This is a genomic window from Sphingobium sp. FG125 (assembly GCF_057809795.1).
In genome coordinates this window covers 1-56,364 of the sequence record NZ_JBMDKQ010000017.1, presented here as the reverse complement: position 1 = coordinate 56,364, position 56,364 = coordinate 1, and the positions used below count along the sequence as shown (strand labels likewise).

Below are 56,364 nucleotides of genomic sequence, written 5' to 3'. Positions count from 1 at the left end.
GCGTGAAGCCGCGCAAAAGTTGGCGCAAGCGCTCGGAGGCAAGCTGCTTATCCCAGGGATCGACAATCAGACACCCGAAACCGCGATCGTTGAGGCGGTGGTGGACGGGATAGCCATCCGTATTGATTTTCTGGGCCATGTCCTTGGCGTTAGGCCCAAGGAGCTGACGGCAGGCGTCGCCGAAATCATCGTGCCTTATGAGCGAGCTGGCTTTGCAGGGCAGGTTGCCATCCCTGTGATGAATCCACTTCACTGCCTGCAAAGTCGTATCGCCAATCTGCATATACTGAAACGACCAGATGATACCGCCCGACGGCAGGCTGCAGCAGCTCCCATCGTGCTGCAGGAATATATCAGTCACGCCCTGCGGGACGGCGATCATCGGGAGGCGACCCGTACCTTGCAAGGGCTGTTTCGTTTCCTCTCTCGAGATCCGTCAGGTCGGCAAGCGCACCGGTTGGCAGTCCGGGACCCCCTCGACGTCATGGTAGCGTTTGTGGATGATGACCGGATCGACGCCCGCTACCGCGAGAAGATATTGAAGCCTGCCATTGCGAAAATTGTGAGACAGCGATCGGCGTTTGGGCGTGCGATCGCTGGGCTCAGCTTCCGCCGGGAGAGATGATTGGCGTCAAGATTGGGGACCAGCGTCGCCCCGCAGCTACAAGTCTCACGATCTCCTTGTGCCGCTCAATACCATACTTTCTCTCCTTCGGCCATTGCCCTTCAATTGCTTATTTCACCGCGGCTTCCGCATCGATTTTCAACTTTGCGATGCGCCCAGAGCATACCTCATGCACAAGCTCTCCGAGTATCTGAATTCTGCCTTGAAGCCAGACGAGCTCTTCAGACGAAATCTCAAAATGCTTTGAATGTTGGCCCTTGCGATAGGCGTCCTTCAATTTTTGATACATGGCACGTTCCGCGTGCGTTGCGCGAGGCCAGGCATCAAAGAGCCGCCTGTCCAATCCTTCAGCCATGCCCCTGAGAAATACGATATTCGTACTGCGTGGAGCATAGAATGTGAGCGTTGTCAGAACGCATCGGTAAAGTTTTTCAGTCGCCTGGTGAAAATCAAACGCTGAATCGCTGAGCCAATTCCTACTTTGGCTTATCTCTGCGAGTGCAAAACGTCTCATCGCGGCTGGAAACAAATCTTCAAAAAATTCTTTGGCCATAAGATAAGCTTGATCAGGCGTCTTGGGCTTGGCTTCTGCCAGGGGTCGATCATCAGACTGGTAAAGGATCACGCCATCCTTGGCGATCTCGGTGAACAGAAGCCGCCCATGAGACAGGCCGTCATTCACCTGCTGCAACGTATGGACGATGAAGTTGACCGGCGTGCGGATGATTTTCTCGACTTGATGGGCGTCGAATAGGCGTTGCTCGGTCTCTTCCCAGTAGAGCACGCCGTCAGTCAATTCCTTCTGATTAACGATCACCAGGATGTCATAGTCGGAGGTGAACTGGTTGGCATCGAATGGTGCATCGACCCAATCGCCCCTGGCATAGGATCCGAAAAGGATGACCTTGAGAATCCGGGCGGACTTGCGTCGTCCCGTGGCTTCTTGTGTCGCCTCGCGAAATCCCTGGAAGAGGATCTCCACAACGCGATCGAGTTCGCGCTGCTTGGACATCGGAAGATGATTGAGGTCGGTCCGCATCAGTTCAATCTCTAATCCTGTTATCAACGCCCGCCATGCGGGTCACCGGACCCGTTCTACCACGACACCAAAGTCGAGTGTCTCCCATGCCCGGTCAGCCGTCACTGCAATCGCTTCCCTACATAGTGCCAGCGCCAGACAGGAACGAGCACCAAGAGACAAGCCGATACTGCGCGTATCGCTGTGCAATTTCCCGCCGACGTCAGCCTGGTTTCGATCGACCGGTACGACGTCGATGTCCAGCGCTGCCAGCATCGGCTGCGCCTCTGCAAAATCGACACCTTGATCCGCAAGCATTGCCAACACCTCATGGTAGTTTACCGCCGACACCAGAGCACCGCTCAATCTCTTCTCCACCTGATCCGAGCCGGGTTCGCCAAATAGGAGACATAAAAGCGCCGATGCATCAAGAGCATACACGGCATTGGGCCTTTTGTCAGTCACGTGCAGCCTCGGCTCGCCGCTCGGCGATCAACGCCTCGGAGACGAGGCCCTCATTCGGCGCGTAGGCGCGTAATCGTTCCTGCGCCTGTCGCAAGGCCGTGCGCGCTGGCCGCATACGAACTTCCTCACCAGTGAGTTCGAAGAGAACCGTATCGCCACTCTGCAAACCCAGAGAGCGGCGGATATCGGCGGGAAGGCCTATACGCCCCCCTGCAATGACCTTGCCTCGCAGGACAGTCATGGCACATCTTTCCTCGATGGTGCCGATGTGGCGGCTATATCTTATTGGGCTATCCGGTATCACGCTATTGTCAGGCGTAAATGCGGAGATCTCGTCGCCGAGGTTGATGCAATGTCCGATCAGGATATCGATCGCTTCCTCCAGCGCCTGTTTCGTCAGGTCAGCCAGTTTCAGATCGGTGCATCGGCCATCGACGGGGTCAGCCCCACGGACCAGCGCGCCGAACTCCTCCAGGCGCGTCGAGCGACGATGCGCTGTTGATGATGCATGGTCCGTGGAAAGACACGCCTGATAAATTCTTTCACCCTCGATCTCGGCAAGATAGACTTGGAGCAAAGAACCCAGATAGGGACTGGACGATAATTTGCGCCCCATCTTCTTAAGGATTGCAGCTTGCATTTTCAGGATGGTTCGGCACGCGATTGCCCGGCAGGATAGAGGCCAGCTGCCTCGATCCCGAATCTGCGCCGATATGTTCGACGCGGGCATCATCCATGACTTCCGATGGAGCGAAGGGAAGACCACTCTTGCGTCCATCCTCTGCCGGGCATGTCTGAAAGAAGGCCGGTGCCCGTCATAAATAGCCCGCCATTCGAAAGCTCGTCGTGCCTTTTCGCGCTACGACCAGATGATCATGGACGATGACGCTGAGGCTGGATGCCGCCTTGGCGATCCTTTCGGTTAAATCCCGATCTGCCAGGGATGGCCTCGAGCAACCGGAGGGATGATTGTGGACGAGGAGAATCGCTGTTGCCTCCAAGTCCAGGCAGCGTTTCAGGATTTCGCGGGGCCAGGCCTGAACGGCTGATACCGTTCCAACGCCCATTACCTCGTCCGCTATCAACTCGTTGCCCGCATTAAGAAACAGAACCCGAAACCGCTCGATCGGGTCATAGGCCATTTGCGCCCTCAAATAATCGAGCAAAGACTGATCGTTGGATAATATGGGCCGCTGCATCAGGGGAGCCCTCAGCATCTGTGTCATCGTACGCCGGAAGCTCAGGAAGGTTTGCTCGACCTGGATCGAACCATCCAGCAATTCGATCCTTGCCGCCGAGCGTGCTGAGACAGCCTCGCCAAGAGAGCCAAATCGGGTAAAGAGGCGTTCTGAAAGTTCCTGCGCGCGATCAGGGCAGGTAAGGCCGATCAGTTCTTCCAGGGCGCGTCGACACCCAGATGCGTCAATCGCATCTGGTGCCGCCAGGTGGCGATGATCAGGCCCAGTTGGGCGAACCAACTCCATACCGCCAGCGCCTGCATGTAGGCACGGGGAACCACAGCTGGTGCAACCATCAGCGCTACATGAATGACGACTTCGGCACCCAACATCCCGGCGATCCAGATCGGCCAGAAACGGGTGCTCCGAATTGATAGCCATAGGAAAGTGCCCAATATCAGCAAATCAATGATCAGGATGCCGGCTTCGACCCCCTGAAACCGGATTCCGAAAGGCGACGCGACAAACACAGTCAGGCTTGCGCCGCATAAAAGCGTGGCCGCACCGATACGTTCGGGTTGGCCGCCCTTTATGAAGGCATAGGCGCTGCTCAGAAGCAGAAGAGCCAGAAACAGGGCTTGTCGCGTCATGACGTAGAGGAACGACAAAAGTCCCGATCCGTCAATTTCTCTCGACGAAAGCATCACACCGCTCGGAGATGCTGTCCCTGGGCGGGCGACCCTGCCCGTGCCACCTTGAGAAGGTCGCCATAGCTGGTCTCCGGCAATCCCATTGCGTCACTGGCATGTTTGAGATTGGCGTGCGTGGTGACGATCTTCTCGCGGGTCTCCGCAACGAGCAGCATCGCCGAGGCGGAGCTTTGGATGGCGTCCTGGCCGATCATGGCCGATAGGCGGGCATCCAGCCGCGCGAGCGGCAACGCCGCGTTGAGTTCGGCGATACGCGCGGCTGCGATGTCGATGGCCTCTTCGGCAGCGAACAAACGCTCGGCAACATGTTTGGCGACGGATTGGCGTTGAGCACGCATGGTTTCTCCTTCCCGCCCATCAGGGCAGGCTATGGTGATGGATTTGAGGATTTGTCGCTCTATTTTGCCACGAGGTCGTTGAGTACCAACAGGAGAGATATTCCGGCCCCTACGGCAAAGAGCATCATGGGAGTGAGGATCGCGAAGGCGATCAGGGTGGAGGGTCCATTCAGGTCATTGCGTTGCCTCCCGGCTAAGCGGAGTGGTACAATGTCGAGCAAGGAGGAGGGCTGTTTGCGAACGCCATATGGGCGTTGTCCTTCTGCGAACAGATCCTTGAGTTCCTCGTGCGTCGGCCGTGCGTCCGCCTTGGTTTCGATGGACGCATTTGACTCGCAATTGGCGCCGCCGGGAATAGTCATTGGATAGGGGGGTATAATCTGCCCCCCCTTGCCAGCCTCCCAATCCACGAAAAGCTGGGCTGCTTTCCATCGAGACACGTTCCCAAGTATCTGCCGGGTTTCGAGAATATGATTGTTCACCGTATGAGGGGACAGGTTCAGGACCCGCCCGATCTCTTTAGACGATAAGCCTTTGGCGGCTTCTCGCAGGCAGTCGCCCTTGCGCGTGCTGAGCCGTTCAAGCCGGTCCGAATAGTCTTCCTCGTTCAAGGGCGTGCCCCTTCGCCAGTTCATGGCAACCGGAAGCGGCGTCCTCTCCAACCATATCATCCGAGTTTATTTTGCCGTCAGTATCCGGTTGCAGCCATTCTGTTTCAAACAAAAACCTTTCGAAGGCATAATCGTTCTGCATCCTGTTTAACAGATTGTTTTGCAAGCAATCCGAGCCGGTCACGCTACGAGCATGACACCAGAGGTTCATGCCTTGCGATATCCTTCTCGGTTCACCAGCCCACCCCATGGCAGCCGGACACAAGTCGTCCGAAGGGGCGTTGCTTTGCAGCCATCGAGCCTCCGGAAGGAGGAAGGGGACGAGGTGAGCGGAGGAAACCAGAGGGAACCGGTTGCCATGCCAAATTCTAAAGTCCTTGCTCTGCTGCAAGACATCAAAACATATCTTGTGACCGGAGGCTGGCCGCCGTCACGCCGTCGGCGCCGCGCGCATCTGCTTGGGCGTCTCGATGCCATTGCAGCGCTATTGGACGCAGGCGCGCATCCAGCAGTCGCAGTCGCCATGACCAGACTGGAAGGCGCGCCGGTCCTGCGCATCGACGCAGACGAGGCCTATATCGAGGAGACGCCTGAAGGCGTGTGGGTCAGTGGATGGATATGGGTGGAGCAGCAAGCCTTGGCGTCCTGCGATGCCATGCGAATGATGAAGTTGCGCAACGCGATTGCGGATTTGCCGCAGCAAACGCGCGCCGTTTTCCTTGCCCATTGCGTCGAGGGTTCTGCCTACCCGGCGATAGCCCGCAGGCTGAGTCTCGAAGTTGCTGAGGTCCAGCGCGAACTGGCGTCGGCGCTTTTGATACTTTCGCAGGCCCTCGACGAGACATGAAGGATCATTCGCCAGGGCGGCTGACAACGATGAAACCTCTTGAACTGGAATTTGAGGGCGAAGCCCTTTGCCGAAAGCTAGGCGGAACATGGCAAATGGATCGCGGTCTGTGCCTGTGTCCGGCCCATGATGACCATAATCCCAGCCTGTCGATCCGCGTTGGCGAGCGCGCATTGCTCTTCAAATGTTTTGCGGGTTGCGACAGGAGAGACGTCCTGCGGGCGATCCGGCATTTACGCCTGCCCCATTCGGAGCGACACATTTCCGATTTGTCGCGCAACGTGCCCTCGCCTCACGCGGGTGCAGGGCCAGCCCTACGCATATGGAACGCATCCGCATCCCTCGTGGGCACGCCTGCGCAAAGCTACCTGTCTGGGCGCCTGCTCACGCCGCCCTGGCATGATCTGCGCTATAATCCACGCACGCCGCTGGGACGAGGCACCCGCGCGCTGTTCCGGCCCGCTATGATTGCCGCCGTACGGGAGCGGCGGCAGATCGTTGCCGTTCACCGCACCTTTCTTGATGCCGCAACCGCCACCAAAGCAAAGGATCTTGCCGATCCCCGCATGATGCTCGGACGTCCGGGGCGCGGCGCGGCACAACTCATGCCTCCCGGCCCTGTGCTCGGCCTCGCCGAAGGCATCGAGACCGCGCTGGCGGCGATGCAACTGCACAAGATCCCGGTATGGGCGATCCTCGGGACAGAACGGGCCGGACATATCCTGCTACCCGAATGGCTCGAACGCCTCGTCCTGCTGTTCGACCGGGATGAGGCTGGATGGAAAGCCAACAAAAATGCGCGCCTCGCCTATGAGCGTCCTGGCCTTAAGATCATCAGCGCGTGGCCGCCGCCGCCCAATAATGATTGGGCCGATGTGCTGGAAGGGCAGTCACGCGCTGCCTGATTACCATGATGCGGCTCCGCTGCCCTGCACCTGTCGGCAGCAGGGCAGCGATATAGGTCAGCCGTTCAGGCGATCCTTGATCGCCTTGGCGGGCGTGAACGTCAGCTTCTTCGACGCCTTGATGGCGATGGTTTCGCCGGTGGCCGGATTGCGGCCTTCGCGCGCTGCAACGTCCTTAACCTTGAACTTGCCGAACCCGTTCAGCGAAATCTCGTCGCCTTTGGCCGCCGCGTCGGCGATGACCCCAAACAGGGCATCGACGAGTTTGCGTGCGTCAGCCTTGGTCAGTCCATGATCGGCGGTGAGCGCTTCAGCCAGCTCGGAATTGTTCATAAACGTCCTCCTGAAATTATGCAGCAGCCGTGTCTAGCGGCACGGCACCGTGCCGTCACGCCTCAAAACGGCGCAAACGAAAGGAGAGGGGGAAGGAAGCAAATGCGCGGTTCGATGTGCGAACCGCAGCTTTTGCGGAGTTTGTTGCATGACCAAGCCATCCATCCTCGTCCCGGCAACCCATCTTACCAAGTCGCCCGTCAATGTGCGCAAGCGGACCGATCCGCGCGCTGACGCTGAACTCGAAGCCAGCATCGCCGGGCATGGCCTTATCCAGAATCTCGTCGGGGTGCCGGTCTCCCGTAAGAAAGGTCATTATCGCATCACGGCCGGTGGCCGCCGCCTCGATGCGATCCATCGCCTGATCGAGAAGGGAACGCTGCCTGCCGATTATGAGGTTCCCGTCCTTGTTCTTGCCAAAGCGAAGGACGGCCGCGAAATCAGCCTTGCTGAAAATTACGACCGGCTACAGATGTCGCCTGCCGAAGATTGCCTTGCATTTCGTGATCTTATCGAGGTCGAGGGCCGCAGCACGGCGGAGATCGCGAAGCGCTTCGGCATCGAGGAACGCTTTGTCGTTGGGCGCCTGCGTCTCGCGAACCTCGCTCAGCCGATCTTCGATGCGCTCGAGGCTGACGAGATCACGCTCGATGTAGCCAAGGCCTATGCGACGACCGCCGACACCGCCCGTCAGACGGCGATCTGGGAGTCGCTGCGAAGCAGCTATTCCCGCGACAATGTGAATGAAATCCGGCGGGCGCTCAATGGCTACAGCTATCGCGCAACCGATCCCAAGGCCCTGCTGGTCGGGCGGGATTCCTATATCGCGGCAGGTGGCCGTGTCGAGGACGCGGACCTGTTCTCCACTGCAGCCGACGAGCGCTGGATCGACACCCATGTTCTCGATGATCTGGCGGAGACGAAACTTGCCGCGCAGGCCGAGGCACTGCGTGAGCGCGAAGGCCTGGGGGAAGTGCGCATCGTCACCGGTGCGCGGATCCCCTATATGGAAACCTATGCGCTGCAACCGCTGACCGGCGTGGCCGAACCGCTCACGCAGGAGCAGGAAGCGCGTAAACTGGAGATTGAGGAGGAGATTGCCGAGATCGAACTGCTTGCCGAAAACGAGGCCTATGAGCCGGAAGAGGATGAGGAACAGCGCTATGCTGCCCTCCAGGCGGAACTCACGGCGATCGTAGAGCGCGAGGTTGTGATCGATCCTGAGCAGAAAGCGACCGCTCTTGGCTATGTGGTACTCGGCCAAGACGGCACGCCGCAAATCCATCATCAACTCTATATCGCGCCGGTGTCTGACGAGGAGAGCGGCGAGGCCGATGATGACGGCGACGAGGGCGACGATAATGCCAGCGTTGAAACGCAGGAGAACGATACCGCCGATGACGCTCGCCCGGTAATGAGCCAGCGCCTTCGCGAAATGTTGGCGATGATGAAGGCTGAGCTTCTTGCGGTCCACGTCGCCAGTGATCCCGCGTTCGCGTTAGATCTGGGCACCTTCATCATGGTTGATCGTGAATCCCGCCTGGCGTCCTTCGACATGCCGAGCGATCTGCGGGCCTCGGTGCCTTCCCGTCTCTTGCCCGACTTCAAGCCGGAAACAGCGGCGGCGGGTGAATGGACGAAGCTCGACGAGGCGCTTGATCGGAGCTGGCTCCACCACCAGGCCGTTCCAGATCGTTACGACGCCTTCTGTGCGCTGCCCGACGATGCACGTGCGGCCTGGCTCGGATGGGCGATCGCGCGCACGCTTCATGCCGTTCCTGCCGGACGACGCGAGGCAGGTTTTCTCGATCATCTGGGTCGCAAGCTCGGTATCAATGTCGCGGCCTGGTGGCGGCCGACGGCGCTCACCTATTTCGACAAGCTGACCAAGCCTGGCATCCTCGCCTTGTTCGAGGAGATTGGCGGACTGGAGTTGCGGGTACGCTATTCCGGGTCGAAGAAGCACGATCTGGCCGCCTCGGCCGAGCGACTGTTCGGTGGCGATGTCATCATCGAGCCCGAAATCCAGGAACGGGCGCTCGCCTGGCTACCCGATGAAATGCGGTTCGCTGCGCCGGAAAGCGGCGAAGAGCCGACCTCGCCCGACAATAGCGGGCACGACCTGGCGGACATGGTGAACAAGGAAGGTGGCAACGAAGGCGACCAAAGCTTCGCGCAAGCCGCCTGACACGGCCGGGGGCAGGACTTCGTTCGTGCCCCCGGCTTCGGCCTTGGATTGAACTGAACAACGGTCTAAAATGAGCTGCTGCTCTTAATCGCCAGGGATAATGGCCTATGCATATTTCCATATCTGATGCGGCAGGCCAACTCATCGACCTTGTTCGGCGCTCGGAAGCAGGGGAAGAAATCATCCTGACCCGTGAGGGGCACGCTGCTGTCCGTCTTGTTCCGGTCAATTTGCCTACTGACAGGGCCAGCCGCCGCGTTTTGCTGGAAGAGATGCGCTTGGCCGCCACAGCCAAGACGACAACCGGCCCCAATGCGGCAAATAGCCAGGACTTTCTTTATGGCGATGAGGGCATGCCCGGATGATTGCGGTCGGCACGTGAAAGAGCGAACGTGTCTGCTGCTTTTGTCGGAGACGATTTCAGCCGGGGCGGATGTCGATCGCCGTTTAACTTCATCGGGTTGACGGGTTTGGAAGCGCGTACAGGAAGACCCAGCTGACGGTCATGCCGCGCCCGCAGTTGTCCGCGATCATTTAGTTCAAACCGCAGCACTTCTTATACTTGGCGCCCGACCCGCAGGGACATGGATCGTTACGCCCCGTCTTTTCGCGCTTGATGGTGACCGGTCGGTAGGGGTCATTTTCAATCCGCCACTGGTGCAGCATCTCGACCCAAATCGGGATCAGGTCAGGTGCTTCCCGATCCCATTGGTCTTCCGCAGTGAGAGTCAGCTTTTTCGTACCATCGGCAAACGAGCGAAGTTCGCGAATACCCTCGATCGCGGCGCGGCAACCGGGATCATCGTCATTGAGGACACGCTGCCAGCCCGAAGGGGCGAGATCCATCGCCTGTCCGAAACCCTCGATCCACAATTCCCACAATGTCTCGTCCGACCGTGTGTCGATCTCCAGCACCGGTTCGAAGCTGCCCTGCTGACCCAGGCAGGCCAGGATGACATGATAATGGTGCATGATGAGGTCTGTGAAATGCTGGAAACCGCCCAAGTTGGTGAAATCCAGCATGCCCGTACCGTCTTCGCCGACCCAGATCATCTTCAGCCATTGGCTTGGTGCAAGCAGGTCGGGACTGACAAGGATTCCGGTCAGGAACCCGTCCAGTTGCGACAGCAGCATGCAATTCTCGCCTTGATCAAGCAGCAGCCGGTCGAGTTCGCCGAGATAGTCGAGTGGAATAGCCATGCTCTTCCATAGCCTCGAGCCGATCCCCCGTCACCGGGTCTGATCTATCCTTCCTGCAGAATCAGGGGCCTGAATGAAGGAGAGCGGGAAGGGGAGAGCCGGATCGGGTCGGTTCCTCCCGTAGCGTAGTGCCGCCTGGAAAATTCTCGCTTCCCATTTGAGACGAACCGAGGGTTGGCCGCCGGCACCATAGTCGACGTGCAGCCGCACCCTCGCTGAGCCCCGCAATCCTAGTCCAACAATCCAGCCCGTGCCCGGTGCACCCGGCTGCGTGGAGTCACGTCCATGGCACAATTCCAAATCCTGTCTCCCTATTCGGCTTCCGACTGGCGGCCGGTAACAATCGAATTCAACTATGCACCACATGGCGATCAGCAATATCTGTGGTCGAGCTTTGAAGATGCGCAAGCCGCTCTGCAGCGGCTTGTCGAGCGCGCGCCTGATGTCGGGTTTCGCGTCGCGCTTGTCGGCGCGGAGGTTGGCGACCTCGACTGGCAGATCCGCGAGAAGCTGCGCTTTGCCGACGATACGTATCTACCGACACCCTGGCACGACGAACTTTGGTATCAGTCGAAGCATGAGGCGCATTTTTGCCATGTGTCCATGGAGCAAGCGGGTAAAATCGCATTTACCGAAAATGCCGCAAAAGGGGCAATGGATCGCCAACTGGTGATGTCGCCGGGTCGCTACCTCAACCGCTTCTTCTGCGAGCATCTGGACAACAACGCGATCGAAGGCTGGTGCGCGAGGCTGTCCGTCCAATTACAGGAGGACACGCTCAAGATAACCCAGGACGCAGACGAGATCGAAGAGGTCTACGCCGGCGGCCCCAGCAGCTGCATGGCACATACTGCGTGCGACTTTGGTAGCTCATGTCATCCGACACGCGTTTATGCCGGGCCGGACACAGCCCTCGCTTATATTGGATCGCGCGAGGACGCCAAAGCCCGCAGCGTCATTTGGCCAAGCCGTAAAATCTACACCAGAATCTATGGAGATGTCTCCCGTCTGAAGCTATTGCTTGAGGGCGCCGGCTACACCGAAGGCAGCCTGAACGGCGCTCGCATCCGACGCATTGAGGATGATGACCATTTTGTCGTTCCGTATATCGACGCAGGTGGCGACCTTGCCGATGACGGCGAATATCTCGTTATCGGCCACGGTAGTATCTCTTGTGAGAGTACGACCGGGCTGGCAAACGACCCTTGGTATTGTCCGCATTGCGACAGTGACGGCAGCCCTTATGATTCAGTATATCTCAGTGGCGGTGGATATGAGGAATGGTGCTACAGTTGCTTCCACAACCACAGCACCTTCTGTGAGCATAACGAGTGCCACTATAGCGACGACGAAAACTTCATCACCGTCTATGCGGATGACAGTTCGCATAGCATAATTGAAGAAGATGCAGTGGCGTTCGGCGCCGTCTATCTCGAAGATCGCTGCCAATGGTGGATCAGCCGTTGCTGCCGCCAATGCGATGGCTCCGGCGGTTGGTTCCACGCAGAGGACCTTACCGAATATCATGGCGAATGGCTGTCCGACGACCATCTTCCCGAGCCGCTTGACGATGACGACACCTATTGCGCCAATGCGCATATCCTTGCTTACCGCCAGTTCCACGATGAAATGGCAGCGATCCATGCAGACGTCGCCAAGTGGCAGGCCGCTGGCGAGCGCGCCCGAGCCGCAAGGCTAGAGTGTGAGCGAGACGAGGCAGCGCGCCTTCGTCGCGAAGCGCTCCTGCACGATGTCGATAAGCCGCAAGATCGTGCGTGCTCGCAGGGCGCGGATCACCCACCGCCTCGCATTGCCGGAAATAGCTTTCCCACTATCGCGATGACAGCGCCGCTCTACAGCGCCGCCGCTTCCCAAGCAGGAGCCTGATCCCATGACCTATGATCATGTCGCAGGCCGGACCGGCCTGCTCGAAATCCTGTCGTGGGCACGTCCTCATAACAGCCCCATCGAACGCGCCTTCTGCCAGGAATATCTCGATCGGGTTCCTGGTATGAAGGCCGATGCCTTCGGCAACCGGATACTGACCATCGGGGATAGACCTCGGGTGATGTGGAGTTGCCATGTCGATACTGCCGCTGCACGCGGCGGACAGCAGGACGTAGGCATTGATGAACTCGATATCGCCAGCTTGTGTAAGGGCAAGGCCGGCATGTCGCTCGGTGCCGACGATGGGGCCGGAATATGGATCATGCTCAACATGATCGCGGCAGGCCGCCCCGGCCTTTACCTGTTCCATCGCGGCGAAGAGCAAGGCTGCCTCGGATCGCACTGGATTGCGCGCAATACGCCGGATCTGCTGAAGGATATCGATGCAGCAATCGCCTTCGACCGTGCCGGCCTTAGCGACGTGATCACCCATCAGAGTTACGGGCGAACATGCTCGGACGCTTTTGCTGCTAGCCTGGCGTCCGCGCTCAACGGCCTCAACCCAGGCTTCCGCTATCGGCCTGACGATACGGGGGTCTATACTGATACCAACGAATATGCGGGCATTGTCCCTGAATGCACCAACCTGTCGGTGGGCTATCATGACCAGCATGGGCCGAGGGAAACGCTTAACGTCGACCATTGCGAGAAGCTGCTCGCCGCCATGTTGCAACTCGACGCTTCCCTGTTGGTGATCAAGCGCGATCCCTCGCTACAGGACGATGATCGCTGGGGTTGGCACGAAACGTATTGCGGCCAAGCTGGCGACCTCACGGATGCGGTGGCGGAAAATCCGCAATTGGCCGCCCGGATGCTGGAGCAGTGCGGCGTCACGCTGGACGACTTCCGGATAATTGCTTGGGAGGATGAGATGAACGATGAAACAGGCTATCGCCCACTCATGGTATCATGATGTCTGCCGCTGGCTGGCGGAATATCCCAAAGAACAATCATCGCCTCGCATGCGTGATCAGATTTGCCTTAATGCTGTTGAGGCGCTCCTTCACCAACGAACAGACGAGGTGCGGCTTGTTATGGCGCACCTCGTCCAGGATATCATTCCGTCGGCGCTGGTGCTGCTACCTTAGCAGCGCCTTTGTCCTGCGCAGATGCGCGTTGCCTTGCGGCTTTCGGCTTAGCGGTTGTCGCGGCCTTTGGCGTTGCGGCCTTTCCAGTTGTCCTTTTCCCGGTGGCTGGCTTGGCAGGTTTGGCCTTTGCAGGCTCCGCTACTGCGGGTTCCACCGGCTCCTTTAGGGCTGCTGTCTGGGCCTTCGCAGTTCTAACGCCCAGCTTCTTCCTGGCAGGCTTTATTGTCGCGGCCTCCGCTTTCGCGGGCACAGTCGCAGGTTTCGGCTTTGGCTCAGACGCCACGATTTCGGCCTGTTCGCTGGGTTTGGCAGCGGCCGCCTTGCCGCGGCCGCGCTTGGGCTTTGCTTCCGTCGTACTTACCGGCGCGACTTCGACAACTGGTGCTGGCTCTACCACGGGTGATGCTTCCACTACCGGAACCGCATCCTGTGCTTTCGCGCCAACCCGCCGTCCAAGGCCGAGCTTTTGCGCGACGGTGCGCCGCTGTTCCGAATAGGCAGGCGCGACCAGGGGATAATCCTTGGGAAGATTATAGCGCTCGCGATATTCGGCGGGTGTCAGCCCGTTGACTGCCAGATGCCGCTTGAGGGTCTTGTACGGCTTGCCATCAAGCATACTGATGATGTGCTCGCGCGAGCTCAGGCTCTTGCGGATCGATACAGCAGGAACATGGTCGGGTGCCGCCGGCACTTCCACGTCGGCCTTCCGTTCGAGCGCGCCGCGGGTCGCTTCGATGATGCCCGCGATGTCGCCGGCTGGAACCTGATTGTTGGAAAAATAGGCGCTTAGTAACTGCACCGTCATTGCGGTGAAATCAGGCTGCTCGGTATCGGCCACGAAAGGACTCCTGGTTGAGGAACGAATGGAGGATGCCGGTTATCGCCGGACTGGAACTGCGCTGTAGCTAAGCGGGAATCTGCAGCTCATGCAAGACGGGAATGAGTGACGGTCATACGGTCCGGTAAAGGGGAGGGGGTAGGAATGGGGAGACCGACTGGAGTCCAGTAACTACGAAAGGCGTGTCATGGCCTACCGTGTATCCGCGCATATCATGATAGGCGGTGTGCTTCCCCGCTCACAATATCCCGTTCTCGTTCAGGCGATCGGTAACGAAAATGCGGCTATCGATTGGGACGGAACGCCCTTCGATCCCGCCTGCCTTCCCGTAAATGATCCTCTCACCTTGAAGGATCACGAAGTGGCCAATGGATGCTTCGGGAGAATCGAATTATGCTGTCGACGTCTTGGCCTTCAATATGTCCGATGGTCAGGCGGATATGCAGGAAGCTTCCCCTCCGTGCGCGTCATATACGGGGGCCATGGCGAACCGCGACACTATCTGACGACTGAAGATGACCAGCAGCTCTTTTCGATCGAACGCATTCGGGAACTGGGAAGCATCGTGGCAATCGAAAATGACTACCAGCTTGCACGCCAGAACCCGCTGATGCTCGTCGATGAAGAACCGATCGATGAAACAATGATGGAGCCGGTCCATGGCTGACCATTATGTCCAAGCTTCCTTCGCGTTCACCTGCACGGCCTGGGAAGGTGCGTTGATCGAGGAGGCGTGGCAGCACGCGTCCGACCTGCTGGGTGATTTTTCCCCGGGGGAGCCGAGCGCTGAATTCCTCGCCGCCTTCATGCCGACCGATCTCGCCAATCCGTTCAATGGCCTCCTTGAGATTTTCGATGATCCGGACTTCCCGCATTTCGGGGCCGAGATCGAGATTGCAGGAGCAGCCGAGTGCATCGTCGCCATTTATGGCACGACCGACTTCCAGCCAGGTCCGATTGCAGAACTCATCCGACGCTGTTGCCAGGAGAGCTTGCAGGCCGCGCCTGTCGGGTTCGACTGGAGCTATGGCTGTTCGCGCCCACGTCGCGACAGTTTTGGTGGAGGATGGTGCGCGATATTTGCCGATCATGTCGAATTTGCCAGCACCCAGGAGGAACTGGCGCGCCGGTTGGTCCGATCTGCAGTGACGCCATCGGTGGAACCGCTTGATCCATGGATCGACTATCCACAATATCCCTCTGCCGATTGGCAGACCGAGGTCGCCAAGGGCGACACGCGTCTTGGCTATCTCGACTGGGTTCTCGCCCGAACGGAAGCAGACCACAGCGTGCCTCCCTCAATGGAAGTGCCGTCGGCCTGACGCACCCGCCCCTCCAAATCTGATCGAGCCATAAGGATGACATCATGACCGACGCTAACGCGCCGGGCGCGTCCGCGCGCCTGTATAGCCAGACCGACCATGACGAACGCGGCAATTTCCATTATGAAGGCGATCTCTACCGCGCCGACGAAGCGTTGTCATCGCTCGCCTCCCGGATCGAACGCCATCTCGCCCAGCATTTTACTGGCACCAGCTTTGCGATCCGCACCGAGACATTTGCGGGCGGACGCAAGGTCATCGCGGAAATCCTCGATACCCCGGACGACCTCACCGGCCGTGAAGCGCAGGACGCTTTTATTGGCGAGGTGCGCGATCAGATGGAACGGTTCGGCTTTACGCGAACCAATCCCTTGCAGGATTTCTGGTCATGCAGTTTCTACGGTGAGGTCCGCATCGGCCAGGCCTATTGGACGGCTTTGGCAAAACGTCAGGGTATCCGCAATCCCGTCGATACGGTCCTATCATTAGGGGCGTTCAAGAAGCGCGTAAAAGCAGGTGATCGGCTGAGGCTTCTGGACGCACCGTCTGGTCATCGACTGCTTGGTACGACCCGCGACATCACCAAAGTGCGCTCGGGCGACCTGATCCTCGAAGGTCGTTCCTACCTGTCCTTTCCCAGGGCCTCCGCCTTCGCCTGCGACGGCCGTCTGATCCGGATCGCCATCGGCTCGCAATATGGTCCTGACGATCATCTTCTCTACGAATGGCTAAGGGCTTCCTGAGCGCCATTTCCTCTCCGCCCAAACGCCGGTCGGACGCAAACAGGGCTTGAGAAGAAAGCCCGTCGCTGTTCGGCCCTTCGGCGCCGTTCCATCTCATCTTCAATTGCGGAGGCATTCGTGCACAAGCCGCATGTCAAAGCCATGGCGGCGCTCTTGCGCCGTAGCCAGCCGCGCCATGACCTCTATACCGTCTTTGGTGACTGCATGGAGGCGATCGCGATCGCCATGGCCAACAGTATCGACCTGCGCGCCCGCGAACCGCGCGAGGCTCGTTATCTGAATATTGTCGGGCGCTACCCGCGCGAGATCCTCGACTTGTTCCCGCAAATTCTCGCTGAACTGGTCCGGGCTCTCGAGGCCGGGCCTGACGACGTGCTGGGCACCCTGTTCCACGAGCTTGACCTTCACAGCAAAGCGCGCGGGCAATATTTCACACCCTATGCGCTCAGCCGCTGCATCGCGCAGGCCACTCTGGGGAGTCGCGAAAATGTGGAAGCTATGATCGCGCCGCATGGCTTCGTGACCGCCATGGAGCCCGCTTGCGGCGCGGGATCGATGGTGATCGCGCTTGCCGAGGCCATGCGCGATATCGGCCATAACTATCAGCGGCACCTTCACGTGACGGCGATCGATATCGATCCGCGCGCTATCCACATGGCCTATATCCAGCTCTCACTGCTTCATATCCCGGCACATCTTATGGTCGGAAACTCCCTAACGGGTGAAACATGTGACCATTGGTTTACACCGGCACATATATTGGGGGGATGGACCGCTCGGCTCGCCCTTCGTCAACGTTGCGAACCCGTGGCTGAGACCGCCCAACGCGCGACCATCGCGACCGGCCCGACTTCACCATCGCAAGGCGCCGTTCCGCCATCGCACGAACCAGGGGGATCGCAGCGATCCATGCCGCGACAGTTGAGCCTTTTCTGACATTCTCACGCCTCACATCATAGGAGATTGGCATGTCCCGACATGTCCATATCGACGCCCTGGGCCGGATGACGTCCGGCACGGCAATTATAACATTGGCCATCTGCGGACCGCGCGGCGGCATGCGTGCGATCGAGGATATTTCGATCGATGAAGCCGAGAAAATGGTGACGCAACTTCAGGCCGCGGTCGCTCATGCTCGAGCCGGGGCCGCCATCGGCCCGGTCGATCGCTTCATGCAGGACGTCATCGACCGGCTCGCCGATCCGGGACTCGCGCTCGATCCTTCTTTTCGTTCATGGTGCGCCGGCAATCATGGCCTGCTCAGTCCACGGCAGGCGGCTGAACGCTGGTGCTGCTGGCATGTTGCCTGACCGATCCTGGCGGTCGCGAGCATGGTCGGTTTCCCGCGCCTATGTGACGGGTCAATACAGGATGACGCCCGTCCCAGGAATGATCTGATCGAAAAAATCGAAATCGCGCCGGTTGCCTGTCAGCAGGTCACAGCCGGTCGCGGCAGCCTGCAGAAACAGCAGCGCATCGTTGAGCAGGGCGATCGAATGGGGTTGGCCGCAAAGCCGTGTGACCATGCCTGCCAGCATACCGGCCTCTGCGAACATGCGGGAGGAGGGCGCGCTGAGGCGATGCTCCGGGATATCGTCGATTGTCCGTCCCAGCGTCTTGAGGACCGACGCTGTGCGCTTGTCGGCAGGATCGAGCGCGCCCATCAGGTGGGTCATCTCGGCAAGCGCGACGCAGGAATGATTGACGATCCGGTTTTCCAGCAAACAGTCTACTTCAACCGGTGTCTTACCCTGGAGCACGTCAATATAGACGCACGTGTCGAGCAGAAGCTCGCGGCCTATGACAGCGGCCTTGTGAACCAGCGGCAATGCCTCTTCGGGTCGTCGCGACAGCCTGGCACCAGATCGCTGCGGCCTTATCCGGCGCAGTGAGGCCTTGCGATCAAATCCCAAGCGCAATATCCGCAGGGATCGTGCCCTTTCGGCGCACAAGCCTGGCTCCGAAATCATCCTCAAGCGCCACTTTGGCGAGCGCATATTCGACAAGATCGGTGGTCGAGGCGATGCCGCTGCGCATCTTGGCGCGATCGATGAGTTCGCGTGGCACGCGGGCGCCGACCGCGCTGTTCGTGCCCGACAGCAAACCCGCCGCCTTGGCAGCGGCCACGACCGCTCCATGTCGCTGGGACAGATGATCCTCGTGCTTCCTCGCCATCATGGCCTCCTTTCGTTGAACATATATACCAATTTGTAAAACATACAAGCCGCCGTCGTACCTGCCGCACCGGTCGGGGTTTCGTGAACCCGATATCGCGGTGCGTGAAAGGGAAGGGAGGGGCGGGGATGTGACAGGAGCGGTGAAGCACCTGTCGCTCTGCATCTCAAGGAGACGATTCCCATGGCGACCCTTGCCCCCATGAACGAAAGCCCCCGCGTTACGGCGCCCTATCGGATCGATGTCTCGCGCGGACGCATGAGCAGCCGCGCATCGTCCGAGTGGTTCTCCCGTCCCGACGACGAGAAATATCTCTCGCTGACCAGTCTTTATGATGCCGTGCGCGGCCGCGCCGACCGTGCGACCACGCGTATCGTTGAAAGCCGGTCGATCCGGGTCGAGGCGAAAAGCGACAATCCAGAGCGGCTGATGCTGGTGGTGCCTGGCGATGATCGACCGCTTGCCCCCACCAACTGGTCTTTCGGCCAGGTAGCAAGTCTCGTCGGTGCCCCGGCCTCTTATCTGCGGCAGCTGCCTGCCGCGCTTGCCGGCATCAACCTGCAGCATGGGTTGATCAACCACCGGGGCGAGCAGGTTAAACTGCTTCAGACCGACAATGGTCGCACCGAATTGCGGGCGGCTACCGGGTCGGAATATGGCAGGATCTTCGACTGGGAACTGGTCCAGGCGGTGATGGCCTTTGCCGGCGATGGCGTCGGCGACACGCGCTGGAAGGTGCCCGGAACCATCGACTGGGGCAGCATGACCTATAACCCTCATGTCGATATCACCAGGGAGACGACCACGCTCTACGCATCGGACCGGGACATCTTCCTGTTCCTCGTGGACGATACGTACCCCATTGAGGCGGGCAAGCTGCCTAACGGCGATCCCGACCTTTATTTTCGCGGCTTCTATGCCTGGAACAGCGAGGTCGGCTCCAAAACGCTCGGAATCGCGACCTTCTATCTGCGCGGTGTGTGCGCCAACCGGTGCTTGTGGGGGGTCGAGAATTTCGAGGAGGTCAATATTCGCCACTCGAAATTCGCCGGTGCCCGTTTCGCGCATCAGGCCGCGCCGGCGCTCGAGCATTTCGCGAACTCCTCGCCGTCGCATTTCATCTCCGGCATCAAGGCCGCTCGCGAGCGGATCGTCGCGCGCAAGGAGGAAGAGCGCGAACCCTTCCTGCGCAAACGCGGCTTTTCCAAGGCCGAGACCGCAAAGATTATCCAGACCGTGCTGGCCGAGGAAGGCCGTCCACCGGAATCCATCTATGATTTCGTCCAGGGCATAACGGCGCTGGCGCGCGCGAAGCCGCATCAGGACAGCCGCCTCGATCTGGAAAACAAGGCCAGAAAGCTGCTCGAACAGGCGCTTTGAGGCCCGGCGCCGCCGCTCTCATGCCTTCTCCACCTTCCTCCTCGCCATCCCGGTCATTCGCCGGGGTGGCCATCGTCATGAAAGGATGCTGCCATGCGCGCCCATTCGTCCCTTCCCCTGCCGCAATTTATCGTCGACATCACCTTTTTCAGCGGCGGTGAGCGATATGCCACCGAGACTTACACCATTCCTGCATCCACCTGGTTTGCTGCGGAGCAACAGGCGCTGCAGATGTCGGTGAACAGCGTCTATGACGATGCGCGCATTCCTGACCTCAGTCGAACCGCCACCGTCCGCACGGCCTAATCATGCTCTGCGATCAATCTCGATGGCAGAACTTCCGAACCGCAATCCTGGGACGGGTGTGCCGATCCAGCCGCTGTCCGAACCGTGGGCGTCGTGCCACCTCCCCCTGGAGCCATCTCCATGACCCGCTACACATTATCCCATCTCGAAACCGCTGCTTGTCTTTGGGAAGCCGTCCTCGAACTGCGCGATCGCCAAGAGACCAATCCCGATGCAAGCAGTCTGGCGCTCGTCTTGCGCAAATGCGTCGATACGCTCGGCACGGCGGCGCTGCGTCTGATCGTGGTAGGCTGGGTCGATGCGGTCGAGGCTGCATGGCGCACCGTAGAAGGCGAATATCCATTGTCGTTCGACTGGGATTTCGTGCCCCGTTGGATTGCCGACACGATCGACTGGTCAGATCCTCGCCGTCCGGTCATTCGCGCAACTGCGCCCGTTCGGTACGCCGGATCGAAGTCGTTTCCACCGCCCGGATATGACGCACTCCCCCAACCCGCAATCGGGACCAGCCATGAGGACCATCTGGCGATAGAGGTCCATACTGCCGTGATTGAACATCGGCATGGAATGAATATCCACGTCGCAGTCGATGCGATGGCTCTCGACGTGGAAATCGCTGCTTATTGCCGTGAATATTGGAGCGAGATCGACGACGCGCGCGACCCGAATAACCTGTCCGACTCAGAAGCGATATCAAGCTATTTCGAATCTCATCCGTCGGAAAGCTGCACGAAGGATCGCATGCGTATTGCGCCCGTCGCACATCAGCGCGCGCTCGTCGCCGGATCGATCGAGCAGGGTCGCTATTGCGTGCTGTCGACCGCCCATCTGACGGTTCATACCGCCTCGTGCCTCGATAAATGGGCATCCTGGCCACCCAGCGACCGACCGATTGATATTGCGGCTTCGGTCTATGGCTGGTTCGTGCCGACGCGTGCCGTCGATCATGATCGCAGCGCGCAGTTGCCGCAGGACCTGCTGCGCCTCATCGCCTTTGGCCGCGAGCGCGGCTTCCAGTTCCTGCTCTTCGACTGCGATGGCGGTGACATCGACGGGTTGCCGCTGCACGATTGGTAAGGAGCTTTCCGACTGGTCGGCTGTGGCTTTCAGGAGATTACGCGAATTTACCCGCTACCTGATTCCAGAATCCAATCTTGCGTCCATGCGCCTTGCGAAGACCTGCCAGCCAGTCATCATGCGGTCCGACATCGACATCACCTGCGATACGGTCGGCCAGGGCCGTCGCCGCCGCGAAGTCCCGCGCGGCATAGGGGTAATATTTCGAACTCGCCCGGTCGAGCACGCCAGTCACCAGTCGGCGATAGAGCAAGGTGGCCCCGCCCGGATCGGCCTGAGACAAAGCCTCAGCGGCAGGACGCAGAATGTCATAGGTCCGGGCTTCCAGATCTTCGAGCCTTTCCCTTGTCAGCTTGCCAGCGCGCTTGAGATCGGGCCAGGCAATGAGGAATTCCAGTGCCGATGTCGCTCGATCATAGGTCATGGCCTGATCGAGAGCCTGCCTCTCTGCGGCGACATCCTCGAAATCAGGCAATGCCTTGAGCCATTCGCGTAGCGCCTGAGCGTCAAGCCAGTGGTCGAAGATCGCCTTGCGCTGCGCCTGCACATCGTCCCTGCGGCCCAGCGCCTCAAAGGCGCGTAATTTGAGATCGGCGATTTCGCGCTCATTATGGCAGCGCTCAACCGGAGCGTCGATCCAGTCGAGAGCTTCTGCCGCACGATCCTGCGCGATCAGGCGGGCGGCAACCTGCGCATTGAGCAGCGTATTACGCCGGTCGGGATCGACTGTCGCAATATAGGCGTCCACATCGCCGTCGAGGTCGGCGAGCTTGGGCAACAGCCAGCCGACCTTATAGTCGAATTGCCGTCGCTCGGGTCCGGTCTTTTCCGCCTGCCGTTCAAGCAGCATCCGTCGCAACGCTGCGCGGCCTTCCTGCCCCAGAGCCGGGGAAGCCGCGTCCGGCAGGTCGTCGAACACGCCATAGCCATCCCCTTCGATCAGCGTTAAAATATCCCCGGTGAGCTGCTCGACATCGGGTACATCGGCTCGGGCCCACAGCAGTCCCAGATCCTCGCCGCCCTGGCGGAATACGGTGCCCAGCGAACCGCTGCTGTCGTCGGACCTTTCGAACACCGGTTCGGCAAGGCTCAGCAGCAACTTCATGCTATCGATCGCCTGGCTTAGCGAGGTTTCGGCCAGTGGTCCCAATATGGATTCACGCAACTGGTCTAGTTCGCGCGCGAGCGGACCAACCTTGTCCCATTCGAGGAACCCGCGCGAACGCCGGATGGTCTTCAGCCGCTTGTCGATTTCGTGGGCCAGGCGTCCGCTATCGTCCTTCGCCGCCAGTTCCATACGGACCGCGCGGGAGAATATGGCGTCACGCTCCGCCTGGGCCAGGACAAGCCGGGCAAGGCGCGCTGGTCCCAGCGCTTCGATCGCTTCGAGCGTCATCCTGCCGGTGCAGCGTTTACCACTAACGGAGGCCGCCATCAGATGTCTGCACCTGTTGACCGTCCTGTCCCCTTGACCAGCGCAAGCAGCATGGCGTGCAGCGCCTCTTCCGCGCGCTCGCGCCGCGCTGGATCGGCGGCGGAGATGTCCCGGCGCATCCAGTCCGGCAGGCGGCGCAGAAAGTCGGTGAGTTGCGAATCCAGATCCTGAGGCATTCCTTGTCCTTCGCAGTCCGGGACCGCTGCCGCAATATCGGATGCATAGTGGCATCCGCGGGCGTCATGGTCCTCAAAGACGAACGGAGGGGAGGGAGCGGGGCGGGGTAAGGGTTCCAGTCCGGGCCCAGGGAGAACACCATGCCCCTTCCAACAACGATCCATAGCGCTGTCAGTCCCGACGCGATTCACCGCGCGTCCCGCCTTTTTTCAGGCGATAGCCGGGACTGCCTCCATGAGATTTTCCAGAACGCCAGGCGCGCCGGCGCCACCTGTATCGCGGTCGACCGCACAGAGCCGGAAGGTCGCTCCCTTCTTCATATCCGTGATGATGGCTGCGGCATCGATGATCCTGCCGCCCTGCTGATGTTGGGACATTCGGGCTGGGGCGATGACATTGCCCGCTGCGAAGACCCGGCCGGCATGGGCATGTTCAGCCTTGCCGGCCGCGCGGTCGAAATCCAGTCCTTCTCTCCCTCTGCGGGCGCGGCCTGGAAAGTCGAGATTCCCGCCGACGCATGGGACAGCGGCGCGCCGCTTGCCCTTGGACAGGGCATGATCGATCAGGGCACGCTGATCTCGATCGAAATGCCGGACGAGTGGATACATGGCCTGCACGCCGCCGTCGTCGATGCCGCCCGCCATTTTCCCATACCGATTACGTTGAACGGCGCGATGCTGGTCCGGGAAGACTTTCTCAAGGACGCCATGTTTGTTGAGCAGGCCTGCGGCTGCCGTATCGGTGTCTATGACCGGGATCCTGATTGGCCAAGAGACCAACGCATCAATTTTCACGGGCACCGCGTCAAACGCGCCTTGCCGACGGTTCGGGAAGAAAAAGACAATGGCAGTCTCTGGACGGTCCGGATCGATATTATGGATGCGCTGGAAATTCATATGGTTCTGCCGGCGCGCAAGGAGGTCATCGATAACGCGGCATTGATGGCGCTTCGCGACGCTGCCGAGCAGATCCTGTACAAGGCCATCGAGACCCAACCGGACCATCGGCTGCCCTTTGCCGCCTGGCAGCGGGCGTGCGAGCTGGGCGTCACTCTGCCGCAAGCGCGCTCAGGGCTGGCGATCTGGCGGCCGCAGACAGCCGACGACTGTCATGGGCGCAGCAGCCGCATGATCGCTCCTGAAGGCGCAATGCTGATCGTGCCCTCACTGGAGCCTGATATTGCGCAGGCGCTTGCGCTGGCTCGGGGCAAACCGCCCATTGGGGATGTGCAACTCGTCGAGACGGAAGACGCGCTGCAAGGCTATGCCTGGTATGACACGCTCCCGGTGATCAGGGATATTTCCCTGCGCATCGACCGGGAAGGCTCCGTGCATCGCTATGACGACGACATGTGTCTCCCCGCCGATTTCGCTTGTGGCCTGGTCGACCGGATCGTCATCGAGCTGACGGTTTGTGAAACCGGTCGCACGGACGCGCCACGCAGCGTCCATTCCATCGAAATCCCGGCGCTCGTCTGCCGCAATGGCGGCTGGGATATTGAGGAGGCCATCATCCTGGCCACGCGCGATGGTGGTATCACCCCGGACAGACTGAGCCGCATGATCTATGCGACGATCTTCTGTGGGGCTGATGATGGCGACTGCGACAGCTGGGACACCCAGTCGCGATCCTTCGAACGCGAGGCGCGGCAGCACGCTACGCATATCCTCCTTGGGGAGGACGCTGCCACCCTCGAAGCCATCGACATGAGCGCATGGGATAATCTGAGCTGGCTGATCCCGCTCGATCGCAAGATCGTCATTCACGCCGAGCGCGGTGCCATCACGGTCGATTTCTTGCCGAATTGAAAGGGTGCCCGAGTTTGCTCGCCGCGCCTGTCACCCCTGTCCCAACCCAATCAAGGAGACCGGCCATGCGCCGCTTCCCCGTCTGCGCCTGTTCGACAGCGCATCTTCCCCGCGCCGAGAATAACGCCATCGACCGGCTGATCCAGCACGCGCCGCGAAGGAGCGGCCGGATCATCGTCGATCATCCGATCTTGTCGATCGAGGCCCACCAATATGGCTTCTGGGTCCATCTTGGCTTCATCGATGACTGGCCCGATCGCCCCGATGGGCTTTCGCCCGAATTCTGGGCTTTGCTGTCGGACGCCCGCAAGGCTGGAGCGAACTGGCTGAGCTTCGACCGTGATGAACCGCCTTCCGATCGGTTCCCGGTCTTCGCGGCCGGGCAGGGGGAGGCAACGGGCGACGCCGGAGAATCGGTCAATGCCGCGAACCCCGCTGCCAGGATCACGATCCGCTGTTCTGCATGTGGCAGCGCCGAGGTAATGCGCGATGCCTGGGCGCGCTGGGACGATGATGCCCAGGACTGGGCGCTCGGCGCTGTGTTCGAAGCAGCCTTTTGCGAGGCCTGTGAAAAGGACGCCACGCTCTCCGAACAGTCGATCGAGGGATCGCAGCACAAGCATCCCTGATCGCCAGGTCGCCAGCCACTTATCGCGTCAAGCCCATTCCCTCGACCAGCATCTCCGGCCGCTCTGCGCGACGCCGGGTGAAGAAGGACATCAGATGACCATCGCCAACCATGATTTCACCCGTGACACGAAAGTCCCGCTCGGCCGCTCATCGACCAGTCCGCTCGAACTGGATCTGGGTAAACTGATGGCGGGGCGCTGTCTGATCCAGGGATCTTCGGGCGCGGGCAAAAGCCAGACGCTGCGCCGGATCATTGAAGAAGCGTTCGATTATCTCACCACCATCATTGTCGATCCGGAAGGCGAGTTCGCCAACCTTGCTACGCATATCGGCGCAACGACGGTCATCGCACGCGAATATGCCAATGATGGTCTCACAGCGCTCGCGCTGCGAACGCGGCAGCATCGTATCGCCCTCCATCTCGACCTTACCGATCTGGAGCCCGATCACCGCATCGAGAAGGCTGCGGCCTTCTTTGCGGGCCTGCTCTCGACACCGCGCGAACATTGGGCCCACACCGTGCTGGTATGTATCGACGAGGCGCATCTGCTCGCGCCGCATATGGCAGCCTCGGCCCGCGACGCAGAAACCCGCCGCCTGGGGGTCGCCACCTTGACGGATATGTGCGCGCGGGGTCGCAAGCGCGGGATCGGTACGATCATCGCGACCCAGCGTCTCGCCAAGCTGGCCAGTTCGGTGGTTTCCGAACTGCACAATCATCTGATCGGCCTCAATGTCTTTGATCGCGACGTGGCACGTGCTGCCGACCTTCTGGGGTTCGGCAGCGACCAGGCGGCGCTGCTGCGCCAGCTTCCGCCCGGTGAGTTCTTCGCCTTCGGACCCGCGCTCGCGGCGATCCCGGTGCTGGCGAAGATCGATCAGACGATCACCCCCCATATCGGCCGCACGCCCGATCTAGTCGCTGCCGCCGATCTTGATGCCGATGAGAGCCGTACCCTGCTTGATCTCGACGCCCTGCGCGAGGTCATGCCGATAAGGGGCGATCGGGTGACCATGCGAGGCCAACGCGCGCTCGACGCCTTCCTACTCGATCCGGCCGCCCCCGCCGCTGCACGGATTGTCGGCGCGCTGGGCAGCATAGCGCCCAACGCCACCACGGCAGATGATCTGGTGCGGCACCTTGCCCTGCCTGCGAACGATATCGATGCCGGGCTCGACCTGCTCGCCGCGATCGGTGCGTCCGACACCATGCCGCGCGGCGAAACGCGGATCGCGCGGCTGTCGGCCCGGTTGCGCCTGCGTGTCGTTGATACGCCCGTTATCGGCCTGGTCTGAATGGAGAGTGCCATGAAAGAGACAAGCTTCGATCTCGACGCTGATATCGTCGAACTCACCCCGTTCGTCCCTGACCAGGAAACAGGCGCGACAGCGCCACTTGCCGAACTGGCCTTCCGTGCCGACGCATGGCTCCCAGATGAAACGATGCGTTTGCGCGCCGCCTTCGCCGATGACTGCACGCTAGAGGAGATTGCCACGGTGCTGGGCCGATCTCGTGCCAGCATCGCCACGCGCATATATGATCTTGGCCTTCGCAGAAACTCGCGGCGATCCTGGATCGCGTGGGAAGATGAGGAACTGGCGCGCTGCTACACGCACGAACCAACCGCGACACTGGCCGCCCGCCTCGGCCGCGGTGTGAGCGCCCTCTATGCCCGTGCGCAACTGCTCGGACTCTCCGAGCCCGGATCCCCGCCCTATAGCGGTTGGGAAGATGCACAGCTTCGCGCCGGCTACGAGAAAGCTGTGCCCGTTGCCCAGATTGCCAGCCTGATCGGCCGACCTTTTGCCGGAGCCATCTCCCGCGCTTCGGCGCTGGGTCTGCGCCATGCCTGCCAGCCGGACGACTGGAGCGACGCGGAAATGACCCGCGCACTCACACTCGCGGCCACAGGCGTGCCCTATGTCGTCATTGCCAAGGCGCTCGTTTCTGAGGGATTTCCGGCCCGGAACAGTCGCAGCCTTGGCCAACGCCTTCGCAAACTGGGTTACGGCAGAGGGTGGGGCAGGCCGTGGATCATCGAGGAAGACGAGCTGCTGCGCCACGCCTACGCTACCGGGGCGAGCCTTACGCCCCTGCGGGAGCGGCTTGGCCGCAGCCCGCATTCCATCCGCTGGCGTGCAGAGGCGCTTGGCTTGCGCGGCACGCATGTCCGCCGTGACGGGTTTCGGCAGGGATCTGTCTGGACGGCCAAGGAAGAAGCCCGGTTGCGAGCGGATTATGGCAAGGTCCCGACACGGGACATTGCCCGGGACCTTGGTCGCGGCGTGCGCGCTGTCCTCTATCATGCCAATCGCCTGGGGCTGGTGCATGGCTTCATGCGCGCGTTCAGTGCAGACGAGGATTGCGCCATCCGCAACGCCTGGATCCATGGCGTCTCGATGGTCGATGTCGCCCAGGCGCTTGGCCGCGATCCCGCCGTCATCGGTAAGCATGCCGCGCGTATCGGCTGCCGGTTCAATGATCCGGCCAGGCCCGTCCGAGGCCCCAGGACCCGGCGGGCAAATCGCACATACGTCACGCTCGAAAGCCTACTTGCACTTAACGCCGCTGCCGATCGGCCACTCGCTGCCTGAACCTACCCTAGCATGGAGGTCATGATGCCCTCGTCCGATCTGCCCGCCCGGTTGTCGCCTTGTCGGCGCCGCTTATGCTCATTCGATCACGCCTATAAAATCGCCCTCAATCTTCGGCGGGACACGGGCATCCCGCATTATGTCATTCGCGGGATCGTGCCCCTTCAGGCCTATCGGGTAACGACAAGGCCGCCGGCTTGGCCGGACCGCTGGCTGGCGATAGCGGCATGATCTCACCTTGCGCACCGCTACCGCTATTCGCTCGACCGTAGCCCCACCGCGGCTACCGCCGCGCCTCCAGCCTCGCGCCCCATCCACCTGCGCTGCCCCCGGCGGGGCTGTTCTGGCGACCCCTCCTGCCGGGGGGTGGGGCGCAGAATTGTGGGCTGGTATGGCGTTGCGCCGGAGGGATGGGGAGCGATGTTCTCCGGGCGCGCGGCGCGCGGGGCAAGGTCGGGACAGAGAGGAGAGAAGGGACGGGGAGGGTGTCGCCGGAAAATGGATTTCGAGCGACATTCGAAAGGTCAAGACGATGAACATCGGTGAAATCTTCAATCAGAACGGCCGCCTGACGGGCTCGATCGCCACCCGCACGATCGATCTCCCGCGCATCGGGCTGCGCAAGGTCATGAGCGAGAATGAGAAGGCTCCGGTCTATGAGATCCTGGCGCTCAACGTCGCGCGTCGCTGGGTTCAGGTCGGCGCATTGTGGGAGGCTGCGTCCAAGCGCACCGGCGAGGTCTTCCTTGCCGGCAATATCGACGATCCCAGCCTGCCTGAACCGCTGCCGATCGCGCTCTTCCCGGCCGATCATGGCGGCTACATGGTCGCATGGCGGCGCGACACCATGCGCTCCGACTTCGGGGGCAGCATGGGGACCAGCCGCACCAATTATGACGATCGCGGTTCGCGCGACGAAGGCGGCTTCGGCGACAGCACCGCAGGGGCTGACGGCGAGCTGGCCGGTGCGGGCGCGCCGTTTGGCGAGGAGGACCCGTTCTGATCACCCGTTGATCGGAACCCGTTCGGGGCCGGGGAGGCGTCAGGCTTCCCCGGCCCTTTTCCTTTCTTCGCATGAGGAGACAGTCCATGCCGCTTCCTTCTTTTCATGACATCGCGCCGCTGTCCGATCTCTCGGCGCTCTGCGCCGCGATCATGGCCAGTCCCGCTATCCGGGATCTGCTGGCACCCCAAAACACGCTTGCGGTCCGCTCGCCGGAAATACCTGGCGGCGTTACATGCGGCGAGATCATCGCTGCTATCTATGACCTACTCGAAGGCACGCCCTTTGCGCCCCATGCGGCGCAAATCGTCAATGCCGTCCTGACGCGCTTAACCGCTTTCGCCAGCGTACGGGCAAGCATGCACTGATCCGACATAATGGGGCGGGACGCTTTTGCGCGTTCGCGCCCCTTTTTCCTTTTCCATGATGAGGAGAAGTCCCATGACCCACGACCATTCGCACAGTATCAGCCACTTTGCAGACCTGCCGGCGCTGTTTGCACAGATGACGGCGACACCGGAATTCAAACGCGCCTTTGGCGACCCCATCCCGCTTTCGATCATCGCGCCGGGCGACGAGCCGGGCGAGCATGATATGCCCGAACCGCTCCACGCGCAGGCCGATTGCGCGGGTGTGATCGCCACCATCTTCGATCTCTTGACCGATACCCGCCTCGACGCGCTCGCGCCCGAGATCGCCTGGGGCATGGTCAACAGCTTCCACTTCGTAGCTGGCAAGCTTGAACGACAGGAAGACATGCTGGCCCATGAGCTGCGCGACATGATCCGACGGATCGAGCCTTCCGAGGTTTTCAACAGCGAACTGGAGGAGAAACAGCTCCTGTGCCAGTCGCTGACCGAACAACGCGAGGCGGTCGAGTGTATGCGCGATTATGCCGCCGAAACTTTCCGCGTGCTATCGGGTCGTCCATGGTCGCCGGCCCGCGGATCGCGTGTCTCGAAGGCCGCTACCGCTACGCAGGTGTCGATACAGGATTTCCTGCGTGCCCGGGAACTGGTCGAACGCGAGCGGTACCGCCCCCGTGGACCAATCGTCATCGCCTCAGGCCATGCCGAATGGCATGACTGGCAATTGCTCTGGGATCGGCTCGACACGATCCTCGAACGCATCCCGCATATGACGCTGGTGACGACCGCGCAGCGCAAGGGCTTCGACGCGATCGTGGCCTCCTGGGCTGGCAATCGGGAGGTGCAACTTGTGACATATTCGCTGACGGGGTCGGGGCGGGGTGCGCCCTTCGCCCGCAATCGGAAGCTTGTGGACCTGAAACCTGTCGAAGCTTTGCTGGGTGAGGGATCAGGTATTCAGGCCAATCTTTATCAGGCTCTGCGCAAGGCCGGCGTTCCGATCCATGCCTTCCGCAAGGCCGATCAGGTTCCGGTCGAAAAGGTCGCTCCGCCCCAACGCAACCGACTTCGCCGCGCCGCCTGACATTACATCGCTCGCATTCCGTTCGGGGACAGCGCTACGCGTGCTGTTCCCTTTTTCATGGAACAGATGCTGACCCTGGCGATGAGGGCAAGCGTGGCTAGCTCTCTCCCGCAAGGGCAGCGCCTGGAGGCACCCATTTGCGAATCAGGGGCATCGAGCCCCAGATTCGCAACGCCTCTTCTCTCTCTCAAGAATTCCAAGGGTGGCACGGGACCGCGTCGGCCTCAAGGACGACGGGGCCCCACCATTTTTCGGGGCGGGTCAGGCGCCACGCTTCTCACTCGACCATGGTGGCCGCCCCAAAAAATCGTGACCCCCATCGCCGGCTGCGCCGGTCGCGTTCCGCGATCCTTGACCCCGCCGCTCGGAGCCCGTGCCCAAGGGTGAACCTCTTTCGTTTCAACAGGAGGTTCACATGACGAAGATCAACCAGTCTGACCGCACATTTTCCGACATTGCTACATTCATGACGCAGGAGACAGCGGCCACCACCGACGATTTCCACGCCGCCTTCGCCTCCGATCTCGATGGTGTCCGCATCGGGCGTAGTGGAGAAGAGATGGCGACCGACATGCCCGATCCGAGGGAAGCCCAGTTCGCCGTCGAACTGATCGTCACGACACTCTTCGACGTATTACGGGACACACGCCTGGAGCCGGCCGCGCAGCGCCTGGCGTGGGGTATCGTCAACAGCTTCCATCACGTCGCCGACCAGTGGGAGGGCCAGGCCGACAAGGCGACACGGCAGGTTCAGGACCTGCTGCGACGTGCCGATGGCAGCGAAATCCACAGCGTCGAACTCGAGCAGGCACGCGACGAGCTCGAATATCTTGACGAAGCTACCGATGCGCTGCGGTGCATGCGCGACCATGCCGCCGACGTCTTTCACACCGAAACCGGGCGGCCATGGTCAGCGCCGAAGGGATCGCTGGTGTCGAGCAAGCGCACCGCGTCGGTGATTGCCGCCACCGATTTCCTCGCCGCCCGTCGCCAGCGCAAAACCGACGCGCACAATCCGCAAGGGCCCATCGTGATCTTCTCAGGAGGAGCGGAATGCTGGTTCGACGTCTCCCTCATCTGGGAGAAGCTCGATGAAGCCAAATCCCGAAATCCGATGATGGTGCTGGCGACGACCGCGCAAGACAAGGGATGCGACGCCATGGCCGCAGCCTGGGCAGCGTCGCGCAAAGTGACGCTCATAACATTCCGGCTCAGCGCAAAGCTTGGCAAACGGGCGGGGTTCGTACGCAACGAGCAGATGGTCGGATTACGTCCCGTCGAAGCGCTGGTCTGCGAAGGATCGGGATTGCAATCGCACCTTGCGCGACTGGTCAGGGAGAAGCGTATCCCGGCGCGGTTTGTGAGGCTCAGCGATCAGGAATGGGAGGCGCAATGACGCCCCGAGAGGATCGGCCCGGTTTACCGGGCCGATCCTCATTTCTTTTTTCAAGCGCAGCACTCGCCCCCGCTCAGGGACCCGCAAGCGGGCCCGTCGCGGAGGCGATACGGAACCGCCAGCGCAGTCCCGGCCTCCTGTGCGCGGCTTCGCCGTGCTCGTCGCAGGGACACACCCTTCGGGTGCGGTTTGGAAGGGTGGGTCGTCTCGGAAACGTCCAGTGTGACCATCTGAGGTAGGGAGGGCCATAGCGCGGAATGCCTCCTATGGCTTTATCATCTAGAACAATCGGAGCAGGGGAAGTTTCGCTGATATTCGTCGATGTGCAGAACGGGGAGGCTTCATCACTATCGGGTTTGCCCCGGAAGACCGCATAGTCATCCTGCGCTCTGATACCGACAGAAATAGGTTTATTATGCCCCACCTCTGCCGGTTATCATCAGATTGCCGCTTCGCGGCGGGTCAGGTCACCGGCGGCAACTTTTTCAGGGCCGTCAGCGCTGCGCTGCCACCAACCCGGATCGCCTGCATCAGAAGTTCGCGGAACTCCCGTTCCGTCAGCGTCTCTATCGGCACGTCGTTCACCATGGCCGCATATTTGCCGCGCAGAGCGCGGCGGGCGGTTTCCAGATCTTCTGTCAGCTTGCGCTGACGTGTTTCGAGATCGGCAAGCCGATCCCTTTCGGTCATCTTCGGCATTTCCATCGTCCTTCCCCGATGGGCTGCCCGTCATACGCAACTGTGCCATATCGAGGAGCCAAAGCAAGAGCGGCTTGCCGCTTCCTGCGAAACTGGCGGCGTGGACGGCGCGCCGACGAAGCGGCAATGCTGGCATGCAAAGCCCGGCATTAAATCCCCTGATGAAGGCAATCACGCTCTCGGGACCGGCCCTGATGCACGGCCCCCTTTTTTAAATTCTGGGAGAACAAGGCCATGAGATTTGCCCCTCAATCCACCCCAATATCGACCCCTGAAAACCAGCAAAAAGGTAGCCCCGCGCCTACCGGCACGAGGCAGCGCAGCGCGAGCGCGCTGCGTAAGGCGGGACGCACGGCGCAAGGCCGTTTTGTAATGGACCCTACGCACGGGTGCTGCGGGCGCATTATGCCCTGAAAACATCGAGATAAGTCTGTATCACATGTCACACGTCGAACCGGTGGGCTGTCGTACGCGAAACACAGGGCTCACACGGGGCCACATATCGTATTGAAACGACTTCGGGAATTTCGTGATACGCGTCGTACGCCATTGCGGATCCCAGAATGCTGTGACGGCGGGGCGACGCCCGTTGAATCCTGGCCGAATTCATGGTCTTTTTGCCGCAGCAGAAAGGATAGCGCCATGACGGAATTGAACGAGGACTATATCAGCGACCTCCGCCGGGCAGTGGTCAAGGCCATCTGCGAAGTGTCGGCGCAAAGGCAGCACTCTCCGGAAGCGGGGAAGGGGGACACACTCTATATCGGCTCAGCCGAAGTCTGTCAGATGCTCACGATTTTGCTGGCCGAGTTTCTGGAGGGCGTCCCTGGTCTCGATACGCCCAGTGAGGTGCGGCGCATGTCGGACGTTGTAGCCAGGAAGATCAGACTGGGGATCGGCGAAATCCGTCGACACCGCGACGAGACAGGCGGAACCCCGCCGCCGTCCATCATCATCAGAGGCAACTGATCGAGCTGCTCAGCCTGTTCCTGTCGGCACATATCCTCAGCGCTCAATCTCTGGATCAATTTGGTGATAGGGCGGCTTGCGCCAATATTGCCATTCCGGTAATATGCGACCGCTTCATGATATTTTCGAAGGTCTCCGGATAAGGAGACCCTTCGCTTGCCCAAGCTTAATTTCCGCCTCGATGAATCGCTGCATGCCGCCTTGATGCGCCGTGCGCTCGGTGCGAACCTGTCCTTATCGGGGTTCATCCGTCAGCTCCTTGAACAGGCGGTCGATGAGCGCAAACGCTATGTCTTCTCCTCCCAGGATGAGATCCTCGCCACGTCGATCCAGATCCTATCGATTGTCGCGACGTCCGTCGGCCAGCAATCTCCCAAAGCGCTGGAACAGGGCATGGCGCAAGCCCGAATGATCCTTGCCGAACGCGGACTGCTTGGCGGGGAGGAGATCCCATGAGCATCTTTCGCAACGACACATTAGGCTCCTGGACGCGCGGTGGCCAGGCGATCGTCCACAATGTCCGCATGACGACCCAGGTCTTTTATCAGACCATATTAGCGGGTTTCATCATCTGGATCATCGGCACACTCTGGTATGCGTTCGAGAAATCGACCGAGTATGAGCGGTTCGTTCTGGTCAAATTGGCCGAAGCCACGATCAAGGTGGATGCGGCCGCCGGGACCAATGATCCGGTGCAGTTTCGCACCCCCGAAGGCCAGGCCTACTGGACCTCGGCGGACTGGCTGGTTGCCTCCACCCTCGCGAAAAAGACCCTGCATGCATTTGAAGGCTATCTGCTGCATGGCGCACTGCTCTCTGGCCTGTTCACCCTTGTCATGCTCGCTTGGGCCTGGTTCTACTTCACCCGGACGGGTAAGGGCCTGGGCTCCAACGAATATCTGCGAGGGGCAAGGTTCGGCACGATCCGTCAGGTGAAACGCGCGCTATGGCGACAGACCAAGGGGCCGCTGGTGATCGGCAATGTGCCGGTGCCTGAGGCCTATGAGCCTGAGCATATCCTGCTGTGCGGTGCGCCTGGCACGGGCAAGACAAACCTCATCGTCGGCATGCTCGACGGCATCCGCAAATCGGACCGGCGCGCCATCGTCTATGACACTGCCGGAACCTTCGTCGAGAAATTCTATCGGCAGGGCACTGACATGTTGCTCAACCCGCTCGACCAGCGCGCGGCGCGCTGGTCGCCCTGGGTCGATGTGCCACGCGATTATCATTATGACCAGATCGCGGAATCGACCATTCCCGACAAGCATGGCGATCCCTTCTGGGCCAAGGCGGCGCGGGGGACGCTGGTTGCGGTCATGCGCAAGCTGGCGCGCCAGAAACATACCTATGTCTCGGTCCTGCTCGACAGGTTGTTGCGTTCGAAACTGAAAGACCTGGCCGCTTTTGTGACTGGAACGGACGCTGCCGCTTTCATCAGCACCGAAGGCGAACGGACATCCGCCGGCATCCAGGCCGAGCTCGCCTCGGTGATGCGTAGTTTCGGTTATCTCGATGACACCGAAGACGGCTTCTCGATCCGCGACTGGGTTGAGAAAGGCGCAGACGGGAGCTGGCTCTTCATCACCGTGAAGGCCGACCAGCTTCCCTCGCTACGCCCGCTCATCACCGTCTGGCTCGACATCGCAATCAGCGCCATCATGAGCCTGACGCCCGATCGCGACCGACGGCTTTATTGCGTGATCGACGAACTGCCGACGCTGCATAAGCTGCCGTCGCTCTCGGACTTTCTCGCCCGTGCCCGCAAATATGGCGGCTGCGGCATATTGGGCTTCCAGTCCTATCCCCAGCTCAAAGCTACCTACGGCAAGGATGATGCGGCGGCGATCACTGGCTATTGCTCGACCTGGGTGGCGCTGCGCGCGAATGACACGGATACCGCCGAGCATGTCTCGATCAACCTTGGTCAGGTCGAACAGGTCGAGGCCAATGAGGGCATGTCCTATGGCGTCAACGACATGCGTGACGGCGTCAATCTGTCACGCATGCAGGTAACGCGGCCGCTAGTCATGTCGACCGAAGTCACCAATCTGCCCAACCTGGTGGGCTTCCTGCGCTTTGGCCGAAATTTGCCTGTGGTCCGGTTCGACAGCCGGTTCAACGACGTCCCATCGTTGGGACCAGCCTTCCTCGAACGCACGACACCTCCCATTCAGATCGACAAGGCCGGGATGCTCGTCCGCATCGCCCATGCTGAAGCGCGTGTTCGCGAAGCGATGGAGCGGGAAGCGACGCAGGCAACTCCGCCAGCGACACATGGCGAGATCAAGCAAGCGAAGCCTTCGGTATCTTCAGAATCCGCCCCGACGCCACCACCCCAGTCGGATATGTTTACGCCTCCAGCGCCGAACATCGATCCGCAGCGAGTCGAAGACATATTGCTCAATGACGAGAATGCCGAGCTTCCCGCGCCCGCTCGCAACCTTTGGACGATCCTTGCCGGCAAGCAGGGAGAAATCCGGTCCGATCTTGTCCAGCATGGCCGGGATGACGGACCGCGTGAGCGGGCGAGGCCAGCATGATTCAGCCGCAACGTCTCCATGGCAAACCAGCCAATATCGCCCGCTATTACACGGTCGGCGATTACTACACCAAGGGCGGCAACGAACCGTCTGCATGGGGTGGGAAGCTGGCAGGCGATCTCGGCCTCTCCGGCGCTGTTGATCCGAAGCTGTTCCGAGACCTTCTCGCAGGGAAAGTCGGTGATCAACAACTCGGGCGGCACCGCGCGGATGGCGAAATTCAGCATCACCCCGGTTGGGATTTTGCGGTCAATGCGCCAAAGTCGGTTTCTATCATGGGGCTGGTGGCAGGTGACGAACGCGTGCTTGCCGCCCATGAGGGCGCGGTGACCGCAGCTATTTCCTATCTGGAGGAGCAGGCGCAATTGCGCCGCCGTGATGAAGGGAAGATCGTTCATGAAACAACGGGTCGGTTCCTGGTTGCTCGCTTTACTGAGCATGGCAGCCGGGAACTCGATCCGCATCTGCATACGCATCTCGTCGTGCTCAACATGACGAACCGCGAGGATGGCGATCCCATGGCAAGCCTTGAAAGCCGGGTCATGTATGGCGAACAGCGCCTGGCCGGGCAGATCTATCGCAACGCGCTGGCCTTCGGTTTGCGCGAAGCGGGCTATGAAATCGATGCTGATCCGCGTTCCGGATTGTTCGAGATACGAAGCGTGCCGAAGGACCTGATCGACCATTTCTCGAAGCGCGCCGAGGCGATTGAAGACCATGCGCGCGAGCATGGTCTGGTGGGCCAGAAAGCCCAGCGTGTTTCCTTTTACGCCACCCGCAAGGCGAAGGTGAAGATCGGCGAGGCCGAACTCAGCGCGCAATGGCATCAGCGGACAGGCAAGCGTCTCGAAACGCTGCAGGAGATTGCTGCGCTGGCGCGGGGTCGGGAAGGGGAGCATCCGGCGCCCACGGAACGCGATGCGTCGCGTGCGGCTCTTTTCGGCTTGCGGCAACTGGAGACATCCGAGGCGGTCAACAATTTAGGCGATATATTGCGCACTGGTCTTGCTGCCTATGTCGGTGAAGTCCGGCTCGACGATATCCGTCCCCGGATCGCAGCACATGAGGTCCTGCGCAAATTGCTGCCGACCCATGCGCAGACCGGTGACAAGGTGTTGACCCGTGGCCGCACCAGCCGCAAATCCTGGCGTCGGGAACTGGCATTGGCCCAGCATATTGCGCTTGGCCTTGATGACGCGCGTCCAATCGCCACCAGCGATCGCTTGCTGGCCGTGCTCGACGGGACGTCGCTCAACACGCAGCAGCAGCGCGCACTTGTCGAGACGGCACTGACGCGGGATCGGGTCACGGCGATTCACGGTGTTGCCGGTTCTGGAAAATCGACGCTGGTGAGAGTTCTCGCTGAGGCGGCCGAGCCGGGAACGTCATTGATTGCATTAGCACCCACATCATCGGCCGCTGCGGAACTGGGAAGCAAGGCGAACATCATGTCTCATACTGTCGCCAGCTTCGTCGCGCGCGGCGGGCAGGGAATCACGGACCGCCATGTGCTGGTCCTCGATGAAGCAGGGCAGCTCGGCAACCGCCAGGCCCAGCGGATGCTGGAGATCAGCAGGACAACCGGCGCACGGCTGCTTTTCCTCGGAGACGAGAAACAGACCGGGGCGATCGAGCAGGGCAAACCCTTCTGGTTGATGCGAAGACTGGGCTTGCCAACGGTTGAGTTGACGCACGCCGTTCGGCAGGAAACGAAATCAATCAAGGCTGCCGTCACAGCTGCCCGGACACGGAACTTTGCCGAGGCATTGGCAAAGCTCGATAGCGTCAACACCGTCGACGACAATGAAAAGATGGCGGAGCAGGTCGTCAATGCCTGGATACGGCTCAAGCCGGAATCACGGGCAGGGACCAATATCCTTGTTCTCGACAATGCGACCCGGCTGATCGTCAACAGTAAGATTCGCGAAGCGCTGAAAAACGAGAATGGGCTGGCTGCCCAAAATAGTCGGTTTTCCATCCTGGCCCCGGCCGGCTCGACCGATATCCAGAAGCATATTGCCCGCTTCTACGGGGCAGGGCAGGTGGTGCATTTCGAGCGAGACATGGCGGGGCTTGGTATCGCTCGAAATGCCGATTATCGCGTCGCTGGACCGGGACGGGAGGCCAACGGGCGTCAGGTTGTGCGTCTCGTTGACGATCACGGGCATGTGGTACGCTGGGATCCGCAGACGACAAAGGCCCGCCACATCAATGTGTTCAATCCTGAAGAACGAGTCCTCGCAGAGGGGGACCGTATCCAGTGGCGACTTGTCAACCGCGAACTCGGGCTACGCAATGCGGAGCGCGGCACCGTTGAAAAACTTGATGGGCCGGTAGCGACAATACGATGGGATCGAGATGGGCGCGTGCAGCGGGTTGATCTGTCCGAACATCGGACCTGGGATCATGGTTATGCAGAGACGGTCTATTCCGCCCAGTCCAAAACCTATCCGCGCGTTTTCGTGCTGGCGCCCGTCGAATCGCCGTTGGTCAACGCCCAGAATTTCTACACCGCCGTCACCCGCGCGGCATTTGGCGCGAGGCTCTGGACGAACAACGTCAAGGAACTGATTGCCAAACTCGAGCGCCAATCAGGAGAGAAGACGTCTTCGTCGGAAGGTTTGGGCCGGTTGAAGACTGATCGCGTAGAGGCCTTCTCGAAACGCCGGGAAGGCCATCTGGCAAGTCTGAGGGCCGAGCAAGAGCGAGACCGAACGGAGCGGCGCGATCGGGCGCTCGAGCGACAACTCCACTATCGTGACCGCTCACCCCGTGGGGCGGCTGAGCATCTTGCGGACGGTGCCCGGAACATCGCGCAGGTGCTCGACAGGTTTCTCGCAGGCATTCTCGACCATGCGCGCGCCGAAGGGAGAGCGCCGAAAAACGCTATCGACCGGGGAAACCAATCTCCAGCGGCTCGGCCCGAACCCTCTCATGGCCCCGAACGATAAGGTCACTGCCCATGCTTCGCTCCAAATTTACCGTTCATCTGATTCGAGCAAAGCGCTTCGCAGGCGTCGTACCGTCTGAGTATCGATTTGAATTCAGTACGTCGTGCCAGACCACAGGGTGTAGAGTCTCCTTGAGCCGCATTGGATGGACCAAGCAGCATAGCCGGACTTCTGTCAGTCGTAGCGCTGCCGACGAGATCCATTTGGGGAGAGCGCTCTCTGCATTTCTGAAAGGTGGCCCATTTGCGGCGCTGTCACTTTACAGTGATCCGACCAATTCGATCACTACGCTTGGAACCGCTATCCGGAGGGTCGGATGAGGTCATACAGCATCCCCAGGCTGTTATGCACTGCAGTCATCAGTATGGCATTGTACACCACCCCCGCATTTTCGAAGTCTTCAGACGAGGGGGACTTGCGGATCTCCGCTTGCATTCTGCAAGCCTCGCTTGGTCATCCCTGGCTCGAGAAAACGCTTTGGGGACTGCGCGATCAGGAAGCTGGCTGGGTCGGCGCTGAGGTTCGTAACAGCAATGGCTCTCATGATCTGGGCCCACTCCAGATAAACAGTTGGTGGACACCGCGCATCGCTGCGCTTGTTGGGCGTTCACCTATTCAGGTTCGACATTGGCTGCGTTTTGATCCCTGCTTCAACGTGGAAGCTGCACGGTGGATTTTCCTGGCCGCCTTGCGATCGACTGGTAATTACTGGAAGGCGATTGGAGTCTATAACAGCCCGACGACGTGGCGGCAGTATCGCTATTTAAATTCGGTAGCTCGCAAAATGCGAACCAGATACGGAGATGCTGTCTTTCGCGAGTGATAGATAGGACGCAACCTTGATTTAGCAGGCCCATTGCACCGTGTATTTGGTCGATGGCTGCAGCATGAGGTAAAGGCCAGCGCAGTAATTTGGTAACCCATACTGGGCCTCACACCGGTCGGGCTACGCCCTCCTTGGAGGAAGCCTAGAGCATCGAGCCTTTAATCGGACGCATATCCTGCGGCTTTGAGGAAGTTCAAGCATTCATCGGGGTGTAGCGGTCGCAGATATTGCCGATGGCCTGCCATAGGGCCTCGATGGTCCTTGCGCCGGTGCGGCGGAGGTTGGCCTTGAGTTTGGAGAAGGCCATTTCGATCGGATTGAGGTGGGGGCTGTATGGCGGCGTGAAGAGGAACCAAGCGCCCCGGGCCTTGAGTATGGCCTTGGCTTTTTCGCTTTTGTGGCTGGAGAGATTGTCGAGGATAACGACATCGCCCGGCTTAACCCGTCTTATACCAACCTGCATTGATCATGACCCACATGCCCATTTGCGGCGTCCGATTGTCATGATGCGCCAGGGCTGATCGATCAGCCTGTTCCAGGCTTCGCAGCAAAGGTCGACGATGTTGTCGTGGGACGTGAAGATGCGGTTGGATAGCCAGTTATCGCGCATGAACTGCCAGATATTTTCGACCGGGTTGAGTTCAGGACATTTTGGCGGCAGCGGAACGATGCTGATATTATCGGGCACTTCCAGCTTCCCGGTCATGTGCCATCCGGCCTGATCCATCAGCAGTACGCCGTGGGCACCTGGTTCGATAGCGAGCGATATCTCCGCCAGGTGCAGCGACATGGTCTGGGTATTACAGAAGGGCAGGACCAAGCCAGCGCCCTTGCCAAGCTCAGGGCAGATAGCGCCGAAGATGTAGGCTGATTTGGTCCTCTGATCCTTGGGCGCTGAAGGCCGGGTGCCGCGTCTGGCCCAGCGGCGGGTGATCTTGTTTTTCTGGCTGATACGGGCCTCGTCCTGGAACCATACCTCTATGGGCGTGTCGCGCGGGAGAGCGGCTTTGATCTTTGCCAGCTCGGCTGCAAAGCCCCCTCACATGATGTTTCTCCGGTCAATGGGGTGACAAAGCATTTTAGCAGTCAGTCCAATTGCCAATGGGTTACTACGCGATTAGTTCGCATCGGATTCAGCGCTATTCCGTCGCCCAGAGCTTTGAACCCGTCATCTCTATGCTGCCTTAACGCTTCGCATGACCGCAGATTGGGGGGGGGCCGACAAAAAGGTCCGAAAAACGAATTCAACCGCAGTTGCGAAGCCTTCGATGCTGCCGTCCGAATGCACGGTGGCTTTCAGACCTAGGCCGTGCATCGATATCAGCAGCATTTCAACGCGAATGTCGAGTTCATCCTTGATAGGCCCTTCCAGCACAGGCTCTATGATCTTGCGAATTGTCTCTCTAAAATAGTTGGCGGCCATCACGGCCATTTCCTTGACTCTCGGATTGCGCGCCGCCTCGGCCTGGACTTCCAGCCACAGGGCGGTGCGGTCGCTTTTAAGAATTACAGGAAGCTCGCTCACAAAAGACTCAATAAGCGATTCGACGCCTTGGTCCTCCGACTGGCCTAATTGGCTTATGAGCAACATGAACTCATTCATGTCGTGCTCTATCAGCGCGATCATGATCTCCTCTTTATTCTCATAATATTTGTAGATGTGGCCCTTGCTCATTCCTGCCACGGCACCGATGCGACTGATGGTCGCAGCGTGGAAGCCTTCATCCCGAACGCATGCTCTGGCTGCATTGCGGATTTGGGTTTCTCGCTGTTTGATCCGTTCCTCTCGCCGCGAGATCGCTGCTGCTGACTTAGTCATCTATCTCCTTCGTGCCGCTTGCGGCGACAGCACCTGCCTTGATCCGATGTTTATAACTCAAATCCAGAAAAGAGCTAATATAGTTTGATCGACCGCTCTGCGGCTGCCTTCCCCGATCGCCTGCGGGCGTTACGCCGACGAACTCCTGCAGCCGCCGGAAGGCTGAGCTCATTCACAAGCTTTCCCGCATAAAAAAGGACGGTCGTTCTATTGACAGCTTGCGCCTTCATGTGGATAAGGCGGCGAAAAGGCTGTCATTAGGTTAGTAGACGGGAGAGTGAGTGTAACCTTCAGGGTTGCTCGAAAAGTAGAAATATTCTCCCCATTTTTGTTATCCGCCAAATCCATTCGCTGAAAAGCGGAGAAATTTTCTCCATTCCTGCAATATTTTTCAAAGGCACAAGTAAATTATTCGCCTTAAGTGTTTGTGAGTGCGAGAGCAGTATTTAAATTAGTCGACCTTTACTACCGGCCGGCCAATGGTCTTGGCTCGATGAACAATGAAGCGATGTGGGTGTGGTGTAAACGGCTCGCAACATGCCAATATGAAGCGCGAATGTCGTCGGCACGTCAACTCGACCGACAATCATAAAAATGCAGGAGAAGGATAGATTTATGCTACCATTCCAGGATAAGAATATCGTTGTTCTGGGCGCCTCCGCACGTGGCGGCACCGGCTGGGAAACCGCCAAGCTGGCCGCGGAGCAGGGGGGGCGCGTAACGGTCGGCGCGCGAAGCATGGCTGGGATCCAGGAACTTGCCGGTCTTATCGGCGGTGCCAGTGTGCGATGCGACGCTTCGATTGAGGCCGAGGTGGAGGCGATGGCCGACGCAGTGTTCGCCGCCAACGGCCCCATCGATGTCGCCATCATGGCCGCAGGCGTGCCCTTTGTCGGCATGATCGACGTCATCGACCCGGAGGATGTGCGGAAAGCTTTCGACATCAACTATTTTGGTCCATTCTTCTTCATCAAGCACATGGCGCGGCGGATGAGAGACGGCGGCGCGATGGTGGTGATCACTTCCACCGCAGCGTCGATGCCGGTTCCAGGCTATAGCAGCTATGGATCGGCCAAGGCTGCGGCCCAGATACTCGTTGAACATGCCGCGCTCGAATATGCGCCGCGGGACATTCGGATCAATGCGGTGGAGGCGGGGCTGATCGATACGCCGATGTCGAAGATATTGTTGGACCACGAAGTAGCCAGGAAAGTGCTCCTGAAGGAAATTCCGCTCGGTCGGCCTGTCACACCGAGGCAGGTTGGGGCAGCGTGTCTTTGGCTATGTCATCCCGACGCGGCGGTAACGGGTGATACGTTAAACGTTGATAACGGCAATCACCTGCGTCGAAACGTGCAGCCGGAAGAACTGCCCTACGAAGTCATGGCCGCGAACGCCGACGCGTCGTCCAAAAAATGATGAGCGGTGCCTGGCGGGGCGGGGGCACCAAGACTGCTCCCGTCGTCGTCCAGCCTGCCAGCGCGGTTCGGTTGTGACGGCTGCGGGAAAAGCAACTGGAGAACATCGTATGAACGAGATCAACAATATGCGCGGTGTTGACCAGGACGCGTACGCTTCTCCTTTGGCTACCGAACGGCAGTACGAAATCGAAGCAACGGCAGGGGCAATTCTCAAGACACCCAAAATGCAACAGGCGATGGATGCGGCGCGCCAACTCCTGCTTGGCTTGTCGTGGGCAAAGTCGGAGACGGCTAAGCAGACTCTGGACGAGGTTGTTTCCGAATGTGCAGGCTACGCGCTTCTTTCCGCCGCAAGCACGAATTTTGAAAATCCTGACCTTGTCTGGATTCAGACACCCCAAAAAGAGTGGATGGGGCATTTGGTAACGGGATCGCGGTTCTGCTTCGATAATCCCGACAATATATATCGTTACCTGTTCATCGATGCCGCATCGACTTATGTCCTTGATGCCAAGCCCACTGGGCCGACCGGTCGATTCAGCGTGGCAATCTATGTCGCGCTCACAGGGGCCGAGGTCAAAAGCTGGGCGGACTGGGAACGGACCGTGGATGCCGCGGATGAGGGACGCATAATCACAGATGGTGAGGGCGCATCACGCATCACGATCGGACCTGAAGACCCAAGGGACGGCAGCCTGCATCTTCAGTCAAAGGGCGGCGTTTTCGTCATTATTCGAGAGGCATTGAGTGACTGGCATACGCAGCGCCCTCGCGCCATGTCATTCCGCAAGGTTGGTGGACCACCAAGTCATAAGCACAGCTTTGATGATCAGGTCGCGATAGCGGCACGCTATATGATGTTCGGGGCACAGACGATCGCTCAATTCGAACCATTATATGAATCGATACCAGTCAATGATTTCGGCGCGGCTATGATGCGTGGTCACGCAACCAAGCCGTCGATGATCACACAAGGCCGATATCATCTGGCGGATGACGAGGCCTTGGTTGTGAACCTCCTTCCACAGGAGGCGGAATATATGAGCTTCAGCGTGACGTCACCGTGGCTGATTTCCCGCAATGCGCACAGTAAATCGGGCAGCCGGACGGGACATCAATCGCATCGGAATGGCGACGGCACCTATACTTATGTCGTCAGTCACCAGGATCCCGGCGTAGCGAACTGGATGGATAGCGACAGTTTGCGCGAAGGCTGCATGGCGATGCGGTGGGAAGGGATGCATGCACCGGTCGCTGATCCCAAGGACGCGATCCAGAGCGTCAAACTCGTCAAGTTGAGTGCCATCCACTCCGAACTTCCGGTCGATTTTCCATCTGTGGGGCCGGCGGAGCGATCGGTCGAACTTGCAAGCCGCAGGCTCGACTATGGGTCGCGCTGCGGCGTGGATTGCACATTCGCTGGCGATTAAGGATGGTAATCGGACTCTTGAGGGTCGGCACCCCGTCAATATCGGGTGCCGGATCGTTCCCAGTCCCTTAATCGCAAACAGCAAATATCAAGGTTAGAGGAGCCTTCAATGGACACGCTTCAGTCGACATCAAAACTGTCTGTAGAAGAATTGATCGCAGTAGCCTGCGCCGAGGACGGGTTGAACGATTTCGGCGACTTCGACCCTCGCGAAGGATTGGCGCGATTTCTTCAGGATATCAACGATAACGTCTTGTTGAATGATGACGGTATCGCAACCATTTCGGCGATCATCCACCGCTGGCTGGTCAACGGACTGCGTTTTGCCCACGACCTGAAGAAGCACCCGGAAATTCTCGACGAACAAGTCGACGATCCGCTCATCATTTTGGGCATGACCCGCGTCGGTTCGACCAAATTGCAGCGTCTGCTCGCTGCCGACCCCGACACGTTGAGCATCAGACATTGGGAATCGATGAATCCTTCGCGCATCCCGAACGCAGTGGCGAGCGAAGAAGATCCCCGCATCGGGATCGATCGTGAGATCGTCGAGGCCATGATCAAAAATAATCTCGGCCTGATGCAGTCCCATTCGGTGAAGATTGCTGATGCCGAGGAAGATATTTTCGTGCAATTGCCTACCTTCAAGACGGTTGGCCACTGCTGGGTGGTGCCAGTTCCCAATTACTATGAATGGGTAAGATCTGAATCTCTGCATGGCTCTTATGTGTTCCTCAAACAGATGCTGCAATATCTGCAATGGCAGCAAGGTGGACGTCGAAGTGCCGATGGCGACCGTCGGTGGATATTGAAGACGCCGCCGCACATCGGAAATATGGATCATCTGGTCGATGTTTTCCCCAATGCCAAATATATATTCATGCATCGCGATGTCCACGAGGTCATTGCATCGACCTGCCGCCTGATCGAGATGCTGTTCCGGACGTGCATGGATGTGGTCGATATGGAAGCCGTGGGCGCTTATGTGCTTCGGCTCTGGTCGGCGGAGATGGACCGGCATCTTGAGCAACTCAACGCTCTCGGTTCACAGATCGATCTCCTCGATGTCCAGTATGACCGTCTTCGTAAGGACACGTTTGGCGTAGTGCGCGATATCTATCAGTTGACGGGCCGTGAGTTAACGCCGCGTCGCGAAGAAGCGATGCGTATGTGGGAGGCAAGCGACTCTCATGGCGAATTTGGCAGCTATACTTATAGTTTGGAGCAGTATGGCCTGACATCTGCAATGGTGGATGCCGCCTTCGCAGAATATAACCGCCGATACTTCCAGAAATAAATGCTCGGTACGCGCCGGGCAGGAATGGGGTCGCCGCGCGGTTTTGAATATTGGGATAGCTGGTCGCTGCGAAAAGCAGGGAACTTGTCGAGCGGCAGCCCTGGTGAAACGGGAATGCGCAGAAATTAGACCGATCGTTCTAAATAAAATTGACTTGCTGGGGGTCGGTGTGCCACGCTGCGGCAGATGCCAGAAAGTCGAATCGCGCCGGGTGAGGCGGGAAATTTTTGAAAAAATAGGTCAGAGGATTGGTGTTGAAATGATAGGCTTTGAGCATTCTGAATTGCGCGCTCGCTATGACGTGCTCATCGATTTGGTTGCGCAAAAGAGTCCCACCCTCGCGCCCGATATCTTCAAGGTTCCTGTGCACGAATATACCGATCGCGACCGTTGGGAGCGGGAAGTCCAGTTACTGCGGACCACGCCCATGGTATTGGCGTTGCCGAATGAACTGCCCGAACCCGGCAGCTATTGGGCGCTGACCCGGCTGGGCGTGCCGATGCTCCTAGTGCGCCAGAAATCCGGAGAGGTTCGGCTGTTCATCAACGCCTGCCGACATCGTGGCGCGAAGGTCGTCGAGGAAGGGCAGGGCAAGAAACCGCGCTTCACCTGTGTTTATCACGCCTGGACTTACGGGCAGGACGGACGGCTCGTGGGACTGTCCGAGAGTGCCATTTTCGGGGACGTCGACAAGGCCGAATATGGACTGACCGAACTGGCCGTCGAGGAGCGGCACGGCCTGATCTGGGGCATTCTGACCCCTGGCATGCCGCTTGATCTCGATGCGTTTCTCGGGCCTGAACTTTCAAGCCTGTTGCCCAAATTTGGCCTTGAACGCTTCCGAGTGGTAAACCTCAAGGAGGTGCCTGCCGCGAACTGGAAGCTGGCCTATGAAGGCTATATCGAAACCTATCACTTCCCCAGCCTCCATGCGCAGAGTTTTGGAAGTTTCGTCATTCCCGGCGTGATCAAGGTCGATAGCAGGGGCATCCATGGTGAAATCGTGTCGCCGGTCCTGGGCATTGATACGGAATGCGACCCTTCATCGATAGATGATCTGAAGCGCTTTGTGCAAAGCGGCTTCACCATTTTTCCGTCAACATTCTACACATGCGCAAGCACCAATGCCTTTGCGGGTGAGGAAGAGCGTGATGGCCCGCCACTTGAACGCATGTTCATGAACCAGATCCTGCCCGGCAATAGTCCGGGTGAGTCGGTGGCCATATCGCGAACCGTTGTGAGTGGCGAATTCATCGGCACGCCGATGGAGCGAGAGGTTCGTGATTGGGCTAGCCTTACCCATCAGGTGGTTATTGATGAAGATTGTCCGATCGTAAATAGTATACAGGAGACGGTATACTCCGGTGCCCAGGAATATTTCACCTTTGGCCGCAATGAGAGCCATATTCATCACTTCCACCGCGAGTTGCATAAAGCCTTGGGAGATGAATCACTGGATGAGCGGCAATAGAATTATGCCGACATGTGGCCGCTTCCCAAACAGGCTGAACCCGCATGATGTATTTGGTGCCGCGCAATCAATGAGCCCACCGGATTTTGATGTCGTGCGGCCCGTGCAATGTGGTGGGTAAATGTTGGAGGTCGGCATGGATGAAAAGCTGCAACGGCTCATAGATCGCGAGGAAATACGGGATCTGGTGAACCGCTTTTCGGCCTATGAAGACCGGCGGATGTGGGACGAGGCGGCCGACTGTTTCACGCAAGACGGCGTGTTCGATGAAACCGCCGTCGACGGCCCGTTGTCGATGGGCAGGGAGCAGATCAGGGCGTTTTTCAAAGAGCAGATAGATGGCGCCATGACGTTCCTGGCCCATTACGCAACCGGCCATGTCATAACGGAACAGAGCGATGATGAGGCAAAGGGTTTCTTCAACTGCTTCTTCGAGGGCGGGTTGCATGACGGTAGGATCGTGAGAGTGCATTCCTATCTGGATGACACCTACGCCCGGGTTGATGGAAAATGGTTGTTCAGGACGCACAAGGTTGTGCTTTACGGTCCGCGGCAGTTCACCAGGCCGTCCAATGAGACGGCTAGCTAAAATAAATATCAGGAGCGGGAGTTGGTATGAGAGGTTTGCGGGACAAGGTAGCGATCGTGACGGGCGCGGCCTCACCGATCGGGATTGGCTTTGCTACGGCCAAGCGCCTGGCTGAAGAGGGTGCGCTGGTAGCGCTGACCGACATCAATCATGCCGCTGTCGAGGAACGGGCTGCCGAGCTTCGGCAGGAGGGCTATCGCGCGATCGGGATTGCGCATGATGCCGTTGACGAAGCGTCATGGGAGAATGTCCTCCAGACCACCCGCGATGAACTGGGTCCGCTGGACATATTGGTGAACAATGCCGCCATCGCCGTGCAGGCCCATGTCGTCGATATGGAACTGTCCGATTGGCGTCGCCAGTTGGATGTCAATGGGACCACGGCCTTTCTGGGATGCCGGATCGCGACGCGCGAGTGGCAGGCATCCGGCCGGACAGGCGCGATCGTCAACGTGGCGTCCACGGCGTCGCTCGTGGCTGGTGAATATGGCGGCGCCTATTGCGCCAGCAAGGGCGCCGTCCTGATGCTCACCAAGGTAGTGGCGATCGAAAATGCGAAACATGGCATTCGCGTCAATTCGGTGCACCCTGGCTGGACCAAGACGGCCATGCTCGGGGATTCGCTGGAAGATCCTGAAGCGCAGACCGCGCAGATCAAGGCGATCATACCGGCCGGGCGGCTGGGTGACCCGTCGGAAATGGCGGCGGCGATCGCCTTCCTTGCCTCGGACGATGCGTCCTTCTGCAACGGCACCGCTCTTTTGGTCGATGGCGGGCTGACGGCCCAATGATGGTCGCGAGGGTTGGATAGAGCTGAAAATAGCCCTCGACCCGTCGCTGATACAAGCTGCTTATAAGGAGAGAGTTGACCATGACCAGTGCCACAGACCCGTTCGCGGGAACATCCTTCGGTCCCAGAGGCAAGCGGCCGACGACGCTCGATGAGCGGGTGCGCCTGATCGAGGATCATGAGGACATCGCCCGATTGATGTCACTCTACACCCATTATAACGACGGCGGCTGGGAAGGGCAGGGACCGAGCCACATGGGTCCGTCTGCGGATCTCTTCACTGAAGATGGCGTCTGGGACGACTGCGGCACGATCGGCAAGGCGCAAGGTCGCGAGACGATCCGTGCGCTGTTCAATACGTTGCGGGCTACTCCTTATGTCTCGCATAATGTGACGAACCCGCTGATCGATGTGGACGGCGATGTCGCGCGGGGACACTGGCATCTGATCGCATTGTCGAAATGGCCGAACGGGAGGCCGATCGAGGACATTGACGGGCACTGGTCGCTCGCAATCTACAAGCTCGAGTTCAGGCGGACCAGCGAAGGCTGGCGTTTCACCAATATGACCATAAACCGCGGCCGCGAAATGCCGCAGCGCGGCTATAATGGCCCACCGCAATGGTCGGTGTAATGATCCAGTCTGACGACATGAGTGGGCGCACAATTGTCGGTATCAAGGCAAAATATTAGGGAACGAGGTTATGTCAGGCAAAGTCACTTTTGGTTATCTCTATGACTTCCGCAATCCGCCGCAGTGGCATCGGCCATGGGAGCAGGTGTACAAGGAGACGATCGAGGTTGCAGCCTGGAGCGAGCAGGTCGGTTTCGGGGGTGCCTGGGTGCCCGAGCATCATCTCGCCAGCGACGGCTATCTGCCTTCGCCGCTCGCTGTGATTTCGGCGATCGCCACGCGCACCGAGCGCATCAAGCTTGGCACATGGATCGCGCTCGCCCCACTATACCATCCGACCCGCTTTGCCTCCGATTGCGCGGTGCTCGATATCATTTGCAACGGACGGCTCGATATCGGCCTGGGCATCGGCTACCGGCCTGAGGAATATACAGCGTTCGGCGTCGACTTCACCAAGCGTGGCCGCCTGTTCGATGAATGGCTGGAGGTCGTCACCCGGCTGTGGGCGGGCGAAACGGTCCATTACGCCGGGCAGCATTATCAGCTGAACGGCGTCAAGATGATGCCGCCGGCCCCGCGCGGCCGTATCCCGCTATATATCGGTGGCTTCGCGCCCAAGGCGATCGACCGGGTCCTGACTTATGGCGACGGCTATGTGGGCACCACCGACGGGGCAGACATCTATCTCGAAAAACTGCGCGCGCAGGGCAAGGAGGTGAGCGATGGTAAGGTGCGGCTCGGCGATTTCTTCACCGTCGTTGCCCGCGACCCGGAACAGGCGATGGAGGAGCTGGCACCCCATTTCCACCACGTCAACAATACATATGCGGAATGGGGTGGCGAGGGCATGGACCTGATGAGCCTCGACGAGTTCAAGATGTGCGGCAAGATGGAAATACTGACCCCGGACGCCGCGGTCGCGAAATACAAGGCTTTGCAGGAACGCATGCCGCTCGATCATGTATCGATGATGATGCCGGCGGGCCTTCCCGCCGATCGCTTCATTGCCTATGCACAGCTGTTCGCCGAAGAGGTGTTGCCGGCGTTCAACTGATGAAGCGCGGTCATACAGGAGACATCAGATGAATCTCGGCACACTTGCAATCTGGGCCAGCGTCAATGGACCGATCGGCTTTTTTGAGGACGAGAAATCCAGCGAACTGGGACCGGCGACGGCCGAGCGCCTTGCTCGTTTCGCCCGCCGTGTCGAGGAACTTGGCTATGACTCGATCTGGATGCCGGACGCGTTCGGTCGCGATCCCCTGATCGCGTCGGCCTGGCTGCTGGCCAACACGACCAGGCTGAAGGTGGCGACGGGCATCATCAGCATCTATTCGCGCGATGCGATCGCCATGCGGGCGGGGGCCGATGCGCTGAACGAACAATGGGGCGGGCGCTTCATCCTGGGCCTGGGCGTTTCCCATCGCGAGGCCGTGGAAGGCATGCGTGGGCATCAATATGGAAAGCCACTGCCCGCGATGCGTTCCTATCTGGAGGCGATCGCCAAGGCACCTTATCATGCCGTACCGCCAGCCGAGCCGACCACGATCGTGCTGGCCGCGCTGCGCGAGAAGATGATCGAACTGAGCGGGGAGAGGGCGCAGGGCACGCACAGCTACCTCGTGAGCCCGGAGCATAGCGCGCAGGCGCGCGCGATCCTTGGGCCCGACAGGCTGCTCTGCGTCGAGCAGCCAATGGTCCTCGAAACCGACCCGGTAAAGGCACGGGCGATCGCGCGCAGCGAGGTGGAATTTTATCTCACCCTGCCGAATTATTGCAACTCGTGGAAGGCGCTCGGTTTCTCTGACGATGATCTCGCCAATGGCGGCTCGGACCGGTTCGTCGACGCGATCGTGGGCTGGGGCGACGAGGCTGCGCTGCGCAAGCGCATCGACGAGCATCTGAGTGCGGGTGCCACCCAGGTCTGCATCAAGTCGCTGGCACCAGGCGGCGGCACCGATATGCGGATTATCGAACTGCTCGCGCCCGGTGCCTGATTGGCCAACCGTATAAATGAATGGGGAGTGATGCCTGTGCGCGCTGTTACCGCTGATTTCGTCAATAAGGCCCATTCGCCCCGTGTTTCGGAAATCGAACAGCCGACCCTGTCGGACGGCGAGATTCTGGTACGCATTTCCTATGCCGGGATGAACGCGGCGGACTGGCAATATTCACAAGGGATGGTGCCGACCATTGCCGACAGCAATGTCAACATCATGGGCTTCGAGGCGGCAGGCGTGGTCGCGCGCGTGGCACCTGGTGTCACCAACTTCCGTGAAGGTGATCGTGTCATGTTCGCGCGAAGCCGCGCGACCGGGGATACGGGGACTTTTGCGGACTATGTCGCTTTCCCTGCCAATCTGGCGTGCCGGGTGCCTGACTGGATGTCGATGGAGGAGGCGGGTGCCACGCCCATCTGCTTTCTCACTTCCTACATCTCGCTGTTCGCCGATGACCTGGGCAATGGGAAGCCCGGGCAGAAGATATTGATTCATGGCGGATCGGGCGGCGTGGGCAGCTTCGCTATCCAGCTGGCGAAATATGGGGGATTGTTGGTGGCCGCGACCGGGAGGGCGGCCAATCGGGACTATATGATCGGGATGGGTGCCGACCTCGCCATCGACTATACCGATCCTGACAAAAGCATCGTCGCCCAAACGCGCGAATGGGCACCCGAAGGCGTCGACATCGTGTTCGATGCCGTCCGGCAAAATACCCTGCCCGACGCGCTGGTGGCATTAAAGCCGGGCGGAACCCTGGTCAGCATATCTACGGGTCTCGACACGAGCAATCTGGACGAACAGATGCTTGCGTCGCAGGCGCTCGGCTTTCGGCATGTGCGCTGTTTTGCCCATTGGCCCGAACGGATAGACAAGGTACCGCTGGTCAATATTCTCGACCAGCAGGGTATTCGTATCCCGCCGGTCGAGGTGGTGGAACTCGCCGCCCTCCAGTCCGCGATAGAGCGGCTGAAGGGCGGGCATAATCGAGGCAAGCTCGTGCTGAATATGGCAGGCGGATAAGCTTGGGCGGCAATTATAGAAAAGGGGGAGCGGTGATGCGTTTGGAAACTGGCAGCCTTGAGGTTCAGGGAAGCGTGGCCCCCGGATATGGGGGCGTCCGCGCTGCCTTTGAGGATAATCTGGTATCGGGCCTGGACGTAGGGGCGGCTTTCGCCGTCTATCGAGACGGCACCGCGGTGGTAGACCTGTGGGGCGGAAACCGCGTGGAAGATCGATCCATCAGGATCACGGATCGCACGTTGTTCGGCGTCAATTCCACGACGAAAGGCGTCGCGTCGATCTGCATCGCGATGCTAGTCGATCGGGGTAAGCTCGACTATGAAACCCCCGTCTCGGCCTATTGGCCGGAATTCGCGGCGAACGGCAAGTCGGAGATCACGGTCGGCGAAATGATGTCGCATCAGGCCGGCCTAGTTGGCGCGCGCAAGCCGGTGACGCTGGGCGATTATATCGCCCATGATCTCGTCGCCGCCATGCTCGCCGAGCAGAAGCCATTCTTTGGCCCAGGACTGTACGGCTATCATGCGCTGACCATCGGCACCCTGGTCGACGAACTTATCCGCCGGATCGATGGCCGGACCATCGCCTGCTTTTACAAAGAAGAAATCGCTTCGAAAATCGATCTCGACATTTTCATGGGGCTGCCGATCGAGGAAGATGATCGCTATGCCGCAATGTTCGGACCGGATGACACCACAGCCGTCGAGTTCGAAGTGCCGGACCCTGAAGCCATGGAGGCCGCGCTAGCCAATCCGATGATCGCCTGGGACTTTCCCAACCAACGCTACTGGCGTGCGGCGGGGCATTCGGCGGCTGGCGGGACCGCGAGCGCGCGCGGCCTGGCAAAGCTCTACGCCAATCTCGTGAGCGACGACCTGCAGAACGAACCAAGGCTGGTGAGCAGGGTGATGTTGGAGCAGGCGATCCGCGAGCGCATTGCTGGTATCGACCAAGCCTTGGGCGGGAGCGGTCGCTACGCAGCAGGTTTCCGTCTCAATGACGGGGCAATGGGGCCGAATCCGGCATCATTCGGCCATCCCGGCTTTGGCGGCAGCATCGCGTTTGCCGATCCGGCGCGCAGGATCGGCGTGGCTTATGTGACCAACACCATGCGGCATCCTGACGCGCAATGGATCGATCCGCGCGTCGCCGCTTTGCTCGAGGCGCTCTATGCAGTCGAGGCGGCGCGCTGAGATCCGGTCATGGCCTGCCGCGCACGCGCCCCGGCGGCCTTGCGGGCACTTTGGAGAACGAAGCCGATGTCGATCACGCAAGTAAATGTTTCCAGAGCAAAGGCCTTTCTGGAAGCGATGGGCGAAAGTGATGTTAGTTGCGTCGAAGCCCTGGCATCCGACGAGTTTGAATATTGGGTTGCGGGACGCACCTCGCTTTCCGGCTCTCGCAATATGGCCGCGCTCGCGGCGGCCATGCCCGACTTTGCCCCGGTATTCCCGCACGGGCTTCGCATGACTGTAACGGGCATCACCGCCGAACTCCAGCGTGTCGCCGTGGAGGCGCAGAGCCACGGTACAACGGTCGATGGCAAGACTTACGAGAATTGCTATCATTTTCTGTTCGAGTTCGATCATGCTGGCAAGATCGTAAGGCTGCGCGAATATATGGATACAGCGCATGTCGCGGATATTTTTGGTAAGTGAAACAAGGCGACTATCTGTTCTGGAATTAGAGGTATTTGGAGAGGGGGCTTTGGCAATGTGCCGCGCAAACGGTGCATAGCCTCCACCTTCATCGCCGATTTAAACGATATGGCTGATCCGATTCTTTCGATTTCTATCGCGGAAGTGCGTTCGCGAACGGGCGTATCCGCTACCGCGCGTGTTCGAGCTGCTTAGAGCAGAATCCGATCATTCTGGCTCATATCCTGTGGCAGTGAAATAATTGGCGCATTCTTCCGGAGTGAAGCGCGGTAAAGCGTCGCGGATAGCATCCCATAGCTGTGGTACGGTCCGTGCTGCGGCTTTTCGGAGGATGGCCTTAAGCTTGGAAAAGGCATTTTCGATTGGATTGAAATCGGGACTATATGGCGGAAGGAACAACATGCGTGCGCCCGTTGCTTCGATCGCCTTGCGTGCGGCCATGCTTTTGTGCGCTGGCAGATTGTCGAGAATGACGATGTCGCCCGGTCGCAGCGTTGGCGCCAGAACCTGCTGGGCATAGGCCGCAAACCATTCGCCCGTCATTGGGCCGTCCAAGACCATGGGCGCGGTCATGCCGGTCAAACGGAGCGCGCCGGTGAAGGTGGTAGTTTTCCAATGACCATGCGGGATTGGAGACCGGCAACGCATGCCGCGCCTTGCCCGTCCCCGCAGGCGGGCCATCTTCGTTGAAGCGCCAGTCTCGTCGATGAACACCAATCGTTCGGGGTCAAGGTCAGGCTGCGCCTTGAACCATGCGCGTCGCCGCGCGAGAACGTCGGGCCGCTCCTGCTCGCTGGCGTGCGCCGTTTTTTTTGACGGTCATCGAATGACGATCGAGGAAGCGCCAGATGGTGCTCGGCGCAAACACCGCTTCATGCTCCGATCGAAGCATCTCGACCAATTCAACCAATGTGATGTCCACCTGCTCCTCGATCGCACCGAGTATGACGTCGCGATAGGCGGCAATCCGCTGCGATCGCATGTCACCGCCCTGGGGCTTTGCCCGCGTCGATCCGGTCTCTCGCCAGTCGCGAACCCAGCGGACCGCGCTCGCCGCCGCAATGCCAAAACGCGCCGCTGCAGCGCGTCGAGACATACCGCCATCAACCGCGGCAATTACCCGTGAGCGCAGATCTTCTGAGATAGACTTCGTCATGCCAGGCTCGCCTCCTCGTCCAGCTGACATGGTGAATCAGACTTTCCAGCCCAAGGGAACCCCCTCGATTCCGTTAGATCGGATTATGCTCTAACTCATCCAGCTTGCCGGAGAAGCGTAGGCGCCCAGCTGCATGTGCCGCTTGGAGCCTTTCGAGCAATAGAGCGGTTTCCATTCATTCCGGTTCATACCCGCACGATTTGAAGTAATTGGCGCATTCGTTGGGCTGGAAGATATCGACGAGCTTTCCGATCAGGCCCCAAAGCCCGCTAACGGTTCGCTCGCCTTTGGCGCAGCGGCCATGACTGCGGGTCATATTGGTCGCCGTCCAGGTCTCGTCGATGAAGACCAGGCGTTCTGGTTCTAGATCGAGCTGACCCTCGAACCAGTGGCGACGCTGCTTCAGGACGTCGGGACGGTCTTGCTCGATTGCGTGCCCGGTCTTTTTTTCCGCGTGATGCCGTGGCGCACGAAAAAGCGATGCAGCGTGCCGATCCCGACCGGGGCGCCCCGCTCGATCAATCGAGCCTGAACTTCGACAAGGGTCATATCGCCCTGTTCGGCAAGCAGTTCACGGATAAAGCCGCCATGCGCCTCGATCCTGCCCGAGTGACGGTCTCCGCCACGTGGCTTTGCGACAGCCTCACCATGTTCCAGCGCGCGTTGCCGCCAGCGGATTGCGCTTGATGCGCTGACCCCAAACCGGTCAGCCGCAGCCCGACAACTCAAACCCCCACCAATCGCAGCAATGACCCTGTCCCGCAGGTCCTGTGAAAGCGTTCGTGCCATCCATGCTGGCCTCCTGCCACCAGCAGACAGTGTGAATCACATCAGCGCAGCAAAGGGAACCCCTGATTCAGTTCGTGTGGAAACCGCTCTAGTCGCCGGAACAGGCGAGAGAGGACATGGACGGGCAAGAAGAAGTTCGGTCGGCAAGCGCGCCATCGTCCATCCGAACAAAGTGCTCCGCCGGGGACGAGACAATGAATGTGCGGATGATGCGTGAGCGCCTGCCCCCATGTGTGAAGAATGGCCAGGAATCCGATTTCGCCACCAAGGTGCCTGGCATCGGCTGCGATGGTCTTGAGCGTCGCTGCGACGGCGTCGAACAAGATCGCATAGACCACCGCCTTATTGTGGAACGCGATCTCGGCGACTTCGCTCGGCACCGTGAACACGACGTGGAAATAGGGCACTGGCAACAGATCGGCTTGCCGGTCAGCGAGCCACCGTTCGCGCGTCGCGCTCTGGCACTTCGGGCAGTGCCGGTTGCGACAGATAATGTGAAACGCCCATTACT

General features: G+C 59.7%; 58 protein-coding genes and 3 pseudogenes (1 of these 61 only partly in view). 40 read left to right on the top strand and 21 right to left on the bottom strand.

The features are described 5' to 3' along the window. Positions 1-625: the 3' portion of a hypothetical protein gene (locus ACODSR_RS15605; protein WP_489077566.1), read on the top strand. It extends 89 nt beyond the left edge of the window; the window shows 625 of its 714 coding nt (coding positions 90-714); its start codon lies off the left edge, out of view; it ends in the stop codon at positions 623-625. A 109-nt stretch (positions 626-734) separates the two neighbouring features. On the opposite strand, the gene ACODSR_RS15600 is transcribed toward ACODSR_RS15605, so the two are convergent. The 7 genes from ACODSR_RS15600 to ACODSR_RS15570 form a co-directional block, all read right to left on the bottom strand. Then, on the bottom strand, positions 735-1,664 hold the full coding sequence (locus ACODSR_RS15600) for a nucleotidyltransferase domain-containing protein (RefSeq protein ID WP_019052716.1): 930 nt from the start codon (positions 1,662-1,664) through the stop codon (positions 735-737). A gap of 42 nt (positions 1,665-1,706) precedes the next feature. Then, positions 1,707-2,108, bottom strand: a complete 402-nt coding sequence (locus ACODSR_RS15595) for a type II toxin-antitoxin system VapC family toxin (RefSeq protein ID WP_489077565.1) — start codon at positions 2,106-2,108, stop codon at positions 1,707-1,709. Next, positions 2,101-2,748, bottom strand: coding sequence for an AbrB/MazE/SpoVT family DNA-binding domain-containing protein (locus ACODSR_RS15590; RefSeq protein WP_489077564.1), 648 nt, complete (start codon positions 2,746-2,748; stop codon positions 2,101-2,103). The genes ACODSR_RS15595 and ACODSR_RS15590 overlap by 8 nt, the downstream gene beginning before the upstream one ends. A gap of 175 nt (positions 2,749-2,923) precedes the next feature. Further along, positions 2,924-3,592 (bottom strand): JAB domain-containing protein, encoded by a 669-nt coding sequence (locus ACODSR_RS15585; protein WP_489077563.1) that lies wholly within the window; start codon positions 3,590-3,592, stop codon positions 2,924-2,926. Further along, positions 3,496-3,954, bottom strand: a complete 459-nt coding sequence (locus tag ACODSR_RS15580) for a hypothetical protein (RefSeq protein WP_489077562.1) — start codon at positions 3,952-3,954, stop codon at positions 3,496-3,498. The genes ACODSR_RS15585 and ACODSR_RS15580 overlap by 97 nt, the downstream gene beginning before the upstream one ends. Before the next feature lie 35 nt (positions 3,955-3,989). Next, on the bottom strand, positions 3,990-4,334 hold the full coding sequence (locus tag ACODSR_RS15575) for a hypothetical protein (RefSeq protein ID WP_019052721.1): 345 nt from the start codon (positions 4,332-4,334) through the stop codon (positions 3,990-3,992). 59 nt (positions 4,335-4,393) lie between these two features. After that, the gene (locus ACODSR_RS15570) at positions 4,394-4,945 is read right to left on the bottom strand and encodes a helix-turn-helix domain-containing protein (protein WP_489077561.1); all 552 of its coding nucleotides are present in this window, start codon (positions 4,943-4,945) and stop codon (positions 4,394-4,396) included. Between the two features lie 523 nt (positions 4,946-5,468). Here ACODSR_RS15570 and ACODSR_RS15565 point away from each other — a divergent pair. Next, positions 5,469-5,792 (top strand): sigma factor-like helix-turn-helix DNA-binding protein, encoded by a 324-nt coding sequence (locus ACODSR_RS15565; RefSeq protein WP_157410144.1) that lies wholly within the window; start codon positions 5,469-5,471, stop codon positions 5,790-5,792. 95 nt (positions 5,793-5,887) lie between these two features. Beyond that, a complete protein-coding gene (locus tag ACODSR_RS15560; protein ID WP_489077560.1) occupies positions 5,888-6,697 on the top strand; it encodes a DUF7146 domain-containing protein in 810 nt (269 codons plus the stop codon). 57 nt (positions 6,698-6,754) lie between these two features. Here the strand turns inward: ACODSR_RS15560 and ACODSR_RS15555 are convergent, their stop codons facing one another. Further along, positions 6,755-7,030, bottom strand: a complete 276-nt coding sequence (locus ACODSR_RS15555) for an HU family DNA-binding protein (protein WP_489077559.1) — start codon at positions 7,028-7,030, stop codon at positions 6,755-6,757. Positions 7,031-7,178: 148 nt separating this feature from the next. Here ACODSR_RS15555 and ACODSR_RS15550 point away from each other — a divergent pair, with 148 nt between their 5' ends. Beyond that, positions 7,179-9,218 (top strand): ParB/RepB/Spo0J family partition protein, encoded by a 2,040-nt coding sequence (locus tag ACODSR_RS15550; protein WP_489077558.1) that lies wholly within the window; start codon positions 7,179-7,181, stop codon positions 9,216-9,218. Between the two features lie 107 nt (positions 9,219-9,325). Then, positions 9,326-9,583: a type II toxin-antitoxin system Phd/YefM family antitoxin gene (locus ACODSR_RS15545; RefSeq protein ID WP_489077557.1), complete on the top strand. Its 258-nt coding sequence runs from the start codon at positions 9,326-9,328 to the stop codon at positions 9,581-9,583. 169 nt (positions 9,584-9,752) lie between these two features. Here the strand turns inward: ACODSR_RS15545 and ACODSR_RS15540 are convergent, their stop codons facing one another. After that, positions 9,753-10,418 (bottom strand): UPF0149 family protein, encoded by a 666-nt coding sequence (locus ACODSR_RS15540; protein WP_489077556.1) that lies wholly within the window; start codon positions 10,416-10,418, stop codon positions 9,753-9,755. Positions 10,419-10,703: 285 nt separating this feature from the next. Between ACODSR_RS15540 and ACODSR_RS15535 the strand changes: the two genes are divergently transcribed. Beyond that, positions 10,704-12,305: a hypothetical protein gene (locus tag ACODSR_RS15535; RefSeq protein WP_489077555.1), complete on the top strand. Its 1,602-nt coding sequence runs from the start codon at positions 10,704-10,706 to the stop codon at positions 12,303-12,305. Between the two features lie 4 nt (positions 12,306-12,309). Then, positions 12,310-13,278: a M28 family peptidase gene (locus ACODSR_RS15530; RefSeq protein ID WP_489077554.1), complete on the top strand. Its 969-nt coding sequence runs from the start codon at positions 12,310-12,312 to the stop codon at positions 13,276-13,278. Positions 13,279-13,421: 143 nt separating this feature from the next. Here the strand turns inward: ACODSR_RS15530 and ACODSR_RS15525 are convergent, their stop codons facing one another. Then, entirely contained in the window at positions 13,422-14,291 is an 870-nt protein-coding gene (locus ACODSR_RS15525; RefSeq protein WP_489077553.1) for a Ros/MucR family transcriptional regulator, read from the bottom strand. A 187-nt stretch (positions 14,292-14,478) separates the two neighbouring features. Here ACODSR_RS15525 and ACODSR_RS15520 point away from each other — a divergent pair, with 187 nt between their 5' ends. From ACODSR_RS15520 to ACODSR_RS15500, 5 genes are all read left to right on the top strand, one after another. Further along, the gene (locus ACODSR_RS15520; protein ID WP_489077552.1) at positions 14,479-14,958 is read left to right on the top strand and encodes a hypothetical protein; all 480 of its coding nucleotides are present in this window, start codon (positions 14,479-14,481) and stop codon (positions 14,956-14,958) included. After that, positions 14,951-15,613 carry a hypothetical protein gene (locus ACODSR_RS15515; protein ID WP_489077551.1) on the top strand — a complete coding sequence of 221 codons (663 nt, stop codon included), beginning with the start codon at positions 14,951-14,953 and terminating at the stop codon, positions 15,611-15,613. The genes ACODSR_RS15520 and ACODSR_RS15515 overlap by 8 nt, the downstream gene beginning before the upstream one ends. Positions 15,614-15,657: 44 nt before the next feature. Next, entirely contained in the window at positions 15,658-16,356 is a 699-nt protein-coding gene (locus ACODSR_RS15510) for a hypothetical protein (protein WP_489077550.1), read from the top strand. Between the two features lie 117 nt (positions 16,357-16,473). Further along, positions 16,474-17,292 carry an N-6 DNA methylase gene (locus ACODSR_RS15505; protein ID WP_489077549.1) on the top strand — a complete coding sequence of 273 codons (819 nt, stop codon included), beginning with the start codon at positions 16,474-16,476 and terminating at the stop codon, positions 17,290-17,292. A 32-nt stretch (positions 17,293-17,324) separates the two neighbouring features. After that, positions 17,325-17,666, top strand: coding sequence for a hypothetical protein (locus ACODSR_RS15500; protein WP_489077548.1), 342 nt, complete (start codon positions 17,325-17,327; stop codon positions 17,664-17,666). Positions 17,667-17,717: 51 nt separating this feature from the next. On the opposite strand, the gene ACODSR_RS15495 is transcribed toward ACODSR_RS15500, so the two are convergent. Together ACODSR_RS15495 and ACODSR_RS15490 are read right to left on the bottom strand one after the other, a co-directional pair. After that, complete coding sequence (locus ACODSR_RS15495; protein ID WP_207212471.1) at positions 17,718-18,185, bottom strand: PIN domain-containing protein; 468 nt, start codon at positions 18,183-18,185, stop codon at positions 17,718-17,720. Between the two features lie 73 nt (positions 18,186-18,258). Further along, the gene (locus ACODSR_RS15490; RefSeq protein WP_489077547.1) at positions 18,259-18,531 is read right to left on the bottom strand and encodes a hypothetical protein; all 273 of its coding nucleotides are present in this window, start codon (positions 18,529-18,531) and stop codon (positions 18,259-18,261) included. A gap of 183 nt (positions 18,532-18,714) precedes the next feature. On the opposite strand from ACODSR_RS15490, the gene ACODSR_RS15485 reads away from it, so the two are divergent. The 3 genes from ACODSR_RS15485 (at position 18,715) to ACODSR_RS15475 (ending at position 21,294) form a co-directional block, all read left to right on the top strand. Further along, the gene (locus ACODSR_RS15485) at positions 18,715-19,911 is read left to right on the top strand and encodes a DUF932 domain-containing protein (protein ID WP_489077546.1); all 1,197 of its coding nucleotides are present in this window, start codon (positions 18,715-18,717) and stop codon (positions 19,909-19,911) included. 93 nt (positions 19,912-20,004) lie between these two features. Then, positions 20,005-20,217: a hypothetical protein gene (locus ACODSR_RS15480; protein WP_489077545.1), complete on the top strand. Its 213-nt coding sequence runs from the start codon at positions 20,005-20,007 to the stop codon at positions 20,215-20,217. Between the two features lie 120 nt (positions 20,218-20,337). Then, on the top strand, positions 20,338-21,294 hold the full coding sequence (locus tag ACODSR_RS15475; RefSeq protein ID WP_489077544.1) for a DUF5983 family protein: 957 nt from the start codon (positions 20,338-20,340) through the stop codon (positions 21,292-21,294). A 37-nt stretch (positions 21,295-21,331) separates the two neighbouring features. On the opposite strand, the gene ACODSR_RS15470 is transcribed toward ACODSR_RS15475, so the two are convergent. Both ACODSR_RS15470 and ACODSR_RS15465 read right to left on the bottom strand, forming a co-directional pair. After that, positions 21,332-22,729: a DUF6880 family protein gene (locus ACODSR_RS15470; RefSeq protein WP_489077543.1), complete on the bottom strand. Its 1,398-nt coding sequence runs from the start codon at positions 22,727-22,729 to the stop codon at positions 21,332-21,334. Continuing rightward, positions 22,729-22,905 carry a hypothetical protein gene (locus ACODSR_RS15465; protein WP_489077542.1) on the bottom strand — a complete coding sequence of 59 codons (177 nt, stop codon included), beginning with the start codon at positions 22,903-22,905 and terminating at the stop codon, positions 22,729-22,731. The genes ACODSR_RS15470 and ACODSR_RS15465 overlap by 1 nt, the downstream gene beginning before the upstream one ends. 141 nt (positions 22,906-23,046) lie before the next feature. Between ACODSR_RS15465 and ACODSR_RS15460 the strand changes: the two genes are divergently transcribed. The 8 genes from ACODSR_RS15460 to ACODSR_RS15425 all read left to right on the top strand — a co-directional run bounded on the left by ACODSR_RS15460 (position 23,047) and on the right by ACODSR_RS15425 (position 31,790). Beyond that, positions 23,047-24,714, top strand: a complete 1,668-nt coding sequence (locus ACODSR_RS15460) for an ATP-binding protein (protein WP_489077541.1) — start codon at positions 23,047-23,049, stop codon at positions 24,712-24,714. A 65-nt stretch (positions 24,715-24,779) separates the two neighbouring features. Continuing rightward, the gene (locus tag ACODSR_RS15455) at positions 24,780-25,343 is read left to right on the top strand and encodes a DUF5983 family protein (protein ID WP_489077540.1); all 564 of its coding nucleotides are present in this window, start codon (positions 24,780-24,782) and stop codon (positions 25,341-25,343) included. Between the two features lie 94 nt (positions 25,344-25,437). Beyond that, complete coding sequence (locus tag ACODSR_RS15450; RefSeq protein WP_489077539.1) at positions 25,438-26,640, top strand: ATP-binding protein; 1,203 nt, start codon at positions 25,438-25,440, stop codon at positions 26,638-26,640. Positions 26,641-26,652: 12 nt separating this feature from the next. Continuing rightward, on the top strand, positions 26,653-27,939 hold the full coding sequence (locus ACODSR_RS15445; RefSeq protein WP_489077538.1) for a hypothetical protein: 1,287 nt from the start codon (positions 26,653-26,655) through the stop codon (positions 27,937-27,939). Between the two features lie 532 nt (positions 27,940-28,471). Next, positions 28,472-28,942, top strand: coding sequence for a DUF736 domain-containing protein (locus ACODSR_RS15440; RefSeq protein WP_088189812.1), 471 nt, complete (start codon positions 28,472-28,474; stop codon positions 28,940-28,942). An 86-nt stretch (positions 28,943-29,028) separates the two neighbouring features. Further along, a complete protein-coding gene (locus ACODSR_RS15435) occupies positions 29,029-29,310 on the top strand; it encodes a hypothetical protein (RefSeq protein ID WP_489077537.1) in 282 nt (93 codons plus the stop codon). Between the two features lie 73 nt (positions 29,311-29,383). Further along, positions 29,384-30,394, top strand: coding sequence for a DUF2493 domain-containing protein (locus ACODSR_RS15430; protein ID WP_489077536.1), 1,011 nt, complete (start codon positions 29,384-29,386; stop codon positions 30,392-30,394). 415 nt (positions 30,395-30,809) lie between these two features. Continuing rightward, positions 30,810-31,790, top strand: coding sequence for a DUF2493 domain-containing protein (locus ACODSR_RS15425; protein ID WP_489077535.1), 981 nt, complete (start codon positions 30,810-30,812; stop codon positions 31,788-31,790). A 462-nt stretch (positions 31,791-32,252) separates the two neighbouring features. Here the strand turns inward: ACODSR_RS15425 and ACODSR_RS15420 are convergent, their stop codons facing one another. After that, on the bottom strand, positions 32,253-32,480 hold the full coding sequence (locus ACODSR_RS15420; protein ID WP_239019022.1) for a hypothetical protein: 228 nt from the start codon (positions 32,478-32,480) through the stop codon (positions 32,253-32,255). 651 nt (positions 32,481-33,131) lie between these two features. On the opposite strand from ACODSR_RS15420, the gene ACODSR_RS15415 reads away from it, so the two are divergent. The 5 genes from ACODSR_RS15415 to ACODSR_RS15395 all read left to right on the top strand — a co-directional run bounded on the left by ACODSR_RS15415 (position 33,132) and on the right by ACODSR_RS15395 (position 39,775). Then, positions 33,132-33,458 carry a hypothetical protein gene (locus ACODSR_RS15415; protein WP_489077534.1) on the top strand — a complete coding sequence of 109 codons (327 nt, stop codon included), beginning with the start codon at positions 33,132-33,134 and terminating at the stop codon, positions 33,456-33,458. Positions 33,459-33,614: 156 nt separating this feature from the next. After that, positions 33,615-33,914 (top strand): CopG family transcriptional regulator, encoded by a 300-nt coding sequence (locus ACODSR_RS15410; protein WP_043152366.1) that lies wholly within the window; start codon positions 33,615-33,617, stop codon positions 33,912-33,914. Continuing rightward, entirely contained in the window at positions 33,911-36,001 is a 2,091-nt protein-coding gene (locus ACODSR_RS15405) for a type IV secretion system DNA-binding domain-containing protein (RefSeq protein ID WP_489077533.1), read from the top strand. Before ACODSR_RS15410 ends, ACODSR_RS15405 begins: the two co-directional genes overlap by 4 nt. Continuing rightward, complete coding sequence (gene mobF / locus ACODSR_RS15400) at positions 35,998-38,952, top strand: MobF family relaxase (protein ID WP_489077532.1); 2,955 nt, start codon at positions 35,998-36,000, stop codon at positions 38,950-38,952. Before ACODSR_RS15405 ends, mobF begins: the two co-directional genes overlap by 4 nt. A 364-nt stretch (positions 38,953-39,316) precedes the next feature. Continuing rightward, complete coding sequence (locus ACODSR_RS15395; protein ID WP_489077531.1) at positions 39,317-39,775, top strand: lytic transglycosylase domain-containing protein; 459 nt, start codon at positions 39,317-39,319, stop codon at positions 39,773-39,775. Positions 39,776-39,971: 196 nt separating this feature from the next. Here ACODSR_RS15395 and ACODSR_RS15390 read toward each other — a convergent pair whose 3' ends face one another. From ACODSR_RS15390 to ACODSR_RS15380, 3 genes and pseudogenes are all read right to left on the bottom strand, one after another. Continuing rightward, positions 39,972-40,241 carry a transposase gene (locus tag ACODSR_RS15390; protein ID WP_489077530.1) on the bottom strand — a complete coding sequence of 90 codons (270 nt, stop codon included), beginning with the start codon at positions 40,239-40,241 and terminating at the stop codon, positions 39,972-39,974. A 3-nt stretch (positions 40,242-40,244) separates the two neighbouring features. Then, positions 40,245-40,811, bottom strand: a pseudogene (locus ACODSR_RS15385) (IS630 family transposase); the annotation flags it as partial. A gap of 141 nt (positions 40,812-40,952) precedes the next feature. Continuing rightward, a complete protein-coding gene (locus ACODSR_RS15380; protein ID WP_489077529.1) occupies positions 40,953-41,597 on the bottom strand; it encodes a TetR/AcrR family transcriptional regulator in 645 nt (214 codons plus the stop codon). 594 nt (positions 41,598-42,191) lie between these two features. On the opposite strand from ACODSR_RS15380, the gene ACODSR_RS15375 reads away from it, so the two are divergent. From ACODSR_RS15375 to ACODSR_RS15320, 12 genes are all read left to right on the top strand, one after another. Next, positions 42,192-43,016, top strand: a complete 825-nt coding sequence (locus ACODSR_RS15375) for an SDR family NAD(P)-dependent oxidoreductase (protein ID WP_489077528.1) — start codon at positions 42,192-42,194, stop codon at positions 43,014-43,016. A 109-nt stretch (positions 43,017-43,125) separates the two neighbouring features. Next, the gene (locus ACODSR_RS15370) at positions 43,126-44,448 is read left to right on the top strand and encodes a hypothetical protein (protein ID WP_489077527.1); all 1,323 of its coding nucleotides are present in this window, start codon (positions 43,126-43,128) and stop codon (positions 44,446-44,448) included. Between the two features lie 108 nt (positions 44,449-44,556). Further along, positions 44,557-45,744, top strand: coding sequence for a sulfotransferase family protein (locus tag ACODSR_RS15365; protein ID WP_489077526.1), 1,188 nt, complete (start codon positions 44,557-44,559; stop codon positions 45,742-45,744). 103 nt (positions 45,745-45,847) lie between these two features. Continuing rightward, on the top strand, positions 45,848-47,215 hold the full coding sequence (locus tag ACODSR_RS15360; RefSeq protein WP_489077525.1) for an aromatic ring-hydroxylating oxygenase subunit alpha: 1,368 nt from the start codon (positions 45,848-45,850) through the stop codon (positions 47,213-47,215). Positions 47,216-47,351: 136 nt separating this feature from the next. After that, on the top strand, positions 47,352-47,804 hold the full coding sequence (locus ACODSR_RS15355) for a nuclear transport factor 2 family protein (RefSeq protein WP_489008790.1): 453 nt from the start codon (positions 47,352-47,354) through the stop codon (positions 47,802-47,804). A 26-nt stretch (positions 47,805-47,830) separates the two neighbouring features. Then, positions 47,831-48,595 (top strand): SDR family NAD(P)-dependent oxidoreductase, encoded by a 765-nt coding sequence (locus ACODSR_RS15350; protein WP_489077524.1) that lies wholly within the window; start codon positions 47,831-47,833, stop codon positions 48,593-48,595. Between the two features lie 80 nt (positions 48,596-48,675). Further along, complete coding sequence (locus tag ACODSR_RS15345; RefSeq protein ID WP_489077523.1) at positions 48,676-49,227, top strand: nuclear transport factor 2 family protein; 552 nt, start codon at positions 48,676-48,678, stop codon at positions 49,225-49,227. 70 nt (positions 49,228-49,297) lie between these two features. Then, a complete protein-coding gene (locus tag ACODSR_RS15340; protein ID WP_489077522.1) occupies positions 49,298-50,281 on the top strand; it encodes an LLM class flavin-dependent oxidoreductase in 984 nt (327 codons plus the stop codon). 28 nt (positions 50,282-50,309) lie between these two features. Beyond that, positions 50,310-51,224: a TIGR03620 family F420-dependent LLM class oxidoreductase gene (locus tag ACODSR_RS15335; protein ID WP_489077521.1), complete on the top strand. Its 915-nt coding sequence runs from the start codon at positions 50,310-50,312 to the stop codon at positions 51,222-51,224. A 36-nt stretch (positions 51,225-51,260) separates the two neighbouring features. Continuing rightward, positions 51,261-52,250: a quinone oxidoreductase family protein gene (locus tag ACODSR_RS15330; protein ID WP_489077520.1), complete on the top strand. Its 990-nt coding sequence runs from the start codon at positions 51,261-51,263 to the stop codon at positions 52,248-52,250. 35 nt (positions 52,251-52,285) lie between these two features. Next, positions 52,286-53,443 (top strand): serine hydrolase domain-containing protein, encoded by a 1,158-nt coding sequence (locus ACODSR_RS15325; RefSeq protein WP_489077519.1) that lies wholly within the window; start codon positions 52,286-52,288, stop codon positions 53,441-53,443. Between the two features lie 66 nt (positions 53,444-53,509). Continuing rightward, positions 53,510-53,908 (top strand): nuclear transport factor 2 family protein, encoded by a 399-nt coding sequence (locus ACODSR_RS15320; RefSeq protein WP_489077518.1) that lies wholly within the window; start codon positions 53,510-53,512, stop codon positions 53,906-53,908. 207 nt (positions 53,909-54,115) lie between these two features. Here the strand turns inward: ACODSR_RS15320 and ACODSR_RS15315 are convergent. The 3 genes and pseudogenes from ACODSR_RS15315 to ACODSR_RS15305 form a co-directional block, all read right to left on the bottom strand. Beyond that, a protein-coding gene (locus ACODSR_RS15315) for an IS630 family transposase (RefSeq protein ID WP_489077592.1) occupies positions 54,116-55,064 on the bottom strand; the annotation gives its coding sequence in 2 pieces (ribosomal slippage) (positions 54,116-54,725 and positions 54,724-55,064; 951 coding nt in all). A gap of 277 nt (positions 55,065-55,341) precedes the next feature. Continuing rightward, positions 55,342-55,853 (bottom strand): annotated as a pseudogene (locus ACODSR_RS15310) (transposase); the annotation flags it as partial. Between the two features lie 89 nt (positions 55,854-55,942). Beyond that, positions 55,943-56,341 (bottom strand): annotated as a pseudogene (locus ACODSR_RS15305) (IS91 family transposase); the annotation flags it as partial. Positions 56,342-56,364: the final 23 nt, after the last annotated feature.

Coding starts and splice junctions, on each gene's coding strand:
- ACODSR_RS15600 (WP_019052716.1), bottom strand. CDS start 1,664: ATGCGGACCGACCTCAATCATCTTCCGATGTCCAAGCAGCGCGAACTC.
- ACODSR_RS15590 (WP_489077564.1), bottom strand. CDS start 2,748: ATGCAAGCTGCAATCCTTAAGAAGATGGGGCGCAAATTATCGTCCAGT.
- ACODSR_RS15585 (WP_489077563.1), bottom strand. CDS start 3,592: ATGGAGTTGGTTCGCCCAACTGGGCCTGATCATCGCCACCTGGCGGCA.
- ACODSR_RS15575 (WP_019052721.1), bottom strand. CDS start 4,334: ATGCGTGCTCAACGCCAATCCGTCGCCAAACATGTTGCCGAGCGTTTG.
- ACODSR_RS15565 (WP_157410144.1), top strand. CDS start 5,469: ATGACCAGACTGGAAGGCGCGCCGGTCCTGCGCATCGACGCAGACGAG.
- ACODSR_RS15560 (WP_489077560.1), top strand. CDS start 5,888: ATGGATCGCGGTCTGTGCCTGTGTCCGGCCCATGATGACCATAATCCC.
- ACODSR_RS15555 (WP_489077559.1), bottom strand. CDS start 7,030: ATGAACAATTCCGAGCTGGCTGAAGCGCTCACCGCCGATCATGGACTG.
- ACODSR_RS15550 (WP_489077558.1), top strand. CDS start 7,179: ATGACCAAGCCATCCATCCTCGTCCCGGCAACCCATCTTACCAAGTCG.
- ACODSR_RS15545 (WP_489077557.1), top strand. CDS start 9,326: ATGCATATTTCCATATCTGATGCGGCAGGCCAACTCATCGACCTTGTT.
- ACODSR_RS15540 (WP_489077556.1), bottom strand. CDS start 10,418: ATGGCTATTCCACTCGACTATCTCGGCGAACTCGACCGGCTGCTGCTT.
- ACODSR_RS15535 (WP_489077555.1), top strand. CDS start 10,704: ATGGCACAATTCCAAATCCTGTCTCCCTATTCGGCTTCCGACTGGCGG.
- ACODSR_RS15530 (WP_489077554.1), top strand. CDS start 12,310: ATGACCTATGATCATGTCGCAGGCCGGACCGGCCTGCTCGAAATCCTG.
- ACODSR_RS15520 (WP_489077552.1), top strand. CDS start 14,479: ATGGCCTACCGTGTATCCGCGCATATCATGATAGGCGGTGTGCTTCCC.
- ACODSR_RS15515 (WP_489077551.1), top strand. CDS start 14,951: ATGGCTGACCATTATGTCCAAGCTTCCTTCGCGTTCACCTGCACGGCC.
- ACODSR_RS15510 (WP_489077550.1), top strand. CDS start 15,658: ATGACCGACGCTAACGCGCCGGGCGCGTCCGCGCGCCTGTATAGCCAG.
- ACODSR_RS15500 (WP_489077548.1), top strand. CDS start 17,325: ATGTCCCGACATGTCCATATCGACGCCCTGGGCCGGATGACGTCCGGC.
- ACODSR_RS15490 (WP_489077547.1), bottom strand. CDS start 18,531: ATGGCGAGGAAGCACGAGGATCATCTGTCCCAGCGACATGGAGCGGTC.
- ACODSR_RS15485 (WP_489077546.1), top strand. CDS start 18,715: ATGGCGACCCTTGCCCCCATGAACGAAAGCCCCCGCGTTACGGCGCCC.
- ACODSR_RS15480 (WP_489077545.1), top strand. CDS start 20,005: ATGCGCGCCCATTCGTCCCTTCCCCTGCCGCAATTTATCGTCGACATC.
- ACODSR_RS15475 (WP_489077544.1), top strand. CDS start 20,338: ATGACCCGCTACACATTATCCCATCTCGAAACCGCTGCTTGTCTTTGG.
- ACODSR_RS15470 (WP_489077543.1), bottom strand. CDS start 22,729: ATGGCGGCCTCCGTTAGTGGTAAACGCTGCACCGGCAGGATGACGCTC.
- ACODSR_RS15465 (WP_489077542.1), bottom strand. CDS start 22,905: ATGCCTCAGGATCTGGATTCGCAACTCACCGACTTTCTGCGCCGCCTG.
- ACODSR_RS15460 (WP_489077541.1), top strand. CDS start 23,047: ATGCCCCTTCCAACAACGATCCATAGCGCTGTCAGTCCCGACGCGATT.
- ACODSR_RS15455 (WP_489077540.1), top strand. CDS start 24,780: ATGCGCCGCTTCCCCGTCTGCGCCTGTTCGACAGCGCATCTTCCCCGC.
- ACODSR_RS15450 (WP_489077539.1), top strand. CDS start 25,438: ATGACCATCGCCAACCATGATTTCACCCGTGACACGAAAGTCCCGCTC.
- ACODSR_RS15445 (WP_489077538.1), top strand. CDS start 26,653: ATGAAAGAGACAAGCTTCGATCTCGACGCTGATATCGTCGAACTCACC.
- ACODSR_RS15440 (WP_088189812.1), top strand. CDS start 28,472: ATGAACATCGGTGAAATCTTCAATCAGAACGGCCGCCTGACGGGCTCG.
- ACODSR_RS15435 (WP_489077537.1), top strand. CDS start 29,029: ATGCCGCTTCCTTCTTTTCATGACATCGCGCCGCTGTCCGATCTCTCG.
- ACODSR_RS15430 (WP_489077536.1), top strand. CDS start 29,384: ATGACCCACGACCATTCGCACAGTATCAGCCACTTTGCAGACCTGCCG.
- ACODSR_RS15425 (WP_489077535.1), top strand. CDS start 30,810: ATGACGAAGATCAACCAGTCTGACCGCACATTTTCCGACATTGCTACA.
- ACODSR_RS15420 (WP_239019022.1), bottom strand. CDS start 32,480: ATGACCGAAAGGGATCGGCTTGCCGATCTCGAAACACGTCAGCGCAAG.
- ACODSR_RS15415 (WP_489077534.1), top strand. CDS start 33,132: ATGACGGAATTGAACGAGGACTATATCAGCGACCTCCGCCGGGCAGTG.
- ACODSR_RS15405 (WP_489077533.1), top strand. CDS start 33,911: ATGAGCATCTTTCGCAACGACACATTAGGCTCCTGGACGCGCGGTGGC.
- mobF (WP_489077532.1), top strand. CDS start 35,998: ATGATTCAGCCGCAACGTCTCCATGGCAAACCAGCCAATATCGCCCGC.
- ACODSR_RS15395 (WP_489077531.1), top strand. CDS start 39,317: ATGGCATTGTACACCACCCCCGCATTTTCGAAGTCTTCAGACGAGGGG.
- ACODSR_RS15390 (WP_489077530.1), bottom strand. CDS start 40,241: ATGCAGGTTGGTATAAGACGGGTTAAGCCGGGCGATGTCGTTATCCTC.
- ACODSR_RS15380 (WP_489077529.1), bottom strand. CDS start 41,597: ATGACTAAGTCAGCAGCAGCGATCTCGCGGCGAGAGGAACGGATCAAA.
- ACODSR_RS15375 (WP_489077528.1), top strand. CDS start 42,192: ATGCAGGAGAAGGATAGATTTATGCTACCATTCCAGGATAAGAATATC.
- ACODSR_RS15370 (WP_489077527.1), top strand. CDS start 43,126: ATGAACGAGATCAACAATATGCGCGGTGTTGACCAGGACGCGTACGCT.
- ACODSR_RS15365 (WP_489077526.1), top strand. CDS start 44,557: ATGGACACGCTTCAGTCGACATCAAAACTGTCTGTAGAAGAATTGATC.
- ACODSR_RS15355 (WP_489008790.1), top strand. CDS start 47,352: ATGGATGAAAAGCTGCAACGGCTCATAGATCGCGAGGAAATACGGGAT.
- ACODSR_RS15350 (WP_489077524.1), top strand. CDS start 47,831: ATGAGAGGTTTGCGGGACAAGGTAGCGATCGTGACGGGCGCGGCCTCA.
- ACODSR_RS15345 (WP_489077523.1), top strand. CDS start 48,676: ATGACCAGTGCCACAGACCCGTTCGCGGGAACATCCTTCGGTCCCAGA.
- ACODSR_RS15340 (WP_489077522.1), top strand. CDS start 49,298: ATGTCAGGCAAAGTCACTTTTGGTTATCTCTATGACTTCCGCAATCCG.
- ACODSR_RS15335 (WP_489077521.1), top strand. CDS start 50,310: ATGAATCTCGGCACACTTGCAATCTGGGCCAGCGTCAATGGACCGATC.
- ACODSR_RS15325 (WP_489077519.1), top strand. CDS start 52,286: ATGCGTTTGGAAACTGGCAGCCTTGAGGTTCAGGGAAGCGTGGCCCCC.
- ACODSR_RS15320 (WP_489077518.1), top strand. CDS start 53,510: ATGTCGATCACGCAAGTAAATGTTTCCAGAGCAAAGGCCTTTCTGGAA.